Raw genomic sequence first — 41,600 nt, forward strand, 5'->3', positions numbered from 1 at the left:
CCACGATAGTTATGACGCCAAATGATCTGTAATGTTGCGAAAAGCGTGGCAAATTCGCGATTTTCAGAGTTACTATTGCTTTAATAGTTTTATGCATACACGATGGTAAGAGCATTGGCCGAACGCGGCTATCGCTTAGCTCTAGCTGCTGATGGCTTGGCGCCATGGATTGAGTGCGGATGATTATAGTCGTATTGGATAGTTGGCAATTATTTAAGCCGCGACGTAGGAGGGGCTAAACAGCTTGGCATAACAAGCGTGTTTATCGATTGGTCGCCGAGATAACCTAAATTGCCTGCGGATAAATGGAGCAGCCTGATTACATATTCACGAGCCGCTTGAACTTCTGAACATCGTTGAACAGCTTGGTCAAAGGCTAGCTCTTCCTTTAAGTTTACACAGTACTTGAGTGACTTGGCAATTCTTTTATCGCAAAGCAGCGATATTGTTAAGCATGCAGCCGTCTAAAAAGAGCGGCAGGTATCGAAAATTATCAATAACAACAAAGGAAGTTCAGATTGTCAGTTTTTACTGACTTTCTAAACTTCCCTTTTTCCTGGACTCGTTATTTAGCTGGATAACCAGATGAATTGAACATTATTGCAGCAGCATTATTCGCCGCGACCAGCTGCCGCTTCAACCTCGCTTAAGGAAATGCCAAGCGCTGTTGCAACACCCTCGCCGTAGGCAGGGTCAGCTTTATAGCAGTTGTTAATATGGCGCAGCTTCACTTCTTTCGTAGTGCCTTGCATATTGTCAGCCGTATTTTTGAACAGGCGTTGTTTTTCTTCGTCGGACAATAGGTTGAACAGCTTGCCTGGCTGCTCGTAGTAATTGTCATCATCCTCACGGAAATTCCAATGATCCGCTGCACCGAACAGATCAAGCGCCGGCTCTTGATGCTCTTTGCTGTCTTGATTGTCGCCGTAGCTGTTAGGAGAGTAAGGCACGCTCGGATTGTTTTGATAGACGCGTCCTGCGCCATCGCGATGGAATGGGCAGAAGTTGGCTACATTTTTCGGGTAGTTGACTGGAATTTGCCAGTAGTTGACGCCTAAACGATAGCGCTGAGCATCACCATAAGAGAATAGTCGCCCTTGCAGCATTTTGTCTGGCGAGAAGCCGATGCCTGGCACAATGCTTGCAGGCGAGAAGGCTGCTTGCTCAACGTCGATAAAGTAGTTTTCCGGATTGCGATTCAGTTCGACCTCGCCTACCTCGATCAACGGGAAATCTTTTTTATACCATACCTTCGTTAGATCAAACGGGTTGTATGGCATATTGTTCGCTTGCTCTTCCGTCATAACCTGGATATACATTTTCCATTTCGGGAAGTTTCCTTCTTCAATCGCGTTGAACAGATCGCGCTGATGCGATTCACGATCTTGACCAATTAGCTGAGCTGCTTCTTCGCTTGTCAGGTTTTTAATGCCTTGCTCGCTCAAGAAATGGAATTTTACCCACACGCGCTCATTGTCGGCATTATACAAGCTGAAGGTGTGGCTGCCGAACATATGCATGTTGCGGTAGGAAGCAGGAATTCCACGGTCACTCATAACGATCGTAACCTGATGCAGCGCCTCTGGTAGACTGGTCCAGAAATCCCAGTTAGCTTGCGGATTATGCATATTCGTTTTCGGGTCGCGTTTGACAACGTGGTTAAGATCCGGGAAACGCTTCGGATCGCGGAAGAAAAAGACAGGCGTGTTATTGCCTACAAGATCCCAGTTTCCTTCCTCAGTATAAAACTTGATCGCTGTACCGCGAATATCGCGCTCGGCATCAGCTGCACCGCGCTCGCCAGCTACTGTCGAAAAGCGGATGAACATGTCCGTTTTCTTGCCGACCTCTGAAAACAGTTTTGCTTTTGTATATTTCGTAATATCGTTCGTCACGGTAAATGTTCCGAAAGCACCGGAGCCTTTAGCATGCATACGACGCTCAGGAATGACTTCACGATCAAAATGCGCCAGCTTTTCAAGGAGCCATACATCTTGTAAAAGTACGGGTCCGCGAGGACCTGCCGTTAAAGAGTCATCATCGTTTGGCACAGGAGCACCAAAGGCTGTAGTTAGTTTTTTGTTGTTATCTACCATGCTAATCCCTCCCAGAATTTATAAATGAACTTATACTAAGTATTATATTATATTTAGTCTAAAAGTAAAATGAAGATATGATGAGAATTTGCTAAGGATATGATGAGTATTGAAATTTGCAGTAAAAGTACAGGGAAAAGAAAGCAAAATTGCAGTAAGGTGATTGATATAAAACGTGAAGAAGCAATATAAACGAGAAGGATTAGAGCAGCAGATTGTGCTGCAAATTTGGTGTAGAGGATATGGTAGTTCGAATTGTAGTTGGAATTGTAGTTCGTATAGTAGCTCGTATGGATATGTACGTATGCCTATACTATAACGCAAAAGTACAAGCGCTTCCATCAGAAATTTTGTAGAGAATTGTAGAATCAAGTCTTCCGGATTGTGGCAACCATTGTCAAGCGATTTTCGTCAAATAGGGTAAAAGGGGGAGATAAGTTTGACGATAAGTTTGAAAAAGCTGAGTATGCTTATGCTAGGCATGCTCATACTTTGCAGCTGCGACAGCAGAGGCTTGGCTAATCCGACCAAAGGCGTTCATCAAGCTTCAATTGACTGGGTAGATTTTGTTAAGCTGCAAGATAACCAATATCAAGGGCTGTATAACGCGGTAATTGGCGATCCGTCACTTGTAACGGAGAAGGTTGTTGGTGAGGTAGAGTTCAACGTAGCTAAAACCGTAACCAATCCTAGCTACCGTATTCAGCCTGGAGATGCGTCTTATCTCGACATTGGAATAAAGCTGTATGAGGTAGAAGGCTTCGAGCCGAATGAACTGATTGCAGCGGCTGATGAATATAGCATTAATGGCTATCGTTTGTATAGCTCGGATGATCATAGAGATAAAATGACCCGTATTTATTTTGACGATATTGCCAAGCATGAAATGAAAAAAATCGAATGGTACGATATAGAAAGCAGGGAGCTGGCTGTCAGCCTTGATGCTGAGGAGAGCAAAAAGCTGATTGAAAAGCTGCTGGCAGGCACGCCAAAGGACGATTACATTCCTCCGCAAACCTGTCTGGAGCCAACAAACTATCAAGTCGTCTTCTATTCTGGTGATCCGCTCGGATATTTCTTTACGCTTGTCGATGATGGAGAGCAATTGCTCTTTCACTCTGGAGATGCAATCAGATTGATTGATGATAGCATTCGAGACTGGCTGCAGCTGCCGCAGCAGGTGGATTGTGGCGTAGAATAAGAGCTTCTTGAGTCTAAATAAGCTGCGTGTATACGGAAGAAAAGGAGCAGGATATCATATGGCGCTTTATATTAAACGCATTTATGAGCCCGCATCAGAGGGCGATGGGATGAGAATTTTAGTTGACCGACTGTGGCCGAGAGGGCTATCCAAGGAAAGAGCGCAGCTGACGCTTTGGATGAAGGAGGTAACGCCAAGTCCTGCTTTGCGCACCTGGTTTGGTCATCGTCCGGAGCGATTTGCAGAATTTCGGGCAAGGTATGAAGCAGAGCTGGCCAGCCTTGAAGTACAGCCTTATTTGCACAAGCTGAAGCAATGGAGTGAAAAGGATGTTGTTACGCTGCTGTATGCTGCGAGGGACCCGAAAATCAATCATGCGATCATTTTGAAGCAGTACATTGAACAGTTGCTGATCTGAGACGGCTTCAAACGAATTTTCTTAGGATTGACATGAAACTGTTTATCAATTGTTGATTTTTTGTCCTGTTATTTCATATATAATAAAGAAAATACGATGATAAGGACATGGTTACATGATCAACGAAAAATTTCCAATACGGTTTTTCCGTTTGTTTGGCTTGCTGGATGGCATATCGTTGCTAGTATTGCTCTGTATCGCAATGCCTTTGAAATATTGGGCGGACATCCCGCTTGCAGTAACGATTGCGGGATCAGTTCACGGCGCGATCTTTGTGATCTATGCGATCTCAGTCGCAGTAGCGCAACTATTTATTCGCTGGAAGCTATATTGGAGCCTATTGGCGGCAGTTGTTGCCTTTGTTCCATTCGGCAATTTTGTGCTTGATCGCTATCTGAAAAAGCATGAGCACAAATTTATGGCGCAGCCGATTCCAATGCTCTGGATTGTGTACAGCATCATCTTTTTTACGTTTATAGATTTGTTCACCCAGCTCCCGGTTATGAGCACCTATGCGCAATCACTTGGTGCATCGCTAACCTTAGCCGGCTTTATTGTTGGGGCTTATTCGCTTTCCAATACAGGCGGCAATATATTGGCAGGTGTGTTAACCGATAAGCTTGGCGCATTTAAAGTACTGACAGCGGGCTTGATCGGTACGAGCGTGCTGCTTGTATGCTATCGTTTCATAGCTTCGCCTGAAGCGTTATTGGTATTGCGTTTTCTGCATGGCTTTATCGGAGGACTGATTGTGCCAGCTGCTTTTACCTTTGTTGCGAATCAAAGCAAGAAAAACAAGGAAGGCAGTCAAAATGCGGTAACTGGTGCTTTCGTCGGTATAGCGGCAATCATAGGCCCTGCATTTAGCGGCATTATGGCGGCGAGAACCTCTGCGCCGACTGTGTTTCTGGTCGTTGCTGTGTTTGGCTTGCTGCTGACGTTTGTTACTTTGTTCAGTCTGCGCAAAGTGAAATTTAAGCAAGATAAAAAGGCCGCGCTGCCGTTTCAATGGAATAAGCAGGTGATTGCCTCCTTTGTCGGAGCCTTCATGCTAATGTTCTCGCAGGGTGCGCTCGCCTATTTGCTGCCGCTTAGGGTCGCTCAATTTGGCTATGATTCAAGATTTAGCGGTACGCTGCTCAGCGTGTTTGGCCTTGTAGTCGTCTTTATTTTTGTCATGCGCACCAAATATATGTTTGACAAAATCGCTCCCCAGTATGGCTTGGCGCTAGGCCTGTCACTACTGGGCTTAAGTCAGCTGTTGCTGGGTATGGTTGATATAGTTGCCTTCTATTACGTTGTGCTTGCGATTTATGGCATTGGCTTTGCGTTTTTATTCCCTTCTATTAATGTGCTGCTGATGCGCGGCACAACGAATGAAAACCGCGGCAAGGCCTACGGCTATTTCTATGCATTCTTTTCACTTGGCGTAGTTGCGGGCTCTTCAGGACTTGGATTGCTGCAAATCAAGCTGGAAGGCTTGTTTCTTGTAACGAGTATATTGCTGGTTTGCGGAGCAGTGCTCATTTTTGCGATGAAAACAACTGTTGCTCAAAAGCAAAGCTATTCCAATAACTCTATGTAAAGGCAGTCGCCCAATTTCTTAACCTTTTCCGCTAGTGTGCATATATTTTTTGCGAGAACACACAATATATGCGATTACGACGATCACACCATAGCTTGCCCGGCGTATCTTAGCAGCAGGGCAGCATGGTCGAGTCGAAAAGCAGCATGAGGAGGTTATGAAAATGGCGTTAGTGCCGTATGATCCGTTTCGTCAGTTGAGTAACTTTAGAAGAGAAATCGATAGCTTATTTCATGATTTACCGTTTTCCTTTCATCATGAGCAGCATTTTGGCAGCATGCGTGTAGATGTTCATGAGAATGAGCGCGAAATTATAGCGACATGCGATTTGCCTGGATTGGAAAGCAAGGAAGATGTGAGCATTCAAATTGACAATCAATATTTAACGATTAGTGGTGTAATGAAGCGTTCCAATGAAGTGAAGGAAGAGCATATGCATCGACAGGAGCGTTTCGTCGGCCGTTTTCAACGCTCGGTTCTATTGCCTGGCCCGGTTGCGCATGAAGGCATTACCGCCACCTATAGAAATGGAGTGTTGGAAATAAGAATGCCGAAGCTTGCCTCTGATCATAAACGGAATATAGATGTGCAATTCCATTAAAAGTGCATATTTAACGAAAAACAAGCCCCATTGGAAATGAGCGACGCATTCCCAATGGGGCTTTTGAAGCTGCGGAGCAAAGCATCCTCCAGTCGCTTTTTAAGTGCAAACCAAGAAGCTTGGACGCTAGTAGAAAGTGAGGAGCACAGCGTAGGCACAAGCTACGTGAGCACCTCCAATGTTTTCGCAGAAAACATACATCGGAAGCATCAGCCTTCGCTAGCGTTCAAGATTCGCCGCCGACTAAGCTACAACGCAACCGGATCGTCATCAAAGTCCAGTTTTTAAACCTCCCCTTCCAATAAGAGTTTAAAATTTGGGCTTTCAGGACCAAGAAGATGGCACGATACTAGAAAGTGAGGAGCGCAGCGTAGGCAACAAGCTACGTGAGCACCTCCAGTGTTTTCGCAGAAAACATACATCGGAAGCATCAGCCTTCGCTAGCGTTCAAGATTCGCCGCCGACTAAGCTGCGAAGCATCCATCGTCATCAAAGTCCAGTTTTTAAACCTCCCCTTCCAATAAGAGTTTAAAAATTGGACTTTCAGGACCAAGAAGCTTGGACGCTAGTAGAAAGTGAGGAGCACAGCGTAGGCACAAGCTACGAGAGCACCGGAACTTTCGGTAGCGTGACATATTCGCCGTCGACTACGCTACAGAGAAGTCACATCGTCATCAAAGTCCAATTTTTAAACCTCCTCTAAAAGGTTTGCTATTTTGTGGCCAATTGATTTGCCTACTTTTAGCTCCTCATCCGAAGCATTATATTCAAACTTCAAGCTTTCATGAACAATTTCAGCGCCAAGCTCCTGCAGCTTTTGCTCTAGCAAATCAACTGCGCCGCAGTAGTTTGCATATGATGTATCTCCAGAACCAAACACAGCAGCCTTTTTGCCACTTAAGCTTAGCTCACACATTTCCTCATAGAAATCAAGCAGCTCGTCAGGCAGCTCTCCATCACCCCAGGTATAAGCGCCCAGTATAATGCCGTCATACTGCAAAAGCTCCTCTGCGCTGGCATCGTACGCTTCCTTTCTGACGACCTCTATACCAGCTTCCTGTACGCCTTTTTCAATCGCCTCCGACATTTCCTCGGTATTGCCTGTCAAGCTTGCGTATACGATTATAATTTTGGACATACCTCCAGCCTCCCTCTATATTTATCTGTAAAACTTTTTTTGTATTCAAACGCAACTTGATATTGATAATCATTATCACAACATAGTTTAATAATAACGAGTTCCCGACAACTTTTCAATCCCATCTGCTTGACCACTTACAAATTAGCTAGCAAATACGCAGGTATTCATTTACAGTAAAGAAAACAGGACGGAAATGGGGATATTTATGCAGCTTAAACAATTAGGCAAGCCTATTGCAATCGGCAATACCGCACATATTTATCGTTATAAGGAAGGAATCGTCAAGCTGTTTCATTCGTATCTGCCTGCTGATGTGGCGAGCTATGAGGGAGGAAAGCAACAAATCGTGCATGCAAAGGGATTAGCTGTGCCAGAAATATGGGAAATTACTACTGTTGAAAGCCAACCGGCGCTAGTTATGAGCTATGCCGAAGGTAAACCGCTTGGTGAGCTAATACTTGAAAATGAATCAAGTCTTGCCCATGTCGAACAGTATTTCGAAATTTTTGTTGAGCAGCAGCTTCTGCTGCATCAAATAGACGGTGAACCGCTGGAGTTGATGGATGAGAAGCTGACTAATCAGCTGCATCGCGCGACGTTACTGGAAGATAAGGTAAAGGAAACACTGCTGGATCAGCTTCAGCGTATGAAATATCGCAAGGTCATTTGCCATGGTGATTTGCATCCACACAATATGCTGCTCGCTGATCAGCAGGTGACGATTATTGATTGGGTAGATGCAACGGCAGGGGATTTGCGGGCTGATGTATACCGCACGTATTTGCTAATTGCGGGACATTCTGTACAAATGGCGGAGCTTTACGTACAGCTATATTGCGGCAAAAGCAAGCTGACACGAGAGGAAATTTTTCAGTGGGCAGCCATTGTAGCCGGGGCAAGATTAGCAGAACATCATTCGCCAGAGGAAGCAGTACGACTGCTTGATATTGTAAAGCATTGGATTTAGCTTAAAAAATGACAAAGGGTTTAATCTCGCTGCAGAGCAAAGCATCCTCCAGTCGCTTTTTAAATCGTAATTCGCAGCATCCCGGTAAATTCCTTGCGCTGGCAAGTTAAGCATCAGGCTGATATAATCATGTTGCATCTGGCTATTCCTTTTTAGGAGGGAGAATGAATGATTCGGATCGCAATTGTAGAGGACGAAGCTCACTATAAGGATCAATTGGTGGAGTTTCTAAAAAAATTTGAGCAAGAGCTCGGCGAGCATATCGAAATCACAACCTATGTGGATGGAGATGAATTCGTTGAGGATTACAAGGCACAATTTGATATTATTTTGATGGATGTGCAAATGCGCTTTATGGACGGCATGTCAGCAGCAGAAGAAATTAGAAAAATGGACTCCGAAGTTGTCATTATGTTTATTACCAATATGGCGCAGTATGCGATTAAAGGCTATGCGGTAGACGCGCTTGACTATATTTTAAAGCCGATTTCGTATTTTCAGTTTTCACAGCGCTTGAATCGTGCGATTGAACGGATGAAAAGACGGGAAGAGCATTACATTACGATCAAGGTCAAGGGTGGAGTAAAACGATTTCAAATTTCAGATATTTACTACATTGAAAGTCAAGGGCATAAACTAATTTTTGCTACGAAATTAGGAGAGATTGAAACGTCGGGCACGATGAAGGAGCTTGAGGAGCAGCTTGCGGGCTATCATTTTTTCCGCGGCAATAAAGGATACTTTATTAACCTGGAGCATGTGGAAGGAATGAACGATATTTTTGCAATTGTTAAAGGCAAGGAGCTGCTGATCAGTCGCCCCAAGCGCAAAGCATTTATGGAGGCATTATCGACATATTGGGGAGAGGTTATTAAATGAACAGCGTGCTTCCAGATATTCCTCGTCTATACACGGCGCTTGCAGAATGGCTCGCCTGCATCGTTTACATTTTACCGCTGAAAAAACAGCTGAAGGGCTGGGGCTTACTTGCGTTTTCCGGCGGCTTTCTCATCGTCCAGTCGCTGTTTCTCTTGCTGACGGAGGATTTGCCTATTTATTTTTGGATTCCTTGCATGATTGTCGCGATCGGCATCATGTTCTATTTTATATACACAAGCTGCAATATTAGCGTGCAGGAAGCGGGATATTTTAGCGTAAGGGCGTTTGTCGCAGCCGAGTACATTGCATCACTGGAGTGGCAGGTGCATGTGTTTATTTGGCAGGGCAACCCGGCTCCGGTTTGGCAGGAAACAATGCTCTTGCTGCTCATATACGGCGCTGCGTTCGCGATTATTTGGCTGCTGGAAAAGCGTCATATTCCAGAGGACGGCAAGCTGAATATTAAGCCGCGCGAGCTATGGTCTACTGTAACGATCGGTGCTGCTGTATTTGGCATTAGCAATTTAAGCTTTGTCAGCACGCAAACGCCATTCAGCGGACAATATGCGCAGGAAATTTTAAATATTCGTACGCTCGTTGATCTCGGAGGCTTTGCGATTTTATATGCCTACCATATTCAGCTGAATGAGCTGCGCATTCGCCATGAGCTGAAGGCGGTGCAAAACATTTTGCAGCATCAATATTCGCAGTATCAGCAATCGAAGGAAAGCATTGAGCTGATCAACTATAAATACCACGACTTGAAAAATCAGATCATCGCGCTGCGTGCTGAAGAAGACACGGAAAAACGCAATGCCTATTTGAAAAAAATGGAGGACGAAATTAAATTTTTTGAAGCGCAGAACAAGACAGGCAATCATGTGCTCGACACGCTGCTTGCCAGCAAAAATATGTATTGCATTAAAAACGGGATTACGCTTACCTGTGTGGCGGACGGCAGCTTGCTCAATGATATCGATGTAATCGACATTTGTACGATTTTTGGCAATGCGCTCGACAACGCGATCGAATATGAGCAGCGGATTGAGGAAACGGAAAAACGGTTGATCCATGTGTCGGTCTTTGCGCAAAAGGGCTTTATTATGATTCGCTTTGAAAATTATTTTGAGGGCGAGCTGGAGCTAAACGGCGACTTGCCGGTTACAACAAAGCCGGATCCCTTTAATCACGGCTACGGCTTGAAAAGCATTCGCTATTCCGTAGAAAAATATGGCGGAGTAGTCAGCATTGGGCAGCAGGATAACTGGTTCGAGCTAAAAGTATTAATTCCAATGAAGCATACAAGCGTTAATTAACAGCAGAACATGCGAACAATACATGATTATTCCAATAAATTTCATAAAATTTACTCTTCCAAATACTAGCCTGGCAACTTATAATTGGGTATTCACGTTATTTATAAAGGTTAGTAAAAATGCATCCTTGGAAGGGGTTTATTAGAAGTGCCAACACCACGTACTGACATCTCACTCTCGCAGACTGTCATAACGGGCAGTTCTGTTGTTAGCTTGCTGCGGCTGCTGCGTCCGAAGCAATGGACGAAAAATTTGCTGCTGTTTGCCGCGTTGCTGTTTTCCTTTGAGGAAATTCGGACAGAAACGATTATCGCAACGATAGCTGGTTTTATTTTATTCAGTCTGGTTGCAGGCTGTGTCTACATCTTAAACGACTATATTGATCGCGAGCGGGATCGGCAACATCCCGTCAAAAAACATCGCCCGATTGCGTCGGGAAAAGTAAATCCAATGCATGCGCTTCTATTTGGTATCGGATTGCTGCTACTATCTGTGCTTATGGCTTTTGTTCTGAATCCGTTATTTGGCGCGTTGTGCATTGTTTATTTTTGTTTGAACGTATCGTATTCGTTTGTACTTAAGCATGTGGTTATTCTCGATGTAATGAGCATTGCCGCAGGATTTGTGCTGCGCGCAATTGCGGGCGGCGTGCTGATTCATGTGCCTTTTACGCCATGGTTTCTGATTTGCACCCTGCTGCTGTCTTTATTTCTTGCTATCGGCAAACGCCGTCATGAGCTTACTCTGCTTGAAGGGAATACAGGCTCGCATCGTAAAGTGCTCGATCATTATTCGATTGCGCTGCTGGATCAGCTCAATACAATCGTGACAACGGCAACGATTATTAGCTATTCGTTGTTTACCTTTACGTCTGATCGCACTGTACATTTGATGTGGACGATTCCGTTCGTTATTTATGGGATGTTCCGCTATCTATATCTCATTCATATGAAAAACCAGGGCGGTTCGCCGGATCGGGTTCTGTTAGAGGACAAGCCTATCTTAATTACCGTCGTTTTATATGTTATTAGTGTCATTGTAATTTTTACTGTATTTGAATGATTGCTTTGTCGACAGAAGCAAGGAGGACCAAGGTTGAAAAGCACGAAATTAGCGATCTTTGATATTGACAAAACGATAATTCGCAACGATTCTATGTTTCAATTTGTCCGCTACACAACTCGTCGCTATCCCGGTTTAACGTGGTGGCTGCCCGTTATTGCTGCTCATACGTTGCTGTTTAAGGCAGGGTTTATGAGCGTAGAGCGGGTCAAGCGCTCTTATTTTAAAGGCATTGAGTGTATGTCAGAGCAGGATCTGGAGCATTTCTATAATAGTCGCCTGCAAACAGCAGTGTTTGCCGAGGCCATCACAGAGATGGAGAAGCGCAAGCAAGAGGGGTATCATGTATTGCTGGTTACGGCGTCTCCTCATGCGTACATGAAATATTTCGCAACATTGCCCTATGTGGATGATGTCATTGGAACGGAGCTTGTCCGTCATGCAAATGGGAACGGGTATACTTGCAAAATAGAAGGCATGAACTGCAAAGGAGAGGAGAAGGTACGTCGCATCCAGGCTTATTTGCAGGAACGGAGCATGGTTATTGATTTTGATCAGTCATGTGCCTATTCGGATTCCCTTTCCGATCTACCTGTAATGATGCTGGTTGCACAGCGCTATTTCATTAACAGACGCGTGCCGCAGATGGAGGAGCTATCATGGGGGAAATAACGGAGCGTCACAGGGGCAAAATATTGATGCTGCTTTCAGCCTTTCTGACTGCTACAGGACAGCTGTTTTGGAAATGGGGACTAGATCAGTGGGTGTATCTGGGCGTTGGGTTTCTATGCTATGGCTTGGGCGCAATTTTAATGATCAAGGCTTTTGCGCTGGAAAAGCTGTCCGTCGCATATCCGTTAATGTGCGCAAGCTATATATTTGCGCTCATGTACGGATATTTTTTACTTGGTGAAGTGATCACGCTTCAGAAGCTGGCTGCCGTTGCGCTGCTTGGAATTGGGGTGACGTTGACCAGTGTGGATCGATAGCTGGATGATAATCGTACTGATAGCGATGACGCTGTGCGGGGCGCTGGGAGGCGCGGGGCTGAAGGCGTATGCTTCAAGCCGCAAACGGCTGCACATCCTGTTTGGACTCGGCTTTTACGGAGTAGGAGCGCTGCTAAATATTGCGCTGCTGAAATTTCTGCCGTTGACAGTTGTCCTTCCCGCCAACGCCTTAACCTATGTGTGGACGCTTCTTCTTGCGAAGTGGGTGTTTAAGGAAAAGGTAGGAAGGCTGCGTTGGGTGGGGGTAGTGTGCATTATGGGAGGACTATTTTTTCTAGTATTTTAGGGGAAGTTAAAAAAGCTGGACTTTGATGACGATGCTTCGCGTTGTAGCGTAATCGACGGCGAATATGTCACGCTACCGAAGGCTCCGGTGCTTACGTAGCTATTGGCCTACGCTGCGCTCCTCGCCTTCTAGTATCGTGCCATCTTCTTGGACCTGAAAGCCCAGCTTTTTAAACTCTTATTTGAAGGGGAGGTTTAAAAAGCTGGGCTTTGATGACGATGCGCTTCTCTGTAGCGTAATCGACGGCGAATATGTCACGCTACCGAAAGAGGATGCTTCCGATGTATGTTTTCTGCGAAAACATTGGAGGTGCTCACGTAGCTATTTGCCTACGCTGCGCTCCTCGCCTTCTAGTATCGTGCCATCTTCTTGGACCTGAAAGCCCAGCTTTTTTAAACCATTTTTGAAGACGAAAAACAGGATGTGGAATGATGAATTTTCTGAACTATTTGTTTGCCGATCGCAAAATTAATCGAGTGGTGCTCTTTTTGTTTGTTGGGTTTGCTGTCTTCTATGGCTTGATGAATGCTCAGTATTTGATTTACATTGCTGAACATGCAACGGTTATTGGGCCACACAGCCCCTTTAATACGCAGGAGTTTCCGCTGAACCTGTTTAACTTTGACCCTTCGATGTATTATGGTACAGGCAATGCATCGATTATTCACCCGCTGATCTCTTATGTGACAGCAGTGTTGGGGGCAGGAGCGAAGCTGCTGGGAGGCAACTGGTTTTTCCTCGTGTTGCAGTCATTCTTAAATGCAGGATCGGTTGTGCTCGTTTTTTTATTTCTTAGCCGCAAGACTAGAGAGCTGACCGTTCCACTACTAATGACGCTATTGTTCGGTTTTAGCTCGTACCTAATATTTACGGCATTTATTCCGGACTCCTATCCGTATGCGCAGTTTGTCATATTGCTCTCTGTCGTGTACATGCAATATGCACGCGAGCGGAATGAAGTGCGCTATATGCCCAATGCGTTGCTCACAACCGTTAATTTTGGCTTGACGTCGACCAACATTGCACCTTTTGCCGCTGGATTGTTTTTTAACATGCAGGCATGGCGCAATCGAGAAGGCTGGAAAAAGCTTTTTGGGATAGCGGCCTTGGCTGCTGTCTTAATCGCCTTATTAACCGTTATCCAATTTTTCGTATTTGAACGCAGCTGGGTTAGCAATTGGCTGCTTGGGATTCAGAATGGTGGATTGGGCTATGCCGCGCCATTCAGGTTTGCTGCGCATCAGGCGGCGTTAAATCTGCTGGTCATCAATCCGATGCTTACTCCGCAGGTTCATATGCTGAACCCGAACATGGTCGCTATTGTAACCGATTTAGCCGTTCCCAATCCGCTTTACACGCAGCTACCGGGGCTATTTATTGTACTGCTGGCGCTGCTAGGCTTCATATTCGGTATTCGTGAGCGGGAAACATGGACGCTGATTCCGTATATTCTGTTTGCCTTTTTGCTGCATATCGTCGTTGGCTTCGGCCTGGCGGTATTTGAGTATGACATGTATCTGTATGCGGGTCATTATCTATTTGCGTTTTTCTTGCTGGCTGGTGGGTTTGTAATCAAACTTCGCAAAGGACTAGTCAAACAAATTGCAATAGGCCTGCTCGCTTTGTGCGTGCTCATCATGGCCGGTAACAATATCTATCGTCATGGAGAAGCGTTGAGCACGATCAAGCAATCGTATGAGCAGTTGGAGCAAGCTTCTGTAAAATAAAGTGAATGACATCTAAAATAGGCTTTTGAGCATTCCCCATAATTATGAGTGCGCCCTAGCGTGCGAGCAGTCAGCATACAGTTGGCTGTCCGCACGCTATTTTTGTATGCCGTATTACAGTTCATGCAAAAATAAATACAGTTTATGCGTTGATGCCTTTGCTGCAAAAATTAAATGCTAGAATTGCGGTATGAAATTTGAAGGGAGCAGCAAAGATGATGAGAGCGGTGACAGGAACGATAAGGTGTAGTGCAAGCTAGAGGTGAAATGAATGCGCTTTATTTTCAGAGCAATGAGCCAGCGCTGCTTCTATGAAATGGAACAGCAGGAGGCAAAGCAGCAAAAACTAAACAGGGATAAAGCAGCGCTGCTGCACTTATCAGTTGCAACGGCTGGCAGCTTTATTTCAAACTAAGTGGATTAAGTGGAGATAAGTATGAAATATAGAGACCTTATTGAGCAAATGACATTAGAAGAAAAAGCATCTTTAATGTCAGGCAAAGATTTCTGGCAAACACAAGAGATAGAACGCTTGGGAATCAGTAGTATTTTTCTTGCTGACGGACCGCATGGCATTCGCAAGCAAGCGGCGGCGGCAGATCATCTTGGCCTCAATCCAAGCCTTCCGGCAACCTGCTTTCCTACCGCTGCAACGGTAGCGAATAGCTGGAATGTGGAGCTGGGTGAAAAAATCGGCCATTATTTGGGCAAGGAAGCTGTTGCGCAAAGGCTGAATGTACTGCTTGGACCAGGCATTAACATGAAGCGCGATCCGCTATGCGGCAGAAATTTTGAATACTTTAGCGAAGACCCTTATCTTGCAGGGAAAATGGCTGCCGGCTATATTCGAGGCATTCAAGCGCATGGCGTGTCGGCCTGTGTCAAACATTTTGCCGCTAACAATCAAGAGGAGCGGCGCATGTCGATTGATACCATTGTCGATGAACGAACATTGCGGGAGATTTATTTGACAGCCTTTGAAATCGCGATCAATGAAGGCAAGCCGCTTACGGTGATGTCCTCCTATAATAGGCTGAACGGAGCGTATACCAATGAGAACCTGCATTTGATGCAGGATATTTTGCGCAAGGAATGGGGCTTTGACGGCGTTGTCGTAACCGATTGGGGAGGCAGCAATGACCGGGTAGCTGGACTGATTGCCGGAAATGAGCTCGAAATGCCTACTACTGCAGGCGAAACCAATGCTGAAATCGTTCAGGCAGTGAAGAGCGGCAAGCTGGATGAAGATGTGCTTGATCAATGCGTAGATCGGCTTTTGCATTTGATCTTTACAACAGAGCAAGCATTTTCCAGTGAGCATAAGCCGATTATTGATGCCCAAGAGCATCATGCTGCGGCTCAGCGGGCTGCGGAAGAATCGATTGTTTTGTTGAAAAATGAAGGTGGTATTCTACCGCTCAACCCGGCAAGCAAGCTTGCGATTATCGGTGATTTCGCCATGCAGCCGCGCTACCAAGGAGCCGGATCATCGATTGTCAATCCGACTATGCTTGATAATACGCTGCAATCGCTCGAGAAATTCGGTCTTAACAGTATCGGCTATGAACCAGGCTTTGAGCGTTATGGCAAAAAAAGCAGATCCAAAATAGATAAAGCTTGCGCGCTTGCCAAGCAAGCCGATGTTGTACTGCTCTTTATCGGGCTTGATGAGGCTACAGAGGCGGAGGGACTGGATCGGCAAAATATGCGGCTTCCGGAAAATCAGATTGCATTGCTTGAAGCGCTTTATCAGGTTAACCCGAATATCGTTGCTGTATTGTCATGTGGTGCGGCAATTGAAATGCCGTGGATTCATCAAGTGAAAGGTTTGCTGCACGGCTATTTAAGCGGTCAGGCAGGGGCGGCAGCGATTTTGCGCGTACTGACAGGAGAGATAAATCCATCAGGCAAATTAGCTGAAACCTATCCGCTGCACTATAATGACACACCGGCAGCAAGCCATTTTCCTGGCAAGGAGGTTAGCGTAGAGTATCGTGAAGCGTTGTTTATTGGCTATCGCTACTATGACACTGCCAATGTTAATGTACTTTATCCGTTCGGTTATGGCTTAAGCTATACTACCTTCGATTATTCTAATTTAACAATCGATGAATCGGGAGCAATGTTTACGATTACAAACAGCGGTGCACGCGATGGTATGGAGATTGCCCAGCTATATGTCGGCTGTGCTTCGACAAGCATATTCCGCGCCAAAAAAGAGCTGAAAGGCTTTAGCAAAATATTTTTACGCGCTGGCGAAAGCAAAACGCTTCATATTCCGTTCGATGATAAAACCTTCCGATACTTTAACGTCAAGTCGAATCGCTGGGAAGTGGAGGATGCAGACTACCAAATTATGATTGGCGCTTCAAGCGCAGATATTCGTTTGCAAGGCATGCTGCATGTCGCTGGCAGCGATGCGCCGTTGCCATATGAACAAGCCATGCTTCCTTCCTATTATTCCGGGAATGCAAGCAAAGTTTCACAATCTGAGTTTGAGCAACTACTTGGACGCCCGGTACCTAACGCTAAATGGGATCGCACACAGCCACTTGGCTACAATGATACAATCGCGCAATGTCAATACGCCAAAGGTTGGGTTGCCAGATTTGCTTTTCATGCGATTACTTTTTCGCATTGGTTTTTGCACAAGATCGGAAAAAGAAGCACTGCTAATTTAATTATGATGTCGGTTTACCATATGCCGTTTAGAGGCATTGCCAGGATGACTGGCGGTATCATGAATATGCCAATGCTGGATGGCATGCTGATGATGGTTAACGGCAGCTTCTTTAAAGGATTGCGTCATCTGCTGAAGGAAAGAAAAAAGCTTAAGCAGACAGCGAAATCAAAATAAGGAGAGCAGCTATGAAACAACAATCAAGAGGACTTATCGGCTTATGGAATAGCTACACGGAAAAACATCCGAACATTGCTCAATTTCTTATGTTCTTTCTGCTAAGCAATGGCGTAACAGTGCTGCAAATCGTTATTATGCCGTTGTTCAAGTCGCTGCTGGGTAAAACCTCGCTTGTCGATACAAGCTTTCAGGTATTGCAGCTTGGTCACAACTTTGACGGAAGCTCGTACTATGTTTTTGACTACGCAGCTGGCGCTTTGTCTGCTGGTGGCGGAGGCGGACTTGCTTACTTTCTTGCGGTGCAAATTTCAATCGGTATTGCACAAATTATTAATTTTTTCCTGCAAAGAAATATTACCTTCAAATCAAACAGCAATATTTGGCGGGCCGCTTTTTGGTATGTTATTGCGTATATCATCATTTCACTTGGAGCAGCCGCGGCACAAGGACTGTATAAAGCTCCGATTTATAATTTGCTAATGAATACATGGGGGATGGGTAGCGCTGGAGAAACAACAGCGGATATTATTACGATGATTATTAATAGCGCAATTTCTTTCTGGGTGTTTTTCCCAATATTTAAACTCATATTTAAAGAGAAGCCTGAACAACAGGAAATCTAAATGGATAAATAGAGAGAGACCCATAACTGAGACAAACTTACAGCACTAGAAAGGGGATATTTTAATGAGTTCGATGAGCAAGAAAAAAAGAAACTGGCTAATTGCGCTGGGCGCACTGATTGTCATTATTGTAGGTGTGCTTTATTACGCATTTGTTGTGACGAATGCGGGCAATTGGCTGCTGGCCAAGTTTAAGCCGGATACAGAGGAGCAGAAGCTTTCCTATACGACTGCGACAGAAACCATTGAAAAAATTACCGATGAAGGCTTTGTATTAATGCAAAACAAAGATAACTTCCTGCCACTAGCAACATCGGCAGACAATAAAACAAAGCTCAACATATTCGGAACACGATCAGTTGTTACGTTATTCAACTCTGGTGGCTCGACAGCAACTGATGTGACGAAAGCGGTTAAGCTGGAAGATGCACTGCGTGATGTGGGCAATTTTGAATTAAACCAGGATTTGCTCTATTTGCATTATAATTTCTATAAAAGCGGTAAAGTATCGATTAAAGAAACAGCTGCTCCAAAAAATCGCAGTGATTCAGAAATTTTAGGAGAAACGACAAATCTGGCATTGCCTGAAGTACCGGCTACCGCTTATAAAGACAACACGCTCTACGGCGATGGCACAACATTGTTGGAACAGGCGAAAGCGTTCTCTGACACTGCACTTGTTGTACTGGGAAGAGGCGGAGGTGAAGACACTGACTTAACGCCAGCTCAGTTATCGTTGAGTGCGGATGAAGAAGCAATGCTCGATGTTGTCGCGAAAAACTTTGAAAATGTCGTAGTAATCATTAACTCTGCAAACGTGATGCAGCTTGATTTCCTTGAAGACTACCCAGCGATTAAAAGTGTAATCTGGATCAGCTATCCGGGCGAGACAGGAACAAAATCGTTGGCAAAAATATTAAATGGTACAGTAAATCCGTCCGGTCGTTTAGTAGATACATGGCCGGCTGATCTGATGAACAATCCAGCGGCGAAAAACTACAATGCCTTGGATAGCAATGGTGTAATGACAGCGGATTCCAACAAATATACGAATATTGAAGGGGATTCCGGATATTTCAGCCATTATGCAGAAGGGATTTATGTAGGTTACAAATATTATGAAACAAGACATGTAACGGACAGTAGCTACAAGTATGATGAGGAAGTGCTGTTCCCATTCGGTCATGGTCTTAGCTACACGACATTCAAGAAGGATATTGTCGAGATGAAAGAAGAGAACGGAACGATTACATTGCGCGTTTCCGTTGAAAATACAGGTGATGTAGCGGGTAAAGATGTTATTCAAATTTACTCTAACCCTCCGTATACTGGAGCCATTGAAAAAGCAGCTGTAAATTTGGTGACGTTCAAGAAAACAAATATGATTGAGCCAGGCCAAACGGATTACTATTCATTATCGTTTAGCGCTGAAGATTTGGCTTCTTACGACTATAAGAATCATAAGGCATATGTGCTGGAAGCAGGCGATTATGAGCTGATGCTAATGGAAAATGCTCATGATAAGCTCGACTCTGAAATTTACAAGGTTCAGGATGACATTATTTATAATGAGGAAAATGACGGCAAACGCTCTACAGATAAACAAACAGCAACGAATCAATTTGAGGATGCCTTATCCGTTGATGATTATTTGACTCGAGCTTGGAACCCGGAAAGCCGTGCTTTTACCGGACCTCAGCAAGCAGACTTTACGGCTAGCCAGGAAGTGCTTGATGCATTGACAGCCAAAGTGCCGACAGATTCGGAATTGGGGTATAGCGAGGCTGATTTGCCTGAATACGGCAAAACATTGGCGCAAACGATTAAGCTGGCGGATATGAAGGATGTACCGTATAACGATCCGCGCTGGGATGAGTTTTTGTCGCAATTAACGCTGGAGGAAATGGCTAACATCGCCGGCATGGGCGCTTATCAGCTGCTGGAAATTGAACGCTTGGGCGTACCGAAAACGTTGCAGCCGGACGGCTCTATGGCGATCGCCTCCAACATTTACTCTGGTCCAATTATGGGAACAGAAGGTGTCGGTGTTACCTATGCAGCGCCAAGTGTGTTGGCTGCAACGTGGAACCAGGATGCAGCTTATTTGATGGGAACAAGCATTGGACAGGAAGCACAAGCATTTGGCTATAATGGCTGGTATTCCCCTGCTATGAATATTCATCGCACACCATTTAACGGCAGAAACTTTGAATACTATAGCGAGGATGGAGTGCTTTCAGGGAAAATAGCAGCGCAGGTCGTAAAAGCAGCGCGCGAAAAAGGAGTTATTACCTACATTAAACATTTCGCTGTTAACGATAAAGAGAAAAATGCTCGCATGCAATTTTTCGTATGGTCCAATGAGCAGGCGATTCGTGAAATTTATTTGAAGCCGTTTGAGCTGGCAGTTAAGGAAGGCGGCAGCCTTGGCGTAATGTCCTCGTTCAACTTTATCGGCTTGAACTGGGCAGGCGCACATAAAGGCTTGCTGACCGAGGTGCTGCGCAACGAGTGGGGCTTTGAAGGTCTTGTGTTGACTGATGCTAATATGTATCCGCATATGGATCCTGTAAAAATGATTTATGCAGGCGGCGATGTAACGCTGGATGTTATGGCAGTATGGCAGGGCGGCGATAACCAGAACAAAGTAATGCTGGCAGCTGCACAAGATCCAACCACCAAAATCGGGGCAACGAAGAGCTTGTACCAAGCGAGTAAAAATGTGCTGTTTGCCGTTTCTCGCTCTTGGAAAGTAACAGAATAATTGTAATGATATTGATTAAGCGGTGCTCCTTGCTGGAGCGCCGCTAGTTTTAAGTTGGTGAATATTAGAGGAAGTGGCCTTAGAGCAAATATGCTATACTACACTCGTTAATGATAAAGAGACAGAATAAGTAAAGGTTGTGTGAACATGAAGCTATTATCAGTCGTCATTCCTTGCTATAACTCACAAGATTATATGAAGGCGTGCATCGAGTCGGTATTGCCTGGCGGGGAAAACGTTGAAATACTGATAGTAAATGATGGTTCAAGCGACAAAACGGCGGATATTGCGGATGATTACGCTGCTAAATATCCAGCTATAATCAAGGCTATTCATCAAGCTAATGGCGGGCATGGCGCGGCGGTCAACGCGGGGCTTCGACATGCGAGCGGTTTATATATAAAGGTTGTGGACAGCGACGACTGGGTGGATATTAGAGCCTATATGAAGGTGCTTGCTGCATTGGAACGATTTGCGCTGGAGCAGCAGCCTGTTGATTTGCTAGTCAGCAATTTTGTTTATGAAAAAGAAGGCGCGAAGTATAAAAAAGTAATGAAATATGAAAACGTATTGCCAGAAAATAAGTGGTTTACATGGGACGAGATTGGCCGTTTTCGCAAAGGTCAATACTTGATGATGCACTCGCTTATTTACCGGACAGCGCTGCTGCGGGAATGCGGACTTGAGCTGCCCAAGCATACGTTTTATGTTGATAATCTTTACGTTACAACACCGCTGCCTTATGTAAAAAGCATTTACTATCTGAACGTTGATTTCTATAGATATTTTATTGGACGCTGCGATCAATCGGTTAATGAGAAGGTTATGATTAATCGAATCGATCAGCAGCTGAAAGTGAACAAGCTGATGATTGAGCAGATTGATCTGGAGAGCATCAGAAGCGGCAAGCTGCGCCAATATTTGTTTAATCATTTGGAAATCGTGACCATGATTTCGACGATTTTGCTCATACGCTCTGGCTCAAAGGAAAATTTGCAGAAGAAGCAAGCATTTTGGCGTTTTATTAAGGAGTACGATATGGAGCTGTATCATCATCTGCGCTACGGGATGATGGGACAGCTGCTAAGCCTGCCAGGGCGCATCGGGCGCAGCATTTCGGTAGGTGTATATAAAATTACGCAAAAGGTCGTCGGCTTTAACTAACTTGGAGGCTAGCTATGCATAAAACCTACGATTTCCTTATCGTCGGAGCAGGACTTTACGGAGCTGTATTCGCACATGAAGCGAGTAAGGCCGGTAAAACCTGCCTCATTATCGACAAGCGTAATCATATTGGCGGCAATGTCTATACAGAAAAGGTGGCGGGTATCGAGGTTCATCGATATGGCGCGCATATTTTTCATACGAGCAGCAAGAAGGTATGGCAGTACGTCAATCAGTTTGCAGAGTTTAACCGTTTTACGAACAGTCCGCTTGCCAACTATAAGGGCGAGCTGTACAATTTGCCGTTTAATATGAATACCTTTAACAAAATGTGGGGAGTCACGACACCGGAGCAAGCGAAGCAAAAAATTGAGCAGCAGCGCAGAGACAGCTATGTAGAGAAGCCGCGCAATTTGGAGGAGCAGGCGATTAATTTGGTCGGGCTCGATATTTATGAGAAATTAATTCGCGGCTATACCGAAAAGCAGTGGGGACGATCCTGCCGCGAGCTGCCTGCTTTTATTATTCGCCGATTGCCGGTGCGCTTCACCTATGACAACAATTATTTCAACGATCCGTATCAAGGCATTCCGATAGGCGGCTATACGGCGATGGTGGACAAGATGATCGAAGGAATCGACGTGCAGCTGGAAACCGATTATCTTGCCGACAAAGCATATTGGGACAGTCGAGCTGAGCACGTTGTATATACAGGGCCGGTCGATGCCTATTTTAATTATCAATATGGCGTGCTTGCTTATCGCAGCTTAACCTTTGAGTCTCAGCTGCTCGAAACGAACAATTATCAGGGCAATGCGGTCGTCAACTATACCGATCTGGACACGCCATATACGCGCATCATTGAGCATAAGCATTTTGAGTTTGGCACACAGCCGCAAACGATCATCACTCGAGAATACAGTGCAGAATGGAAGCAGGGGGACGAGCCCTACTATCCGGTAAATGATGCGCATAACAGCAAGCTGTATGCTCAGTACAAGCAATTGGCTGATGCCGAGCGCAACGTTATATTTGGCGGGCGGCTTGGCGAATACAGGTATTATGATATGGATAAAGTAATCGCCGCTGCGCTAAGCAGAGCAAGCAAGGTTTTGCGTGAAAACTAATCACGGGATAAAGAAGAAGGCGCGATAATGCTGCCTTCTTCTTTATTTTTTATTACGTGATGCGCACTGGCATCGAAATCATTCGCAACTATAGCAAAAGCTTTGTGCTGTGGAATATGGCGCTTGATGAAAACAACGGCCCGTTTGTGCCCGGCTTTGGCACAAGCACATGCCGCGGACTATTGAAGGTAGAGCAGCAAAGCAAGCAATTCCAGTATACGCTCGATTACTATGCGCTTGCTCATTTTCAGCAAATGCGTGCGGCCCAAGGCGGTAAGGCTTGAAACTGAAGCTGCCGACGAGGCGATCCGTGCAGTCGCGCTGCGCAATGTCGATCAATCAATCGCGGTCATAGCCTTCAACGACAGTGAGCAAGCCCGTGATATTGCGATCGAGCTGCCAGGGCGCGAGCAGCTAAAGCTGCATATGGCAGCTAAAAGCGCTGTAACCGTTCATTTGCTATAGGCGTATTGTCAACCATTTGTTCTTATGCTAATATTAGCTTGCACTTCAATTTGCAAGATCGGGAGCTTGGGGAACCAGGCTGAGAGGATAACTAATCTGTTATCGACCGTTGAACCTGAACTGGATAATGCCAGCGGAGGGATAGAAATGCTTTTATATTGATATAGCATTAGACGCTTATGCCTTTAAAGCCACATGTTTTATGCGGCTTTTATAGTGATAAGCATCTTTCCCCTGCCTCCGTAAAGGTTCGAAATAATCTTTTATTTCTGAATAAACAGGAGGTTTTTTTATGTCCAAATCTTTAGAGTCTACTGTATTCATTCCTACCATCCAGCCATTTCCCAACAGCAAGAAAGTCTATGTCGAGGGCTCCAGACCCGACCTTCGAGTTCCAATGCGCGAAATTCAATTAAGCGAAACTACAGGGCCAGCAGGAACAGCAGTGAATGAGCCCGTTTCTGTCTATGATACGAGCGGCTTATATACGGACCCCGCTTTTGTGGTGGATATTCATAATGGTCTTCCTCAGCTTCGCAGGCAGTGGATCCTGGAGCGTGGCGATGTTGAGGAATATGAGGGAAGAGAGATTAAACCTGAGGATAATGGAATCAAAGGTCAAGCACAGGTTAAGCAACAGGTTTTTCCCGGAGCAGTTCGCAAGCCGCTAAGAGCGAAAAACATGAAAAATGTGACACAATTACACTATGCCCGCAAAGGGATCATTACTCCGGAAATGGAGTTTATTGCGATTCGAGAAGGCGTAAGTCCAGAATTTGTCCGCAAGGAAGTAGCAGAAGGGCGGGCGATCATTCCTTCCAATATTAATCACCCAGAGAGCGAGCCGATGATTATCGGACGAAATTTTCATGTTAAGATCAATGCGAATATTGGCAATTCTGCCGTAACCTCCTCTATTTCAGAGGAAGTTGAAAAGATGACATGGGCGATACGCTGGGGAGCGGATACGATTATGGATCTCTCCACTGGCAAGAACATTCATACTACTCGCGAGTGGATTATACGCAATTCACCAGTTCCGGTAGGCACCGTACCTATTTATCAGGCCTTGGAAAAGGTCAACGGAGTGGCTGAGGATTTAACATGGGAGGTTTATCGTGATACGCTGATCGAGCAAGCAGAACAAGGAGTGGACTATTTTACTATCCATGCAGGAGTTCTGCTTCGTTACGTTCCGCTTACGAGCAATCGGGTGACGGGGATCGTCTCTCGAGGCGGGTCGATTCTTGCGGCATGGTGCCTGGCTCATCACGAGGAAAACTTCCTCTACACTCATTTCGAGGAAATCTGTGAAATTATGAAAACCTACGATGTAGCCTTCTCTTTAGGAGACGGACTTCGCCCGGGATCGATTGCGGATGCCAATGACGAAGCACAATTTGCAGAATTGAAAACGTTAGGCGAGTTAACCAAACTGGCCTGGAAGCATGATGTTCAGGTGATGATTGAAGGACCTGGTCATGTGCCTATGCATAAAATTAAAGAGAACATGGATTTGCAGCTGGAAATTTGCCATGAGGCTCCTTTTTACACCTTAGGTCCTTTAACGACAGATATTGCACCTGGCTATGATCATATCACTTCAGCTATTGGAGCAGCGATGATTGGTTGGTTTGGAACCTCCATGCTTTGTTATGTCACTCCGAAAGAGCATCTTGGACTGCCGAATAAAGAGGATGTGCGAAATGGAATTATCGCTTATAAAATTGCAGCTCACGCAGCAGATTTAGCCAAAGGGCATCCACGCGCGCAAGTTCGGGATAATGCTCTATCGAAGGCTCGCTTTGAGTTCCGCTGGCGCGACCAATTTAATCTATCGCTTGATCCGGAACGAGCGATGGAATACCATGATGAGACACTGCCAGCTGAAGGAGCCAAGACAGCTCATTTTTGTTCCATGTGCGGACCTAAATTTTGCAGCATGAAAATTAGTCATGAAATTCGTGAGCAGGCTTATGAAAAGCAGCAAATAGAAGAGGGAATGAAGGAAAAAGCGCAGCAATTTAAAGCAGGCGGCAGCCGGATTTACCGCTAATTGTTGACTACTGCTGCTTATATCCTGCAACGGGGATGCCCGAGAAGTGATAGGTAGAACGGCTGGATAAGGGCTGGATAAGGGCTGGATAAGGGCTATTAAAGGGCAGGTTAGTCGCTAAGGAAACTGGGTAACGTTATGTGTAATATATGCAGCCTTTCTTCATTCTAATGAATGTACAGCGTCTTATTGGGCGGATTCACTGTAAATAAAGCAGTTTTCCGCCCCTTAACGTTCTACATATTCCTTAGATATCCGATTGACTCCAATCTAATCATTTAACGTTACCCAGATTCTTTAATTCTCCAAATGGTGCTTCGATATACGGCAATAACCAGCTCTTAAAGCGCTGCATCATGATATTGCTCTTCCATTTTCACCTTTTGCCGCATCATTTGCCGATATTCTGTCGGCTGCATGCCCATTACATCGCGAAATGCCCGCGTAAAGCTTTTATAGCTTTCATAGCCGACCATTGCCGCTACCTCGACGATTTTATGCTCGGTTTCGGCCAGCAGCCGCCGAGCTTTGTCAAGACGTACATCACGCAAATACTCAGCAAAGCCTTTGCCGATGTTTTTCTTAAACAAATTTGAAAAATAGGTGTAGTTCAAGGACACATGGTTCGATACCATCGCCAGATCAAGCGGCTTATGGTAGTTTTCGTAAATAAAGCGGATCGCTTCATTCAAATCCTGCGAGTTGCGATAGCTGCATTTAAATTCATAGTAGAACTGGTTGAGCCGTAGTAGCTGCTGCTGCAACGCCTGAATGTAATCACGGATGCTCGGATAGTCGAAAAGATTGCGCAAACAATCAATATCGAGCGCTTCCTCTCCCATGTAGGGACGAATCACTCGCTCATATTCCTCCAGCATCTGCACCACGGCGCGGCACAGCTGCTGAGTGTAGCGAATATGATAGCGCTGCAGCACATCGCGATGAAAAAGCATAGAAATGCGCTCGGTTATTTTGCTGCTGTTTTTAGCGCCGACTAATTGAAACAGCGCATACAAATCCTCATAGGGCAGCTGCCATTGCTGCTCCAGTCCCGTAATTTGCAGGGGTAGAATACAGCTCTTTTCCGGAAACAGATAGCTGTGGTGATACAGCTCTATCAACTGATTGTAGCTGAGCGGCAACGCTTTTAAACCTTGCTGCGGCTCGCTCATCACTGTAACCGCATCGATCTGCCTTGCCTTAAGCGCTGCTGGCAGAGCGCTTGGATCTACAGCAGCATCAACCGCAAAAATCAAGTGTGGGCGTTGCTGCAAACATATAAAGCCGCGCTTGCCGTAAACGCTGTAGGCGATCGATTCCATCGCATTAGCACTGCTGGCACCTGGCTGATTAATTCGCAGCTGCTCCCGCAGCAGGCAAAGGCGATAGCTGCGCCACAGCTTGGGGTTAAGCTGCTCCGTTTGATGTATCCACGCCTCGTCATTTGCAGCGCCCTGCATGTACATGCTTAGCTCCTTGCGGTCCGTTTCCTTAACGCGGCGCGACAAATGCTTCATATTGCGCCAAAGTGTTTGCCGCGTTTTAACCTCCTGCAGCACATGCTCTACCGAAGCTTGCAAATCATCGCGCTTAACAGGCTTAAGCAGGTAGCCCTTTGCGCCAAGCGAGATCGCTTTTTGTGCATAGGCAAAATCGCTATAGCCGCTAATGATCAGGTAATCTACTTTAATCCGTTCTTCCTTCGTATGCTCCATCAACGCCAAGCCGTCCATATCGGGCATCTTGATATCGGTAATGACCAGCTGAATGCTGGTTTGACGCATAAGCTGCAGCGCTTCAATCCCGTTGGCTGCGCAATAAATAGCATCAAGCTTTAGCGGAAATTGGCTCAGCATTGCCTGCAGCCCATCGCGAATATGCTTTTGATCATCTACAATTAAAATGTTGATCATATTTACCATCCCCCAAGATTCACATTTTCCCAAGGCAAGCGTATCGTTACGCAGGTATAATCGCCCTGCACGCTATCAATCGACAGGCCGCAGCCTTTGCCATAGTGAAGCTGCAGCCGCTTATGCACATTTTCCAGACCAAGCCCATTTTTGCTGGCGACAATTGGCGTATCCGACTCATCTCGCAGTGCTGCCTGCAAGCTGGCCAGCGTCTGCGGATCGACTCCAGCGCCATCATCCCTAATTTCGATGAGCAGCTGGCTATCCTGCTCGACCCATACAGTAAGTTGGATATTTACGCTGCCGCCGAGAGGAGCGGCATGATGCACAACATTTTCAACAATCGGCTGCATGCACATTTTAGGGATGGAATAGCGCAGCACCTCTTGCGGCAAATCCGCCGTCAATATAAAGCTTGTGCTTTCCATAAAGTTGATAAATTCGATATAGCTTTGAATATTGGCGAGCTCCTCGCTCAAGGCTACCGTATCGCTGCGCCATTTCATGCTATAGCGCAGCAGTGAACCTAATGACACTAGCGCATTGGCAATAGCGGGCTGGCGCTCAACCTCTGCTCGCATCCGGATGGACTCCAGCGCGTTATACAAAAAGTGCGAATTAATTTGCGAATGAAGCGAGTGGAGCTGCGCGTTTTTGGCAATCAGCTGCTTATCTACAACCTGTGTCATTAGCCGCTTAAGCTCATCGAGCATTTTGTTGTAGCTGATCGCAACCTCGTCGATTTCATCTCCACTTTCGTGCTCATCCAGCCCGGTATCAATCTTGGCGTCCAGCTGTCCTTTCCGCACCTTGCGCATCGAGGCCAGCACGCTGTCCAAACGACGGAATATGCGGCGAGTCGTATGCGATACGAGCAGCATCATCATGAGCAGTACGCAGCAGGCAATGGCTATAACGAGCAGGTACCAGCTGCGAGGACCTTTCATCAGCTCTTGATGGGAGGCAATGTCCACCACATAAGCATTTAGCGGCGCGATATAACGGTATAGCGCGTAATACATATTATCGCCGACCTTTACCGTAATAGGGCTTTGCTGCTCCAGCACATCCAATTGCTCATAAATGCTGCCAAGTATGCTATCCAGCTCCTCACCCGCATGCTGGGAAAAGGCGTGCTGCGGATTGTATACATAACGAGCAGGATTGCTTCTGTCCATAACAACGGAAAAGAAGTCGCCTTCGCTTTCCTCCAGCAGCTCGCTGAAAAATTCATGATGCTCTACACGAATTTCCATAATGCTCGGGTGCTTCTGCTGCTGCCCCTGGAGGCGCACCAAGCGGTAGTAGGAGAGCGTATGATCCCCGTCCTTGAAGGCAAAAATCCGGTAGGCAGAGCCGCCTTCCTCGCGCAGCGGAATCCAGTAGTCCTGCGGCCAAAACTCGTCGTAATGGTAGATTTCCGGCCAAATTTCATACAGGTTCGGGTTATCGACGTAGAAGCTGAGCTGGCTAATCATTTTATTGCTTTGAATAATATTATGCATCTGCTCAAATTGGTTTTGCCTGAATTTTACGAGACGCAGGCCATCGCCGGTCATATTCGAATGGATAAAATCAATAAATGACTTTTGCGTCATCACAATCGAGGAAACGCTTTCAATAATATCCATTCTACTGCGCAGCTGTTCATCCAGTCTCGTCACATGGCTGCTTCCATTGGCCATAGCATCTTTATACAAATACGTTTCCTGAGTTCGTATGAATATGAAGGAGACGATGATGGCAGGGACTGCTATCATAATGCTAAAGGCGAGAAACAGCTTTTGAGAGATACGTGAATTGCGGTAAATCTTTCTCATCTTCGTAAGCAGATGCTTCATATCCATAACCTCCCTACCTCTGTAATATACCATATATTACTGGCCGGCAGGCGCTTCTATAATGATATAAATACGTAAAGCAAGCAATACCGGCCATCATCGCGATGACCGGTAAACATAAAGGCAAACAAGGAGCGCAGCGTAGAATAGAGCTACGTGAGCACCTCAAATGTTTGCGCAGGAAACATACTTCGGAAGCACCACTAATCGCTAGCGTTCAAGATTCGCCGTCGACTAAGCTACAATGCAAACACATCGTCATCAAAGTCGAGCTTTATAAACTTCTTCTTAAAATAGAGGTTTAAAAAGCTTGGCTTTCAGGACCAAGAAGGTTGAACGCTAGTAGAAAATGAGGAGCGCAGCGTAGAGGAGAGCTACGAGAGCACCGGAATTTTCGCTAGCGTTCAAGATTCGCCGTCGACTAAGCTACAATGCAACCGCATCGTCATCAAAGTCATGCTTTTTAACTACCGCTACCTCTTACTCGGCCATTTTTGCTTTGCGTGCGTCTAACTCAGCCTGCCGATGCTCAACTACCTGGGCAAAGCCATAGCCGTCACGACGGGAAAGGAAGCTCTCGAAAATTTTATCGAATGCCGCTTCGTCCTTGGCAGTAATAAGCTCAGGCAGCACTTCTTCCCAGTTTTGAGAAATGCGGGACCATGCCACTGCCGCTTCAGAGTCGCCTAGTGGGTCCAAGCCCTTGTAGATGCCGCTGTCAATGTCGGCTTGCGCATTAGCGAAATCCTCCATTTGCTTGATGACAGGAGCTTTTTCAGGTCTCCATTGGTTGACGATGACAGGATTGCGTACCATCCAGTACGTATCGGCAACACCGTATTCCTTCTCCAGCTTTTCAATATCGTTTTCCAGCAGCTGCACCATTTCAGGCTTCAATTGCGGCTTGCCGTCCACCGTATCCCAAGTTTCGCCTTCCTTGCCGAGGAATAGATCGCGTTGTCCTTCCTCGCTGACAAGATAGGTTAGGAAGCGAATGGCGCGCTCAGGATTTTTAGTGGATTTGCTAATCATCGTTACCATCCAGCCGTCCATATTACCAGGGAACAGCTTGGCGCTATCGCCATTACTGTTTTGCGGTCCATCTACTGCAATGTAGTAGGAGTCTGGATTCGCGCTTGCAGCCAGCATCGGATTAACCGCAGACATTCCCGTCCATTCGCGTACCATCATGAAATAACGGGCATTATTCGTTTTTTCCTCAACCTGAGTATCAGAGTCAACCAGGAAGTCAACATTAATCAGTCCGCGCTCGTATGCGGTACGGAACGTTTTAAGCCATGTAATATAATCCGGATCGGTAATGCGGTCGTACACCTTGCCATCCTTTTCATGTGGAATAGCCAGCAGGTTTTGCAAGTATTCGGTCATGCCATAAGGCACATTGCCTTGAGCAAAGAAAGGACTGATCGGCTGACCCTTGTACTCGGAATATTGATCCTTCAGCAATTGCAGCGCGTTAAGGAAGCCTTCCGGGGTGGTCAAGTCAGGGCTGCCCATCTCCTCATACAGATCCTTGCGTACTAAGAAGGTTTGGTTGGCAGCCGTCATCCCTGTTTCATGCATCAGGTTAGGGCTGTATGAATCATTCGGCACGCCGTAGGTGTTCCCATTTTCTTGACGGTACCATTTCAACGTACCATCGCCCGCCACCTTGAAGAAGTAAGGATCATACTGCTCCGCCAGCTCATTCAAGGCATAGACATGATCGCCCTCCCAAAGCTTTTTGACAGCGGTTTCCCAAGAGCCCATCGTAATTAGATCCGGCAGCTTGCCAGACGTCATCATAAGTGTAATATGCTCATTCGCTTCACCGGAAGGCACTTCGATTTTAACGTTTACACCCGTTTTCTCGCTAATATATTTGGAGTTCAAGCTTTCTCCCCAGCTGTGAGGATACCAGTTGGCGCCTACGAACCAGGTCAAATCTACCGGGCTAGTATCGAGCTTCCATGCAGGCTCATCAGGATTCAGCGCGGCTTCCTCCGTCGTGCCCGTATTAGTTTGCCCGTTATTGGTCGGTTGGTTGGTTGGCGTGTTTTCGTTATTGCCCGAGTTGGTACAAGCGGCTATGCTGATCGTCAAAACGAATGCTAAAGCAATGGTCATGCTTAGTTTCATAAAAGTACGCTTCATTACATGCTCATCCTTTCTTTTTTTTGATGAATATTTTATTTACCCTTTAATCGCGCCAATCATGACCCCCTTAACAAGATAGCGCTGAATAAATGGATAGACTAACAGAATTGGCAATGTTGCTACCATCATGGATGCAAATTTGATCGAATTGCTCGGCAGTCTGGCGCCGAACTGGGCCATTGCTTGCTGCTGCATGAACGACATCGAGTTTTCCGCAATAATTTTGTACAGCATCGTTTGCAGCGGCAGCTTATCCTGCGAGTGGATGTAGATGACGCCTTGATAGTAGTCATTCCAGTGATAGACCGCGGAAAATAGCGCGATTGTAGCGATTACGGCCATGCTGTTCGGCAGTACAATTCTGAACAGGACGCCATAATCTGAAGCGCCGTCTACCTTTGCCGATTCCTCCAGACTGTCCGGAATCGTGCGGAAGAAGCTCATAAAAATGACCATATTGAAAAAGGTGTACATAGCCGGAATGATGAAAACTAGAAAGTTGTCATACAGCCCCAGCTTCGTCATCAAAATAAATGTTGGAATCAATCCGCCGGAAAACAGCATCGTAATCAGTGCGATTTTCATATAAATTTTACGCCCGATCAGATTGGTTTTGCTCATGCCGTATGCGACAATCGCCGTAAACAGCACATGGACGACCGTTCCAATAATAGTACGCATTGTCGTAATATAAAAGCCGTTCATCAAGCTTTTATCGTTAAAGACAACACTGTAGCTGGCGAACGAGATTTCCTTTGGAAACCAGTTGGCTGTACCTAGCATAGCCTGCTCTGGCGAATTGAGCGAGTTTATGAGTACAAACCACATCGGATACAGTGTAATAAAGCAAACTGCCAGCATCAGCAGCGTATTGCAGATCTCGAATATTCCGATTCGCCGCAGCCTTCTGCGTTTTTCCATGGTTTAGACCTCCTCTAAAAGATGCTATCGCCAGTAAGCTTTTTCGACGCATAGTTGGCTAAAAACAACAGCCCTAACGCTACAATAGAACGGACAAACAGAACAGCGGTTGAGAAGGAGTGGCGTCCAGATACCAAGCCCATGTTGTAGATGTACAAATCAAGGCTTTCCGCCATCCGCATATTCATATTGTTTTTCAGCATGAAGATTTGCTCGAAGTTGCTGCCAAGTATGCCGCTGACTGCAAGAATAAACAAAATCGCAATCGTAGGCCGAATGCTTTGCACCGTAATATGCCACATCCGCTGCCATCGATTGGCGCCATCGAGCTCTGCCGCCTCGTACAGCCCTGGATCAATGCCGGCGATCGCTGCTATATAAATGATCGCGCTCCAGCCTGTTTCCTTCAGCGTATCGGAAAAATAGGTAATCCACCAAAAATATTTAGGATCACTGTTGTACAAAATCTCCCGATCCTGCAGCCCCAGCCACATCAGAAGCTGGTTGATCACGCCGCCTTCACCGAGCCAATTGAGCATAATGCCGCCAAAAATCGTCCAGGCAATAAAATGCGGCAAGTACGAAATGGTTTGAACCGTGCGCTTAAAGCGAATATTGCGTATTTCGTTAAGCAGCAAGGCAAATAAAATCGGAATTGGAAAGCCCAATACCAGCTTGATCGTGCTCATTCCCAGCGTATTGCGGATAGAGCGCCAAAAACGATCATCTGATAGAAAATCCTCAAAATGTTTAAACCCGACAAAAGGCGATTCCAGCACAGGTTTGGCAATGCTGTAGTCCATAAATGCAATGATGAGCCAAAACATTGGGATATAACAAAAGATAAACATCCATACAATCCCGGGTACGACCATGCTTTGCAATTGCCACTGCCTGAAAAAATGTTTGACTGTCCCTGCTTTGTTTTGGAACATACTCCCTGCCCCCTTCCCTTTCATCGTAAAGTAAACGAGAGTCGAAAAAAAAGGCCACCATTTTTGACCCTATCCCACTTTTTTAGATTTCATTGACCCGTAGCAAAAATGGAGTATGCTGGAAGCAAATGAAAGGAGTGCATAATGGATGAACAAGCTTATATGGCAGCAAAGTTTTGCAGAGGGGCAAGCTGATTTAAGCAGCTGGAATATTCGGATTGGCAACGACCTGCTTGATGATGATGGCAATCCAATAGTCCCTGGCTGGGGCAACAATGAGCAGCAGTATTACACGGGCAGCTCCAATAATTTGTATATCGATGAGCATGGCTTAAACCTGTGCGCACGCCGCGAAACGATTGAACATAATGGGCGCAGCTTTGCCTATACTTCAGCTCGATTGGATACAAAGGACCATTTCTCCTTTTGCTATGGCAAGCTGGTTGTGCGCGCCAAGCTGCCGATAGGAGAGGGGCTATGGCCCGCGATATGGCTGATGCCGCAGGACCAGACTTACGGGCCGTGGCCTGCATCAGGCGAGATCGACATTATGGAGGCAAGAGGACGTCTGCCCAAGCAAGTATCGGGAACACTGCATTACGGCAGGGCATGGGACGATAAAAGCACCGACGAATTCTCCTACCAATTTGAAGCTGGAACGATTAATGAATTTCACGACTACGCACTGGAATGGGATGCCGGCTCCATTCGCTGGCTCGTAGACGGACATTGCTATGCCGAGCGCAGCCTCGAGCCAGGAGTAATGCCATTCGACCAGCCCTTTTACATAGTGCTCAACCTCGCCATAGGCGGCTGGTATGACAATGTAGAGATCGATGAAGCAGCATTGCCAGCAGTCATGACCATTTCCGACATAAAGCTATATAAGTAATTAAACTGCTTTCAAAATTCATCGCCGACTAAGCTACTGAGAAGCTGCATCGTCATCAAAGCCCAGCTTTTTAAACTTCCTATCCAATAAAGGTTTAAAAAGCAGGGCTTTCAGGACCAAGAAGATAGCATGAAGCTAGGGAATGAGGAGCGCAGCGTACGGTTTTGGTACGTGAGCACCGCAGGCTCCCGATGAATGCTATATTCGCCGTCGAATCCACTACAGAGAAGTAGCATCGTCATCAAAGCCCAGTTTTTTAAACTTCCTCTCTCTCTAAAAAAATGGGATAAGAACCAAAACATTAGTACCTATCCATCTCCTCCACTCCTTGGCTAGAATAAAGGTGACTTACAAAATCCACATTTACGATAACGCTTACACAGGAGGTGATGATTGGCTGCAGTAAATGAACGTGCAAGCGAAAAAATTTGATTTAGAGGGAGGCAATTATGAAACGATTTCACAGTACGGAGAAACGGATTAAGCAATTATTAAGCATGCTTTTAGCAGCGATTATGGTAGCTAGCGTAGGTTTCTTGCCAACATCCAAAGCTCAGGCAGCGGAATCAGGAACGACCATTACCTCTATGACATACTTTTCTGTGGCGGACGGACCTGTAATCTCCAAATCAGGCGTCGGTCAAGCCAGCTATGGCTTTGTGATGCCGATTTTCAACGGAGGCGCAGCTACTTGGAGCGATGTTTCTGCTGATTTGGGAGTAAAGGTTAAAGTCAATGGCAGCTGGGTCGACATCGACAGCGTCAGCGGCTATGTTTATAACCAAAATTGGGGGCATTGGAGCGATGGCGGCATGAACGGCTATTGGTTCACGCTCTCCGCAACGACAGAAATCCAGCTATACTCCAAAGCCAATGGCGTGACACTGGATTATACGCTTGTCTTTCAAAACATTAATAAAACAACGATTACGGCGATGACGCCAACGCAAGGGCCGCAAATTACTGCGGGCTTCACGGGCGGAGCCGGGTTTACCTATCCCGTTTTCAACAATAATCCTGCAATAACCTATGAAGCGGTAGCGGATGATTTGAAGGTATACGTCAAGCCTGTAAACAGCAGCACCTGGATTGACATTGACAATAATGCGGCAAGCGGCTGGATCTATGACAGCAACTTCGGCCAATTTACAGATGGAGGCGGCGGCTACTGGTTTACAGTAACAGAGTCGATTAATGTAAAACTGGAGTCTAAAACCTCTGGAGCAAACTTGATTTATACGATTACTTTTAACGAGCCGGTTAGAAATTCCTATACGATTACGCCGTACGATGGGACGACTTATACGGCAGATGTGAGCGGCGCGATCGGCATACCGCTGCCTAAAATTGACGGTGGAGCGGCCATCGGCAGCGAGCTTGGCAACTTCGTCTATCAAATTAACATTAACGGACAGTGGGTTGATCTAAGCAACTCTGCCCAGAGCGGATTTTTATACTCTGGCAACGGCTACAACAATATGTCGGATGCCAATCAGTGGGGCTACTGGGCTGATTACATTTATGGACTGTGGTTCCAGCCTATTCAAGAGGATATGCAAATCCGCATCGGCTATCCGTTAAATGGGCAGGCGGGCGGTAATGTCGGCAGCAATTTCGTCAACTATACGCTGATCGGCAACCCGAACGCGCCTCGTCCGGACGTTTCCGATCATGAAGATATCGCGATTGGAACACCGAGCGATCCAAGCATTGCCGGCATGAATTTGATTTGGCAGGACGAATTTAACAGCAGCTCGCTAGATATGAGCAAATGGAGCTATGAAACAGGCTATTATATTAGCAATGATCCTAATAGCTGGGGCTGGGGAAATGCGGAGTTGCAGCACTATACAACCAGCGCGCAAAATGTATTTATCGAGGATGGTAAGCTGAATATTAGAGCGTTAAATGATCCGAAATCATTCCCGCAGGATCCAAACCGTTATGCGCAATATTCCTCCGGTAAAATCAATACGAAGAATCACTTCACCTTCCAGTACGGCCGAGTCGATATTCGCGCCAAGCTGCCTACCGGCAACGGCGTATGGCCTGCATTCTGGATGCTTCCGGAGGATTCTGTTTATGGAGCTTGGGCTGCATCGGGTGAAATTGATATTATGGAAGCGAAGGGACGTTTGCCAGGCACGACGAGCGGCGCCGTTCATTTTGGCGGTCAATGGCCGGTGAACCGTTATATTGCGGGTGAGTATCATTTCCCTGAAGGGCAAACCTTCGCTAATGATTATCATGTGTATACGATGATCTGGGAAGAAGACAATATTAAATGGTACGTGGATGGCAAATTCTTCTTTAAAGTTTCGCGAGAGCAATGGTATTCTGTAGCAGCGCCGAACAATCCGAATGCACCGTTCGATCAGCCGTTCTACCTCATTATGAATTTGGCGATTGGCGGTCACTTTGATGGTGGTCTTGCGCCAGATCCGTCAGATATCCCTGCTACGATGCAGGTGGATTATGTGCGTGTTTACAAGGAAGGCACTGGCGGGGGCAACCCTGGAAATGTGCCTGTTACTGGAGTTGCCTTGAATCCGAGCACTGCTCAAGTAGAAGCGGGGCAAAGCGTACAGTTAACCGCCAATGTTGCCCCATCCAATGCTACGAATAAGCAAGTGACGTGGACGACAGCCAACTCCGCAATCGCCTCCGTAAGCCTAAATGGCCTTGTAACGGGAATTGCGCCAGGCACGACTACTGTTACAGCTACAACTGCGGACGGCAATAAAACAGCTACTGCCACGATTACGGTTGTGTCGGCTCCGTCGACTGTGATCGTTATCGGCGATGCAGTGCGCGGCTTGAAGAAAATTGGCGACGATCTGCTGTTTTATGTCAATGGTGCTACCTTTGCTGATCTGCACTACAAGATCAATAACGGCGGACAGCTTAATGTAGCGATGACACCAATCGGGAACGGCAATTATACTTACCCCGTTAATAATTTGCAGCATGGAGATACGGTTGAGTACTTCTTTACGTATAATCCAGGGCAAGGAGCGCTTGATACCCCTTGGTTCACTTATGTTCACGGGGTAACGCAAGGAACGCCGGAATAACTGAAGATGAGTGACAGCAAGCAAGCTTCAGCAGCGGGTAATCTAATAGCCGCTCTGAGCTTGCTTGTTTGTTTTTGCTTGCGTTTATGCTTCGATATAACTTCATTGTATAAAATTAACGTTTACGTAAAGGTTATATATTGATAAAATAAATGTATAAGATTTGAGGATCAACAAGCGAAAAGAAGGTGATCGTATTTATAAAATTGATGAAGCGGCACAGCTAAGCGGACTGACGAAGCGCACGATCCGCTACTATGAGGAGCTTGGCTTAATTCCGCCTCCAGAGCGCAGCGAGGGCGGCTTTCGTCTGTATACGGACGCTCATATTGTTAGACTTAAAGCATTGACGGATATGCGAGATGCGCTTGGATTTTCACTGGGCGAATTGCAGGAGTATATTGTGCTTGTCGATGAAATCGATGCTTTGCGTCAGCAATATCGTGCTGAGCCGGATGGACCGCTAAAGCTGGATACGCTTGATCGGCTTGAACGAAAGCTTGAGGATCAGCTGATAGTCATCGATGAAAAGCTGGCCAAAATCAACCGCATCCGCTCAGAGGTTAAGCAATTGAATGAGCGAATCAAGCAATTTAAACAACAAGAGAGTCAGACAGAGAATCAGGAGTGAGACAACATGAGTAAAGCTGCAGTACATGCATCACAGTCAGAGCAAGAGCTAATCAAGCATCATAAATCAAGCATTTTACATCAGCCCCAAGCAGTATGGGCTGTTTTTTTCGCTTGCATATTTGCATTCATGGGGATTGGGCTAGTTGACCCGATATTGCCTGCCATTTCTCACAAATTAGAGGCATCGGCAAGCCAGGTCACGCTGCTCTTTACAAGCTACAATGCCGTTATGGCTGTAGCGATGCTTATTACAGGCACGATCACATCTCGTCTAGGCATGAAAAATACGCTGCTTGCAGGTATAGGCATCATTATTTTATTTTGCTTGCTAGGTGCATTTTCTAATGGCATATGGCAGCTTGTTGCCTATCGCGGCGGCTGGGGGCTAGGAAATGCGCTCTTTGTTGCAACCGCGTTGACGGCGATTACGACACTAACGAGCGGAACAGTAGCACAAGCGATTATTTTGTATGAAGCCGCGATCGGCCTTGGAATCGCGATTGGTCCTTTGCTAGGCGGCGAGCTTGGCGCTATATCGTGGCGAGCGCCTTTTCTCGGCGTGGCTGTGTCGATGCTAATCGCATTTTTGGCGTTACTGTTTATGATGCCGAAGCCGAAGGCAGCAGCAAAGCCGCATAAGAAGCTGGCGTTAAGCGAGCCATTCAAAGCATTAAAGCATCGTTCCTTGCTGGTGCTTGGTATTACCGCTTGCTTATACAATTTCGGATTTTTTACATTGATGGCGTACGCTCCTTTTGTGCTTGAGCATATGGGTGTTGATATTCATGGCATCGGTTATATTTTTCTTGGCTGGGGTATTCTGCTTGCAGTTACCTCGGTATTTATGGCGCCTCGCTTGCAGCAGGCTGTCGGTACTGTTAAATCAATGATTGCGCTGCTTGGCTTGTTTGGCTTGACGCTGCTGGCAATGGCGCTGTTTGTTGATGTAAAATGGGTAGTAGTATTTGGCATTATTTTTGCAGGTGCGCTGCTCGGCAACAATAACACGCTTATTACGACTGCCGTTATGAATGCTGCTCCCGTTGAAAGATCAACTGCTTCTGCGGCGTACAGCTTCCTTCGCTTTATCGGCGGAGCGATCGCGCCATTTTTGGCAGGCAAGCTTGCCGAGTGGTTTAACAGCAGCGTACCGTTCTATGTGGGCGGCAGCTTCGTCTTATTATCTGTTGTTTTTCTGCTCACTAATCATCGGGCAATCAAACATGTGGATGAGCTGGCAGTGTCGCATTGACGAGTGGTAAACCTCATACCAGAAGGGGATGATGTAATGAAGCCTACTGAAGAATGGCTTTCGTTGCGGCAGCAGAAGCGCGAAGTGTTGGCCAGTCCAGTTAATTTGAATCATTATTTTAGTCTGCCCGAGCTGGTAGGCAAGCAGCTGGAGGTAATCGATATTGGTCCTTGCTCTATTCCGAGCGGACAAATATTAGTGCGTGATCCGTTATGCTATTTAACGCAAAATGATGGACAGCCCTATTTTCAAACAGCACCTGTCGGCACTTATCGTACTGAGGTTTGCGTCATTAAGCGGGATGAATCAGGCGATTGCGACCGCTACGCTGCTGTGCGCCTGCGTTTCAGCGATGCAGAAGCGGTTCGCTTCGAGGAAGCGCTCGTCGGAAATGAGCAATTGCAGGGACTGGAAGAGGGAGAGTTTTTCGGCTTCAACGTAGATGCAGGCTTGGCATGCATTTGCGATAAGCAGGTCCAGCAGGCTTATATTGAATTTGAACAGAGCTGGCGACAGCACAATCCTGACAAAAATATTTATGATGATTACTTCGCCGCTCTGTTTGCAGATAGCTATAAGCAGCATCCGCAGTATCAACGTTCGGGTGGAGACTGGATCAACTGGAAAATTCCGAATAGCGATTATCATCTTCCGTTTTTTCAAAGCGGGTTTGGCGATGGAGCCTACCCGGTTTATTGGGGGTATGATGCAGCAGGGCAAATTTGTCAAATTGTTGTGCAGTTTATTGATATTGAGTTGGCTTATGAGGATGAGGACGAAGAAGAGTACGAGGATGAAAACTGAAGTGTTGGCATCATATCGAAATTAAATTTATATATTTGTGCAAAGACAAAGTAGAGAAGCTCCTTGCTGCCTGGAATAAGCGGCGAGGAGCTTCTTATATGTTCAGCGGAAAATTTGCTAGCTGCTTTGATCTAATATTAACGTCATCAACCAAGACTGCAGTGCAACGAGACGCTTATCCTCAAGCGGTTTGCTGGCGCCGACGGCGATCAGCGGCACTAAGGAATCCGCTTGATGCAGCGAGCCGTGAGAGCCTCCGCCTACATGGTTATAGCTGTGGCGCTCATGCAGTTCATAGGAAGGCTTGACATCGATGATGACAATGCTGCCGCTCTGAGCATGCAGCGCCCCATGCAGCCGCGCCAAAGCATCAGGATATTGTCCGTAGCTCACTTGCTGTTTATCATCAATCGTCAAATCCAGAATTGGCAGCTCGCCTTCAATGTCCCACTGCTGATTGTACTGATCTCGGTAGCCGCCTTGCGGTGCAAAGCTCAGCTGTCCTGCAAAGTCGGCGCCCTCAACGATGTTTTTGCCGTGCTCATGCCAGGCTATAAAGCGAATGCGTTTATCCTGCTTAAGCGTATCAACGAGCTCGGAATAGCTAATGCTGTTGTCTAGAATATGAATGTAGCTCATGCGTTCATTCAGTGCCAATGCCAGCTGAGCATCCTGCTTTTTGGGACTCCACAGGCTGTATTTGCCGAGCAGCTCATTCATTTTAATTAGTGCCTGCTGTTTATTGCTATCAACAAGCGACTGACCGCTGTCGCCAAGCACAATCCAGATTGCAGCGTCCGCCGCAGCTTCCCAGCTTCCATATAAATCAAGCAGCTGCTGCAGCGATTGATCTGCGTGTTCAATCGCCTGCAAATCATCGGGTCCATGCTTGTGCAGCTGAGCATCCGCATCAGGCAAATAGGCAAAAGTAAATGCTGGCAGCTTATTTTGCTTAATTATGCTGGCTAGCTCATTGACGGTAAATTGATTAGAGAAGCCGAGTCTGTCCCAAGGATAATTGTACTGGTCATTTTGCTTGCTGTACTGCGACATTACGCCAAGCGAGAGCAGCTCAGGACCGGCAGTCGTCACTTCTGCAGGCAGCAGATCAACATGCGCCAGCAGCCTCGGAATGTGCAGTTGATGCGGCGTATTGCCGCGATATACAAGGCCGTTGATCGAAGCAGACGGTATTTGCTGCTGCGCCAGCTTCTCATATATGGTTTGCACATTTCGGCTTAAATGCTGCTGATTGAGATGAATGATGCTATGCTGCAGCACATTTTTAACGCCATTAACTAAAATTTCATGCGGACCGCTGCCGTAGCTGATCATTTGCTGTTCCTTTTCACTAAACCATATTAAGCCTGGCACATGATGCTGGTCTGCGTAGCTGCCTGTTAAAATCGTGCTGTCGATGGAAACCGACATCGTCGGGTAGGCACTAACTACTTCAGGGTGAAACTCGCCTTTTTTCGCCAGAAAGGCAAGGGCAGGCGCTTTGCCTTCCTTCATTGCCTGCTGCAAAGGCTTGCTCATTAATGAATCGACCAGCAGCACAATAACGGGCTTGCCGCTGAATTCACCACTAGCTGCCTCAAGCTTGCGCTCGGGTGTTATCGAAATCGCTAATATGAGCCAAGCCGCCACTCCTGCAACTGCAATTAAGCTTGCTATCCATATCGTAGCTTTTCTCGTTCTGTTGTTCATGTTAAGTCTCATTCCTTTCGCTGTGCTCAAGGCACAAAAATACAATGAAAGTTGCACCATCAACCCTACCGTTTGATGATATAATGTACTCGGATAAGCAGATATACTACAGAGCACGGG

General features: G+C 46.2%; 33 protein-coding genes and 1 riboswitch. Of the genes, 25 read left to right on the top strand and 8 right to left on the bottom strand.

The features are described from left to right. Positions 1–611 precede the first annotated feature (611 nt). A complete protein-coding gene (locus tag KJS52_RS24430; RefSeq protein WP_213519909.1) occupies positions 612–2,096 on the bottom strand; it encodes a catalase in 1,485 nt (494 codons plus the stop codon). 439 nt (positions 2,097–2,535) lie between these two features. Here KJS52_RS24430 and KJS52_RS24435 point away from each other — a divergent pair, with 439 nt between their 5' ends. From KJS52_RS24435 to KJS52_RS24450, 4 genes are all read left to right on the top strand, one after another. Further along, positions 2,536–3,297 carry a hypothetical protein gene (locus KJS52_RS24435; protein ID WP_213519910.1) on the top strand — a complete coding sequence of 254 codons (762 nt, stop codon included), beginning with the start codon at positions 2,536–2,538 and terminating at the stop codon, positions 3,295–3,297. 7 nt (positions 3,298–3,304) lie between these two features. Next, on the top strand, positions 3,305–3,715 hold the full coding sequence (locus tag KJS52_RS24440; RefSeq protein ID WP_246563915.1) for a DUF488 domain-containing protein: 411 nt from the start codon (positions 3,305–3,307) through the stop codon (positions 3,713–3,715). Positions 3,716–3,830: 115 nt separating this feature from the next. Further along, complete coding sequence (locus KJS52_RS24445; RefSeq protein ID WP_213519911.1) at positions 3,831–5,300, top strand: MFS transporter; 1,470 nt, start codon at positions 3,831–3,833, stop codon at positions 5,298–5,300. Between the two features lie 163 nt (positions 5,301–5,463). Continuing rightward, positions 5,464–5,901 (top strand): Hsp20/alpha crystallin family protein, encoded by a 438-nt coding sequence (locus KJS52_RS24450; protein WP_213519912.1) that lies wholly within the window; start codon positions 5,464–5,466, stop codon positions 5,899–5,901. 688 nt (positions 5,902–6,589) lie between these two features. Here the strand turns inward: KJS52_RS24450 and KJS52_RS24455 are convergent. Then, positions 6,590–7,039 carry a flavodoxin gene (locus KJS52_RS24455; RefSeq protein WP_213519913.1) on the bottom strand — a complete coding sequence of 150 codons (450 nt, stop codon included), beginning with the start codon at positions 7,037–7,039 and terminating at the stop codon, positions 6,590–6,592. A 208-nt stretch (positions 7,040–7,247) separates the two neighbouring features. Here KJS52_RS24455 and KJS52_RS24460 point away from each other — a divergent pair, with 208 nt between their 5' ends. The 16 genes from KJS52_RS24460 to thiC all read left to right on the top strand — a co-directional run bounded on the left by KJS52_RS24460 (position 7,248) and on the right by thiC (position 25,348). After that, positions 7,248–8,009 carry an aminoglycoside phosphotransferase family protein gene (locus tag KJS52_RS24460; protein ID WP_213519914.1) on the top strand — a complete coding sequence of 254 codons (762 nt, stop codon included), beginning with the start codon at positions 7,248–7,250 and terminating at the stop codon, positions 8,007–8,009. 168 nt (positions 8,010–8,177) lie between these two features. Then, positions 8,178–8,888, top strand: coding sequence for a LytR/AlgR family response regulator transcription factor (locus KJS52_RS24465; RefSeq protein ID WP_213519915.1), 711 nt, complete (start codon positions 8,178–8,180; stop codon positions 8,886–8,888). Then, on the top strand, positions 8,885–10,204 hold the full coding sequence (locus KJS52_RS24470; RefSeq protein ID WP_213519916.1) for an ATP-binding protein: 1,320 nt from the start codon (positions 8,885–8,887) through the stop codon (positions 10,202–10,204). The genes KJS52_RS24465 and KJS52_RS24470 overlap by 4 nt, the downstream gene beginning before the upstream one ends. 168 nt (positions 10,205–10,372) lie before the next feature. Next, complete coding sequence (locus tag KJS52_RS24475; protein ID WP_213519945.1) at positions 10,373–11,266, top strand: decaprenyl-phosphate phosphoribosyltransferase; 894 nt, start codon at positions 10,373–10,375, stop codon at positions 11,264–11,266. Positions 11,267–11,299: 33 nt separating this feature from the next. Further along, positions 11,300–11,938: an HAD family hydrolase gene (locus tag KJS52_RS24480; RefSeq protein ID WP_213519917.1), complete on the top strand. Its 639-nt coding sequence runs from the start codon at positions 11,300–11,302 to the stop codon at positions 11,936–11,938. After that, positions 11,926–12,255, top strand: coding sequence for an EamA family transporter (locus KJS52_RS24485; RefSeq protein WP_213519918.1), 330 nt, complete (start codon positions 11,926–11,928; stop codon positions 12,253–12,255). Before KJS52_RS24480 ends, KJS52_RS24485 begins: the two co-directional genes overlap by 13 nt. A gap of 4 nt (positions 12,256–12,259) precedes the next feature. Continuing rightward, positions 12,260–12,562: an EamA family transporter gene (locus KJS52_RS24490; protein WP_213519919.1), complete on the top strand. Its 303-nt coding sequence runs from the start codon at positions 12,260–12,262 to the stop codon at positions 12,560–12,562. Between the two features lie 431 nt (positions 12,563–12,993). Beyond that, positions 12,994–14,289, top strand: coding sequence for a DUF6080 domain-containing protein (locus KJS52_RS24495; protein WP_213519920.1), 1,296 nt, complete (start codon positions 12,994–12,996; stop codon positions 14,287–14,289). A gap of 436 nt (positions 14,290–14,725) precedes the next feature. Beyond that, entirely contained in the window at positions 14,726–17,146 is a 2,421-nt protein-coding gene (locus tag KJS52_RS24500) for a glycoside hydrolase family 3 C-terminal domain-containing protein (protein WP_213519921.1), read from the top strand. Positions 17,147–17,157: 11 nt separating this feature from the next. Beyond that, positions 17,158–17,772: a GtrA family protein gene (locus KJS52_RS24505; protein WP_213519922.1), complete on the top strand. Its 615-nt coding sequence runs from the start codon at positions 17,158–17,160 to the stop codon at positions 17,770–17,772. A gap of 64 nt (positions 17,773–17,836) precedes the next feature. Next, complete coding sequence (locus KJS52_RS24510) at positions 17,837–20,536, top strand: beta-glucosidase (protein WP_213519923.1); 2,700 nt, start codon at positions 17,837–17,839, stop codon at positions 20,534–20,536. A 147-nt stretch (positions 20,537–20,683) separates the two neighbouring features. Beyond that, positions 20,684–21,700, top strand: a complete 1,017-nt coding sequence (locus tag KJS52_RS24515; protein ID WP_213519924.1) for a glycosyltransferase family 2 protein — start codon at positions 20,684–20,686, stop codon at positions 21,698–21,700. Between the two features lie 14 nt (positions 21,701–21,714). After that, positions 21,715–22,827, top strand: coding sequence for a UDP-galactopyranose mutase (gene glf / locus KJS52_RS24520; protein WP_213519925.1), 1,113 nt, complete (start codon positions 21,715–21,717; stop codon positions 22,825–22,827). 59 nt (positions 22,828–22,886) lie between these two features. Continuing rightward, positions 22,887–23,111: a hypothetical protein gene (locus KJS52_RS27565; protein WP_246563918.1), complete on the top strand. Its 225-nt coding sequence runs from the start codon at positions 22,887–22,889 to the stop codon at positions 23,109–23,111. After that, on the top strand, positions 23,059–23,292 hold the full coding sequence (locus KJS52_RS27570) for a glycoside hydrolase family 30 beta sandwich domain-containing protein (protein ID WP_246563920.1): 234 nt from the start codon (positions 23,059–23,061) through the stop codon (positions 23,290–23,292). The genes KJS52_RS27565 and KJS52_RS27570 overlap by 53 nt, the downstream gene beginning before the upstream one ends. Before the next feature lie 48 nt (positions 23,293–23,340). Next, a riboswitch (TPP riboswitch) is annotated at positions 23,341–23,449 on the top strand. A 135-nt stretch (positions 23,450–23,584) separates the two neighbouring features. Next, positions 23,585–25,348 carry a phosphomethylpyrimidine synthase ThiC gene (thiC, locus tag KJS52_RS24530; protein ID WP_213519926.1) on the top strand — a complete coding sequence of 588 codons (1,764 nt, stop codon included), beginning with the start codon at positions 23,585–23,587 and terminating at the stop codon, positions 25,346–25,348. Between the two features lie 341 nt (positions 25,349–25,689). On the opposite strand, the gene KJS52_RS24535 is transcribed toward thiC, so the two are convergent. The 5 genes from KJS52_RS24535 to KJS52_RS24555 all read right to left on the bottom strand — a co-directional run bounded on the left by KJS52_RS24535 (position 25,690) and on the right by KJS52_RS24555 (position 33,115). Next, positions 25,690–27,261 carry a response regulator transcription factor gene (locus KJS52_RS24535; protein ID WP_213519927.1) on the bottom strand — a complete coding sequence of 524 codons (1,572 nt, stop codon included), beginning with the start codon at positions 27,259–27,261 and terminating at the stop codon, positions 25,690–25,692. A 2-nt stretch (positions 27,262–27,263) separates the two neighbouring features. Then, the gene (locus KJS52_RS24540) at positions 27,264–29,102 is read right to left on the bottom strand and encodes a sensor histidine kinase (protein ID WP_213519928.1); all 1,839 of its coding nucleotides are present in this window, start codon (positions 29,100–29,102) and stop codon (positions 27,264–27,266) included. A gap of 480 nt (positions 29,103–29,582) precedes the next feature. Continuing rightward, the gene (locus tag KJS52_RS24545) at positions 29,583–31,256 is read right to left on the bottom strand and encodes an extracellular solute-binding protein (protein WP_213519929.1); all 1,674 of its coding nucleotides are present in this window, start codon (positions 31,254–31,256) and stop codon (positions 29,583–29,585) included. Positions 31,257–31,295: 39 nt separating this feature from the next. Further along, on the bottom strand, positions 31,296–32,180 hold the full coding sequence (locus KJS52_RS24550) for a carbohydrate ABC transporter permease (protein WP_213519930.1): 885 nt from the start codon (positions 32,178–32,180) through the stop codon (positions 31,296–31,298). Positions 32,181–32,194: 14 nt separating this feature from the next. Next, positions 32,195–33,115 (bottom strand): ABC transporter permease, encoded by a 921-nt coding sequence (locus tag KJS52_RS24555; protein ID WP_213519931.1) that lies wholly within the window; start codon positions 33,113–33,115, stop codon positions 32,195–32,197. Between the two features lie 148 nt (positions 33,116–33,263). Between KJS52_RS24555 and KJS52_RS24560 the strand changes: the two genes are divergently transcribed. From KJS52_RS24560 to KJS52_RS24580, 5 genes are all read left to right on the top strand, one after another. Then, on the top strand, positions 33,264–34,007 hold the full coding sequence (locus KJS52_RS24560; protein ID WP_213519932.1) for a glycoside hydrolase family 16 protein: 744 nt from the start codon (positions 33,264–33,266) through the stop codon (positions 34,005–34,007). A gap of 449 nt (positions 34,008–34,456) precedes the next feature. After that, positions 34,457–37,081: a family 16 glycosylhydrolase gene (locus KJS52_RS24565; protein WP_213519933.1), complete on the top strand. Its 2,625-nt coding sequence runs from the start codon at positions 34,457–34,459 to the stop codon at positions 37,079–37,081. A gap of 163 nt (positions 37,082–37,244) precedes the next feature. Next, the gene (locus KJS52_RS24570) at positions 37,245–37,712 is read left to right on the top strand and encodes a MerR family transcriptional regulator (RefSeq protein ID WP_246563921.1); all 468 of its coding nucleotides are present in this window, start codon (positions 37,245–37,247) and stop codon (positions 37,710–37,712) included. A 6-nt stretch (positions 37,713–37,718) separates the two neighbouring features. Then, the gene (locus KJS52_RS24575; protein ID WP_213519934.1) at positions 37,719–38,966 is read left to right on the top strand and encodes an MFS transporter; all 1,248 of its coding nucleotides are present in this window, start codon (positions 37,719–37,721) and stop codon (positions 38,964–38,966) included. A gap of 36 nt (positions 38,967–39,002) precedes the next feature. Continuing rightward, positions 39,003–39,770 (top strand): DUF4241 domain-containing protein, encoded by a 768-nt coding sequence (locus KJS52_RS24580; RefSeq protein ID WP_213519935.1) that lies wholly within the window; start codon positions 39,003–39,005, stop codon positions 39,768–39,770. A 117-nt stretch (positions 39,771–39,887) separates the two neighbouring features. On the opposite strand, the gene KJS52_RS24585 is transcribed toward KJS52_RS24580, so the two are convergent. Beyond that, positions 39,888–41,480, bottom strand: coding sequence for an alkaline phosphatase family protein (locus tag KJS52_RS24585; RefSeq protein WP_213519936.1), 1,593 nt, complete (start codon positions 41,478–41,480; stop codon positions 39,888–39,890). Between the last annotated feature and the right edge of the window lie 120 nt (positions 41,481–41,600).

Source organism: Paenibacillus montaniterrae (assembly GCF_018403185.1).
Classification (GTDB): domain Bacteria; phylum Bacillota; class Bacilli; order Paenibacillales; family Paenibacillaceae; genus Pristimantibacillus; species Pristimantibacillus montaniterrae.

What these genes read in the sequence shown, in the direction of transcription:
- KJS52_RS24490 (WP_213519919.1), top strand. Translation starts at nt 12,260, where the DNA reads ATGATAATCGTACTGATAGCGATGACGCTGTGCGGGGCGCTGGGAGGC.
- KJS52_RS24450 (WP_213519912.1), top strand. Translation starts at nt 5,464, where the DNA reads ATGGCGTTAGTGCCGTATGATCCGTTTCGTCAGTTGAGTAACTTTAGA.
- KJS52_RS24575 (WP_213519934.1), top strand. Translation starts at nt 37,719, where the DNA reads ATGAGTAAAGCTGCAGTACATGCATCACAGTCAGAGCAAGAGCTAATC.
- KJS52_RS24465 (WP_213519915.1), top strand. Translation starts at nt 8,178, where the DNA reads ATGATTCGGATCGCAATTGTAGAGGACGAAGCTCACTATAAGGATCAA.
- KJS52_RS24560 (WP_213519932.1), top strand. Translation starts at nt 33,264, where the DNA reads ATGAACAAGCTTATATGGCAGCAAAGTTTTGCAGAGGGGCAAGCTGAT.
- KJS52_RS24550 (WP_213519930.1), bottom strand. Translation starts at nt 32,180, where the DNA reads ATGGAAAAACGCAGAAGGCTGCGGCGAATCGGAATATTCGAGATCTGC.
- KJS52_RS24460 (WP_213519914.1), top strand. Translation starts at nt 7,248, where the DNA reads ATGCAGCTTAAACAATTAGGCAAGCCTATTGCAATCGGCAATACCGCA.
- KJS52_RS24510 (WP_213519923.1), top strand. Translation starts at nt 17,837, where the DNA reads ATGAGTTCGATGAGCAAGAAAAAAAGAAACTGGCTAATTGCGCTGGGC.
- KJS52_RS24555 (WP_213519931.1), bottom strand. Translation starts at nt 33,115, where the DNA reads ATGTTCCAAAACAAAGCAGGGACAGTCAAACATTTTTTCAGGCAGTGG.
- KJS52_RS24515 (WP_213519924.1), top strand. Translation starts at nt 20,684, where the DNA reads ATGAAGCTATTATCAGTCGTCATTCCTTGCTATAACTCACAAGATTAT.
- thiC (WP_213519926.1), top strand. Translation starts at nt 23,585, where the DNA reads ATGTCCAAATCTTTAGAGTCTACTGTATTCATTCCTACCATCCAGCCA.
- KJS52_RS24565 (WP_213519933.1), top strand. Translation starts at nt 34,457, where the DNA reads ATGAAACGATTTCACAGTACGGAGAAACGGATTAAGCAATTATTAAGC.
- KJS52_RS24470 (WP_213519916.1), top strand. Translation starts at nt 8,885, where the DNA reads ATGAACAGCGTGCTTCCAGATATTCCTCGTCTATACACGGCGCTTGCA.
- KJS52_RS24535 (WP_213519927.1), bottom strand. Translation starts at nt 27,261, where the DNA reads ATGATCAACATTTTAATTGTAGATGATCAAAAGCATATTCGCGATGGG.
- KJS52_RS24445 (WP_213519911.1), top strand. Translation starts at nt 3,831, where the DNA reads ATGATCAACGAAAAATTTCCAATACGGTTTTTCCGTTTGTTTGGCTTG.
- glf (WP_213519925.1), top strand. Translation starts at nt 21,715, where the DNA reads ATGCATAAAACCTACGATTTCCTTATCGTCGGAGCAGGACTTTACGGA.
- KJS52_RS27570 (WP_246563920.1), top strand. Translation starts at nt 23,059, where the DNA reads ATGCGCTTGCTCATTTTCAGCAAATGCGTGCGGCCCAAGGCGGTAAGG.
- KJS52_RS24500 (WP_213519921.1), top strand. Translation starts at nt 14,726, where the DNA reads ATGAAATATAGAGACCTTATTGAGCAAATGACATTAGAAGAAAAAGCA.
- KJS52_RS24580 (WP_213519935.1), top strand. Translation starts at nt 39,003, where the DNA reads ATGAAGCCTACTGAAGAATGGCTTTCGTTGCGGCAGCAGAAGCGCGAA.
- KJS52_RS24540 (WP_213519928.1), bottom strand. Translation starts at nt 29,102, where the DNA reads ATGAAGCATCTGCTTACGAAGATGAGAAAGATTTACCGCAATTCACGT.
- KJS52_RS27565 (WP_246563918.1), top strand. Translation starts at nt 22,887, where the DNA reads ATGCGCACTGGCATCGAAATCATTCGCAACTATAGCAAAAGCTTTGTG.
- KJS52_RS24545 (WP_213519929.1), bottom strand. Translation starts at nt 31,256, where the DNA reads ATGAAGCGTACTTTTATGAAACTAAGCATGACCATTGCTTTAGCATTC.
- KJS52_RS24505 (WP_213519922.1), top strand. Translation starts at nt 17,158, where the DNA reads ATGAAACAACAATCAAGAGGACTTATCGGCTTATGGAATAGCTACACG.
- KJS52_RS24455 (WP_213519913.1), bottom strand. Translation starts at nt 7,039, where the DNA reads ATGTCCAAAATTATAATCGTATACGCAAGCTTGACAGGCAATACCGAG.
- KJS52_RS24430 (WP_213519909.1), bottom strand. Translation starts at nt 2,096, where the DNA reads ATGGTAGATAACAACAAAAAACTAACTACAGCCTTTGGTGCTCCTGTG.
- KJS52_RS24485 (WP_213519918.1), top strand. Translation starts at nt 11,926, where the DNA reads ATGGGGGAAATAACGGAGCGTCACAGGGGCAAAATATTGATGCTGCTT.
- KJS52_RS24495 (WP_213519920.1), top strand. Translation starts at nt 12,994, where the DNA reads ATGAATTTTCTGAACTATTTGTTTGCCGATCGCAAAATTAATCGAGTG.
- KJS52_RS24585 (WP_213519936.1), bottom strand. Translation starts at nt 41,480, where the DNA reads ATGAACAACAGAACGAGAAAAGCTACGATATGGATAGCAAGCTTAATT.